The organism is Polynucleobacter finlandensis, from assembly GCF_018881755.1.
GTDB lineage: Bacteria > Pseudomonadota > Gammaproteobacteria > Burkholderiales > Burkholderiaceae > Polynucleobacter > Polynucleobacter finlandensis.
On record NZ_JACVPS010000004.1, the window covers coordinates 172,384 to 215,265 of the forward strand.

Here is a 42,882-nt window from a genome sequence, read left to right on the forward strand (position 1 = left end):
GCCAGCCCAATTAATAGAGCCGTCACGGTTGCCATCACTGCTCTAAAGGTGATGTAGTTGAATACCCTGAAAAAGCCGAAATCCTCTTGCAACCACTGTGCCAACATTAAGAGCATGCTTTTGCCTCCTCTACCAAGGCTTGAACTACACGCTCCATGCGCATAAAACGCGACCCTTTAACCAAAATATTTAAATGCTTGTCGCTAGACTGCCGCAAACGAAGATCGCTCACTAATCTTGTGTTCAATACATTCACATCAGGGAAATGTTCTGCTGCTGAGGAAAGTTTCAACTTTTGCTTCATCTCTTCAAATCCCTGAAGTGCAAACTTGCATTGCTCCCCAATAGAAAAGAACTTAGAGATGCCTTGCTCTGCTGCATATGCACCAACTTCATGATGAAAGGCAGAACCTTGATCGCCAACTTCACCCATATCTCCGAGTACCAGCCACGATGTTTTCCCAGATTGTTTTAAAGCATCAATGGCAGCTCTTACGGAATCTGGATTGGCGTTGTAGCTATCATCAATTAAGGTGTGATGAGCATCTAAGGTTTTGGCCTGCATGCGCCCATTCACCGGATCAAAAGACTCGAGACCCTCTTTTATCTTTTCTAAACTTACACCAGCAGCTACAGCCACTGCACTTGCCGCCAATGCATTGCGCACATTGTGGTTGCCTAAGGTTTTTAATTGAACCTCAATCACGCCTTGTGTCGTTTTGATTTCTACATGGCCATTACCTAGCAAGCTACCCCGAACTCCAGCCGCTTGATGATCTTGATTAGGATTCAATACAAAATCGATAATCTTGCGACCCCCTGCCGCTTCACGCCAAAGCTCAGAGAATTCAGAATCGGCCGGAAATACCGCCACACCATCCTGAGGTAGAGCACGCAAAGCATCTGCATGCTCTTCTGCAACTGCAGCCACTGTTGCCATAAATTCTTGATGTTCACGCTGCGCGTTATTAATCAGTGCAATATTCGCAGCAGCAATATCTGCCAACTGCGCTGTTTCTCCTGGGTGATTCATGCCCAGCTCAATCACTGCCAATCGATCACTAGAACGCATACGCAAAAGAGTGAGCGGCAGACCAATATCATTGTTCAGATTGCCTTTGGTAACCAAAGTGCGCTCGTCTCCTACTGCCGCTTTAAAGATCGAGGCAATCATTTCTTTAACTGTCGTTTTGCCATTGCTTCCCGTCACAAGGGCAACAGGAATAGAGTGCTGCTTGCGCCAAGCTTTGGCTAAAGCAGCTAGACCAACCCGAGTATCAGTCACACACACTGCAGCCAAGTTCTCAGGACATTTTTCCTGCTTGCTAATGAGTGCAGCACTTGCGCCCGCTTTAGCAACATCTAATAAGAAATCATGGGCATCAAAGCGCTCGCCAGATAAGGTGATAAATAATTCGCCAGCACTAATCTGACGGCTGTCACTGCCGACCTTAGAGATAGTCAATTGCTGGGCATCTGCACCAGAAATATTAATCAACTGGCTACCTGGCAGCATTGCATGGATCTGGGCAAGATTGGTCATTGCTAACATCAAGCCATTCCTCCTGCCGCTAGAAGAACATGTTCTTGATCAGAGAAATCAAACTTTTTACCTTTGATTTCTTGTGTAGACTCATGACCTTTTCCAGCCACCAATACAACATCAGCCGCATCAGCATGGCGCACTGCAGCCATAATTGCAGCGGCTCTATCTGGAACAGTTTGAATATTCTGCGCACCGGAATCCATACCAGAAAGGATCATCGAAATAATCGCTTCTGACTCTTCTGATCTTGGGTTATCGCTAGTCAGCACAATATGGTCTGCATGCTGCTGCGCAACTTTTCCCATTTGTGGGCGTTTACCAGCATCTCGATCTCCGCCACACCCAAAGACACACCAAATCTTGCCACCGCGCGCGCTGGCAATCGGACGCAAAGCGAGTAATGCTTTTGCTAGCGCATCAGGGGTGTGGGCGTAATCCACTACAACCACTGGCCCTTCAGATTTTTGGGTTTTATTTAAGGAAATCAATTCCATGCGACCCGCTACTGGTCGCAATAATCCCAAGCGCTTACTTGCCTGATCGCATGTCATACCCTGCGTTAGCAGAACTGCCCACACTGCCAAGCAATTGCTCAAATTAAATTCGCCTAATACAGCAGCGTTAACAACATGCTCTCCAATGCCCTGATGTACAAATAGAGAAGCGTAGCCGGCACCAGTCAGCACCGTATCTTTTGCATAAATACAATGCAGACGATCGCCAAACTTCTCAAAGCCAGCAAACTGATCTTTGCTTAGGGCGTAAGCCCATACTTTGATGCGATTCTGCGCTAATAATTGAGCAGCTAATTCACGACCAAACACATCATCCAGATTAACGACTGCATGCTCAACACCAGCCTGTTGGAATAGTTTTGCTTTTGCCTCAGCGTAATTGGCCATGCTGCCGTGATAATCAAGATGATCTTGACTGAGATTGGTGAATACGGCGCAATTGAACTCTAGACCTGCCACTCGATCTTGCTCTAATGCATGCGATGAGACCTCCATCGCAATGTATTTAGCGCCTGCATCTAAAAACGCCTTTAACTGCGATTGCAAACGCGGTGCATCTGGGGTGGTATAGCCAGTCTGTACGAGAGCTCCAGGAAAACCTGAGCCTAAGGTACCCAAAACAGCTGCGCGACTATTGGGCTGATCTAGCGCCTGAGCAAGCCATTGAGTAACAGTCGTTTTTCCGTTGGTGCCAGTCACACCGATCACTTGCAATTGCTTGCTGGGAAAGTCATACCACTGCGCGCATAAGCGCCCTGCTTGCTTTGCCAAGTTCTCAACAGCAAAGAATTTTGGATGATCCTGATACTCACCACTCATGCCTGCTGGATCAAATACCACTGCTTGAGCGCCGTTCTTTAAAGCAGCTGATATATAGTCGCGTCCGTCACGCAAAGCTTTGCCATGACCAACAGGGTAGGCAAAGAAAATATCACCAGCTTCAACTTGGCGACTATCAGCAGTCACTTTGGCTGATGGATCAAGCAAGCCATGCAAATGGTTTATTAAGTTAGCGGGTTTTATATTCATCACCACACTCATCTTTTTAAAACCACAGGTTGTACTGATACGCTAGCAGCATGAATCTCAGCAGGGCCAGCACCATCTAAAACTGCTTGCTTCACACTGCTATCTGGAAGCACATTGAGCGTACGCAAAGTCTCGCTCACAATCGTGGAGAACACAGGCGCCGCAACATCGCCGCCATAATGGCTTCCACCAGTTGGCTCATCAATCATGACCGCAACTACAATCCGTGGCGCACTAATGGGAGCAATGCCAGCAAAGTAAGCGCGATAAGAATTCCCGTAACCTTTGCCAACTAACTTATGTGCAGTACCTGTTTTACCGCCAACGCGATAGCCCTCTGCCTGCGCTTTTACTGCAGTACCGCCCGGCTCAGTCACAGTCTCAAGCATGGCACGCATTTCTGTAGCCGTTTTAGCTGAGAGCACTTTTGTGCCGGGTTTGAATTCTGGACTGCGCTCAATGGTCAATGGCACTAACTCGCCGTCACGCGCAAAAATTGTATAAGCACGCGCAACTTGAAATAAAGATGCGGAGATGCCATAACCAAAAGCAATACGAGCTTGATCTGTGGGCATCCACTTCTTGAATGGATGAACCGTGCCAGCCACCGCGCCAGGAAATCCAATTTTAGGAGCCTGTCCCAAACCCACGGAGGTATAAAAATTCCACATCTCTTCTGCAGAGAGATTATTCATGGCAATTTTGGCTGTACCAATATTGCTAGACTTTTGAATAATCTCTGCAACGGTTAAGTTTCCGTAGGGGTGGGTGTCAGTAATAGGCTTAGGGCCAACTAAATACTTGGCACCAATCACCATATTAGTATTTGGTGCTACTACGCCCTTCTCTAGTGCAATAGAGATCGTGAAAGGCTTCATGGTCGACCCCGGCTCAAACGTGTCTGTCATAACACGATTGCGCAACTGCTCGCCACTCAAATTTCTACGGTCATTCGGGTTGTAACTTGGGTAATTTGCCAAGGCCAAAATTTCGCCTGTTTGCGTATCCAAGACTACTGCACCGCCAGCTTTGGCATGATGCTGCTCAACCGCACCCTTCACAGCGTTGTAAGCTAGATACTGAATCTTGCTATCAATAGAGAGTTGAAGATCCTTACCGTTTTGTGGGAACTGTTCAATCGCGACATCTTCAACCACTCGGCCCAAGCGATCTACTACTACACGTCGCTGACCAGGGTGTCCTGCTAAATCTTTTTCCCGCGAAAGCTCCATACCCTCTTGGCCACGATCTTCGACGTTGGTAAACCCTACCACGTGTGCCATTGCCTCACCCTCTGGATAAAAGCGACGGTACTCATTATTTAAGCCAATGCCTGGGATTTCTAATTTCTTAATCTGCTGTGCAACATCTGGATCAACCTGACGTTTCAAGAAAACCTGCTTACGCTCTTCTTTTAGTTTTTTACGCAAATCATGCTCACTCATCTGCAAAAGACTCGCAAGCTTCTGAACTTTTTCTGCAGATAAATCATCTGGAACGGTATCGTTATATGCAATCACCGACTTTGCTTCAAGACTAGTAGCTATGACCATGCCGTTACGATCTAAAATTTTTCCACGACTCGCCGGCAACTCAAGTTCCCGCTGTGTGCCACGCACCGCTTTTGCTTCATAAAATGCATTTCCTGGGCCTTGGATCCAGAAAGCCCGAATCAAGAGCAATGTAAATACAAAAAACAAAAGGAATAACATCAAGCGCGACCGCCACATTGGCAGACGCAACACTAAATTTGGAGAAGTAGAAAATCCTACCGGCCTCACTTAGCCTCCTTGAGGTACAAAGTACGCTCAGGTGAGATTGGTATCATGCGCAATTGATTACGAGCTACATCGCGGATGCGTGCAGACTTTGAAAGATTGCGTTGCTCATACTCCAAGCGCAACCAATCTTGATTTAATTTGTATTCTTCAACTTGTGTGCGCTCTAAAGCCACAAATAATTTACGCGCGCGCTGCTGCGCTGCCACTAAAGATAATGCGCAAATCAGTAATAGGGATAATAAGGTTAGGGTTGCACGATTCATGCAAGTACTCCCAAACGTTTTTCTGCGATACGCATAATTGCTGAACGAGCACGTGGATTCTCATTTACCTCTTCACTGCTAGGTTTAACGCGGCCAATAATTTCCAAAGCACTTTGTGGCAAGTCTTTTTCACGCACAGGCAGTCCACGCGGAACTTCTACCTTTGCATGAGACTGCAAAAATTGCTTCACAATCCGATCTTCCAAAGAGTGAAAGCTAATGACTGCCAGTCGAGCACCAGGCTTTAGTAATGTCAATGCAGCTTTAAGGCCTAATTCCAAATCTTCAAGCTCGCGATTAATAAAAATCCGCAATGCTTGAAAAGTTCTTGTGGCTGGATCTTGCCCAGCCTCTCTCGTGCGCACCACAGTCGCAACTAGGCTAGCCAATTGCAAAGTGGTTTTTGGTGACAAACCTTCCTCGCGTTTTGCCACAATAGCTTTAGCGATCTGAAATGCAAAACGCTCTTCCCCGTAAGTCTTAATCACGCGTGTGATTTCCTCCTGAGGCGCTTGTTCTAACCATGCTGCAGCTGTCAAACCATGATCGGTATCCATCCGCATGTCGAGCGGACCTTCGCGACGAAAAGAAAACCCCCGATGAGCTTCGTCTACCTGCGGAGAACTGATACCCAAGTCCAGCAAAATGCCATCGACTGATTCTGGTTCCGCGTACTGATCCATCTGCGCAAAACTGTTGTGCACAATCGTCAAGCGTGGATCTTTGATTGCATTGCCCACTGCGATCGCGTCCAAATCCTTGTCGAATGAAATCATGCGCGCATTCGGACCCAACTCTTTGAGTAATGCTTGCGTATGACCGCCACGGCCAAAGGTCCCATCGATCAATAGAATGTTTTTTGATGAATCTGAATCTTGAATGAGCGGACTGTTGATCAGCGCCGTCACCGCCTCGGCCAGTAACACTGGGCGATGAGTTATGTTCATGGCACCCTGTCATCAAAAATTAAATTGCTTTAGTGCTTCAGGCATGCCTTGCGCAATGGCAGCCTGTTCTTTTGCGGAGTATGTTGCTGAATCCCACAACTCCAAGTGACTACCCATGCCAAGCAGCATCACTTCTTTTTCAATGCCCGCTGCGGCACGCAGCTCTGGGCTAACCAAGATTCTTCCTGCGCTGTCCAAATCTACCTCGGCAGCATTGCCAAGGAAAATTCGGCGCCACCAATGGGCATCCATTGGCAACTGCGCAACTTTTGATCGGAAACTTTCCCACTCCGGCCGAGGAAATAGCAAAAGACATCCATCGGGGTGTTTGGTGAGCGTGACTCTGCCTTCGCCTTGTACCAACAAGGCGTCACGATGCTTTGCCGGCACAGACATGCGGCCTTTTGCATCTAAATTGAGAGCTGACGCACCTTGAAACACCAATTACCCCACTTTTTCACACTTCCTCCCACTTTAGAGGATCAATATAAGAGGGTCAAGTGTTTTAAGGGCTTTTTTTAGGAATTTCTCTAGTGATTACAATCACTTAGCGTCGTGTGTTAAGAAAATGGTGATATAAAAATTACTACTTGAAACAAGAGCTTGGAAAATACACTTAAGAATAGGTCTTAGCTATTTGCCCCAATAATGGGTCAATATACTGTATTAAAGAACAGTATATTAATTTTGGCATTACCCCAACAGCGCATCAAAAATCAGATTTTATAGGCACTCGTTGTCATGATCTTAGACATCGCCTTCATCATCTGCTGAACGGGTCTGGGTAAAGACGCTCCGCCCGCTTGCACGGCAGCCTGTCCATGCTCAATTTCATCTAGACGCATTTGATCAACAATTGCACGCGAACGATGATCATTTTGGGGTAATTTTTCTGAGTGACTTTCGAGATGATTTTCTACTTGCTTTTCTGTTTCAGCAACAAATCCTAAACTCCACTTATCGCCCGCTAAGCCAGCAATCATACCAATTGCAAAGGATCCGGCATACCAAAATGGATTGAGATAGCTCGTATGAGAACCGAGCTCATGTAAGCGTGTTTCGCACCAAGCTAAGTGGTCCATTTCTTCTTGCCCAGAATGATGCAACATCTCCTGAATCTCTGGATTTCTAGCAAATAATTTTTGTGATTGGTAAAGTGCTTGAGCGCAAACTTCACCCACATGATTTACCCGCATTAAGCCGGCAGCATGCTCTCGCTCGGAAGACTCCAAAACCACTTCAGAGTGCACATCTGCACCCGGGGTTTGCCGGTGTGCATTGGCACCACCAACGACCGACCGAAGGGCGGTATCAAACTCAATAATGAAGCGATCTAACAGGGCCATTTCTGCGCAAAAGCTTAGATGAGAACTTCAGCTTTGCAATTCTGCTTTGTCTTTAATCCAAGCTCTGCCAATAGTGCACGGTCTTGTTCTGCCTCGGGATTACCGGTAGTAAGTAGTTGCTCACCATAGAAAATAGAGTTGGCACCAGCCAAAAAACACATGGCCTGAACCGCTCTTCCAAGCTCTTGGCGACCAGCAGATAAACGCACTCTAGCTTTAGGCATCGTAATGCGCGCAATCGCAATCGTTCTCACAAATTCGAGCGGATCCATTGGCTTCTGATCCGCCATAGGGGTACCAGCAACCGGCACCAAATGATTGATCGGAACTGACTCTGGATAAGGGCTCAAATTTGCCAATTGAGCCAAGAAAGCTGCCCGCTGTTCACGCGACTCCCCCATACCCACAATACCGCCACAGCAAACCGACATCCCTGCTGCGCGAACATTAGACAGTGTGTCTAGGCGATCCTGATAACCCCTCGTTGAAATAACCGAGCGATAAAAATCTTCACTGGTATCCAGGTTATGGTTATAGAAGTCCAACCCCGCTTCCTGAAGGGCCTCGGCCTGATCAGCCTCCAACATACCCAAAGTGGCACAGGTCTCTAAGCCCAGGGCTTTTACGCCCTTAATCATGGCAGTCACTTTTTCAATATCTCGGTCTTTAGGCTCGCGCCAAGCAGCGCCCATGCAAAAACGGTTGGAGCCGGCAGCTTTAGCTGCTTTAGCAGCCTCCAGCACTTCTTCCAAATCCAGCAACTTGCTCGCCTTGACGTCTGTGTCATAACGCGCAGCTTGAGGGCAATACCCACAATCTTCTGGACAACCGCCAGTCTTAATGGATAAGAGGGTTGCCAATTCCACATCGCCTTCGGGGAAGTTGGTACGATGCGTCTGCGCAGCCTCTAACATCAAATCATTGAATGGCAAGTCAAATAAAGCCTCAATCTGGGCAACAGTCCAGGCGCCAGAAGCATTTACCTCCCTATGTAAATCTGCCTTTGATTTGACATGGGTAAGGGGTTTTTCAGTACTTTGTACGTCCAGCATGGGTAAATTCCAGAAAATAGATCAAATCAAGTCATAAACATAACAGATGGAAGCTTAGATTAGGAAAAACTAGTGGTCAAATATCAATGATGAAAAAGAAGGTTATTCCTGATGTAAATCAAAAGCACTGGGTTGAAAGAAGCTTGGAGGCGGTTTGGCATCCCTGCACCCAGATGAAACATCATGAGTCTTTTCCGCTCATTGCCATTACCCATGGCAAGGGGCCTTGGCTCTACGACGATAACGACAACGCCTTCTTAGATTGCATTAGCTCCTGGTGGACCAACTTATTTGGACACTCCAATCCACGCATTAATCGGGCCATTTGCAATCAATTAGAAAAAATTGAGCACGTGATGCTAGCGGGCTTTACCCACCCACCCGTTGTCCAACTTTCTGAAAAGCTGTCCGCTTTAACAAAAGGTAATTTGGGGCATGCCTTCTACGCATCCGATGGCGCATCTGCAGTGGAGATAGCCTTGAAGATGAGTCACCACTTTTGGCAACTCAATAACAAGCCCAATAAGAAAAAGTTTGTTTGCTTAGAAAATGGTTATCACGGAGAAACGCTTGGTGCGCTAGCGGTAACAGACGTTGCTATTTTTCGAGACGCCTATGGCTCACTCCTGCAAGATGTATTTACCGTTGCGTCGCCAGATGCCCGCAAAGCGAAGTCTGGTGAAAGCGCTGAGGATGTTGCCAAGCAAGCTGCCAATGCTCTTGAAAAACTGTTTGAGCAAGAACATCAGAATATTGCTGCCATCATTGTTGAACCACTAGTTCAGTGTGCAGGACAGATGGCAATGTACTCACCAGAATATTTGCGGCAAGTCAGAATGCTCTGCGATCGCTTTGATATTCACCTCATCGCGGATGAGATTGCTGTTGGCTGCGGACGCAGCGGTAAATTTTTTGCCTGTGAGCACGCTGGTATCTGGCCAGACTTTCTGACGCTATCCAAAGGGATTAGCGGTGGCTATCTTCCATTGTCGCTCTGCCTCACTACAGAAAAAATGTATCGCGCCTTCTATAGTGATCAAACAAAAAATGGTTTCTTACATTCACATTCCTACACGGGAAATCCTCTAGCGTGTTCAGCAGCTCTAGCTTGCCTAGAGATATTTGAAACAGAAAATATTCTCGAGAAGAATCTGATCCAGGCGCAAGAACTTGCCAACTCATTTGCTTGGGCTAAAACAGATGCGCGCATTGAGCACTGGCGTCAGCAAGGGATGATTTTGGCCTTTGATATCAAACATGAATCGATGAAAAACCCAAATGCCTTCCCACGTGAAATGTTCTCCGCAAGCTTAGATGAAGGCGTACTCATTCGTCCTATTGGCAATACTGTCTATGTCATGCCCCCTTATATTCTGTCTTCGACTGAAACTCTGCAAATGGGCGAAGCAGTACAGCGTGCATTAAATAAGGCGCTCGCATGAAAAATACATTTCATGCTTTGAGTATGGCCAATGAACAGATTGCTGAGCTTGATGCGCAATTACTAAAACGCAGACTTCGCGTTACCGAGTCACCCTGTGATACAGAAGTCATAGTTGATCAGCGCAAGTTGCACACCTTTTGTAGCAATGATTACCTAGGCCTAGCCAATCACCCAGAGTTGATTCAGGCCCTAGCGGAAGGTGCAAATTTATATGGCGTGGGTAGCGGTGCATCACACCTGATCAGCGGACACAATATTGCGCATGATTTGCTAGAAAAAAAATTAGCCTCCTTTCAAAGCAAACATATCCCCAATGCGGGCGCCCTATTTTTTAGTACTGGCTATCTTGCAAATCTGACTGCCATTACAGGCTTAATAAAACTTGCAAAACCAGGCGAAGCAAGTATTTACTCTGCCAATCTCAATCACGCATCGATTATTGACGGCGTGCGCCTAGCAAGCATTCAATCTAAAGCCTCGGTCACACTATTTGATCATCAGCAATTAGAGGCACTCACAGAGGCACTCAAGAAAGATACGAAGCCTCTCAAGCTCATCATCACCGATGGTGTCTTTAGCATGGATGGTGATATCACTCCAGTGAAAGCGCTAGTAGAAATTGCAGAGCAATACGATGCATTACTCTTGGTAGATGATGCCCATGGTTTTGGTGTGCTTGGTGAATTAGGACATGGCATTCTGGAGCAATTTGATATTAGGTCAGAGCGCATCATATATATCGGAACCCTTGGTAAAGCAGCTGGGGTGAGTGGTGCATTCATTTGTGCACAAGCTCCTTTTATTGACTGGCTGATTCAAAAAGGCCGCCCCTATATTTACAGTACTGCTACGCCACCAGCCATTGCACATGCTTTGCTGAAAAGCCTCGCCATCATTGAAAGTGAAGAAGGCAAGGCTCGGCGTCGTCAACTGAGTCAACTAATTACTCATTGGCAAAATGAAATGCATTTTTCCGATTGGGAAAAAGTGGCTTCGTGTACACCGATCCAGCCAGTCATTCTTGGCAGCAATGCCAACGCCTTGGCAGCAGCCAAACTATTGAATGAAATGGGTTACTGGATTCCGGCAATTAGGCCACCAACAGTTCCAGCAGGCAGTGCCCGTCTACGCATTACTTTTTCAGCAAATCACAGTATTGAAGAATTGAAGAATCTTATTCAGGCTTTACAAAAGATTGAGCAGCAGGTGCAAGTGGGGAAATTGGCATGAGCACTCACAATCAAGCTTCCGGGTTCTTTGTTGTGGGAACCGATACCGAGGTTGGCAAAACTTTAGTCAGCGCTGCCTTCATTCTGAAGCTCAAAGAAGTTGGAATAAAGACGGTTGGCTTTAAACCAGTTGTAGCAGGAACCTATAGAAGTCCAGATGGGCGCGAATTAAATGAAGATCTAGAAACATTGAGGCTTGCTTCAGGCTTTGAATACGATGACATGCATTTATGTCCTTACGTCTTAAGCACCCCTGCAGCCCCCCATCTTGTAGCGCAAGCGCAAGGCATTGACTTAAATATTGCAGTCATCACTAAAGCTTTTCACAATATCTCTGAAAAATTTGACGCAGTGATTGTGGAAGGTGCAGGCGGATTTCTAGTGCCCCTCAATCAAAAGGAAGATTTAGGGGATGCAGCAAAAGCAATTGGCTTGCCTGTCATTCTGGTGGTGGGCATGCGTTTGGGATGCATTAATCACGCACTCTTAACGTATGAAGCTTTGAAAATGCGTAATCTTCAAGTGGCAGGCTGGATTGCTAATACGCTTTCAGAAGAAATGCCACTTTTGCAAGAAAACATCCAAAGTCTCAAAGATCGCATCAGCGCACCCCTTCTTGGAGTCATTCCACCTCTGCCAATAGCCCTACAAAAGCAAGTAAATGAGCCTTACTCATTACAAGCGCTTGAGTTTGCTGCGGAGCATATAAAACTCCCCTGATGCAGTTGGGCCAAATAAGTGCGACCCCATGTGGTTTCAGATAAGATAAACATATGCGATTACTCCCTGAAATCGTCGATTCCGCAGCAGCAATTCAAGAAATACGGCGCAATATCCATGCCCACCCAGAATTGCGCTTTGAAGAGAATCGTACGTCCGATCTTGTTGCCGAAGCACTTTCTAGCTGGGGCATTACTGTTTTCCGTGGCATGGGGAAGACAGGAGTTGTCGGTCGACTAGACGGAGATCTTGGCCCTGGAAAGATGGTGGGTTTGCGTGCTGACATGGACGCACTACCACTGCAAGAGCACAACAATTTTGCGCACACTTCCGTTAACCCTGGAAAAATGCACGCCTGTGGCCACGATGGTCATACCGCAATGCTCTTAGGTGCCGCTCAATATTTATCAAACCATCGAGACTTTAAAGGCACGGTCATTTTTATTTTCCAGCCAGCTGAAGAAGGTGGCGCTGGCGCAAAAGAAATGATTAATGATGGGCTCTTTAAACAATTTCCATGCGATGCTGTTTTTGGTTTACACAACTGGCCCGGCCTTGCTGAAGGTCATTTTGGAGTAACCGCTGGCCCCATGATGGCATCTAGCAATGCATTCGAAATTACGATTCGCGGTAAAGGTGGGCATGCAGCATTGCCGCACAATAGCGCGGATCCAGTGCTAGCAGGCACTCAAGTCGTGCAAGCTTTGCAAAGCATCATTACGCGCAATAAACGCCCCGTTGATGCTGCCGTGTTATCTGTAACGCAATTCCATGCGGGAGAAACCAGCAATGTAATTCCCGATAGCGCCTTTATCGGTGGAACCGTTCGCACCTTTACTTTAGAAGTGCTTGATCTGATAGAGCAACGTCTGCGTGAGATTTCTCATAACGTGGCGAGTGCATTTGATTGCCAAGCAGAAATTACTTTTTCTAGAAACTATCCACCGCTCATCAACCATGCAGATGAAGTCGAATTTGCTAGCGAGGTGATGGCTGAGCTCGTGGGTGAAAAAAACGTCAATACTGCGATCGATCCTACGATGGGTGCAGAAGACTTTGCTTTCTTCTTGCTTGAAAAGCCGGGTTGCTATGTGTTCTTGGGCAATGGTGACGGCGATCATCGCTCCGTCGGACATGGCATGGGACCATGCCACCTCCATAACCCATCATATGACTTCAATGACGCCCTCATCCCGGTAGGTGTGAACTATTGGGTCAAACTAGCTCAACGCTACTTAGAGAAAAATTAGTTCTGCCTCTAAATCTAGATTAAGAATTGGTAAATTTAGCGGGGCGCTTTTCTACAAATGCAGCCATACCCTCTTTCTGATCGCTTGTTCCAAAACAAGCATGGAATAAACGACGCTCAAAATGAATGCCTTCTGAGAGCGAAGTTTCATAAGAGGCGTTGATGCTTTCCTTCACCATCATCGCAGTCAGCAATGGCATATCCGCGATACCTTTTGCGATTGCAGAAACTTCATTGAGCAAATCTGCCTGAGGAAAAATACGCGCCACCAAACCAGCGCGCTCCGCCTCATTCGCGTCCATCATGCGGCCCGTTAAAGCAAGGTCCATGGCTTTTGCCTTAGATACCGCACGTGGTAAGCGCTGTGTGCCGCCAGCGCCGGGAATAATTCCCAGCTTAATTTCTGGTTGACCAAATTTCGCATTATCAGCAGCCATAATCATGTCGCACATCATGGCCAATTCACAACCGCCACCTAGCGCATATCCTGAGACCGCCGCAATCACTGGCTTGCGTACTTTTCTGATTTGCTCCCAATTACGAGAAATGTAGTCATGACGATAAACCTCATGAAATTCATACTTTGCCATCTTGGCAATATCCGCTCCTGCAGCAAAAGCCTTTTCACTGCCGGTGATAATGATGCAGCCAATACTGTCATCAGCGTCAAACCCAATCAACGCTGCGCCCAGCTCATCCATCAACTCATCATTTAGGGCGTTCAATACTTGAGGACGATTCAAAGTGATCGTGGCAACCTTGCCATCTACTTTGGTCAAAATGGTGTTGTAGCTCATAAAACCCTTTCAGCATTTATTTTTAACGCGGCAGTAATACCCACATCTTGCCATTTTGTTTCATACGACCAGCCATTTCTGCTGCGGCATCTCCGGAACCCCAATAGTAATCAGCTCTGACGGCTCCCACAATGGCGCTTCCCGTGTCTTGGGCCATGACTAACTTCTGCAGGGGTTGATTGCTGAGGGGTTTGGTTGTGGCCAAAAAGACTGGCGCACCTAAAGGCAGAGACCTCAGATCAATCGCAATACTTCGCTCACCAGTCAGGGGTACGCCAAGCGCACCGTTAGGACCTAACTCTGCACTCACGTTACCTGGCAACTCTTTAAAGAAAACAAAACGGGGGTTGGCATTCAGCATGTCATCTACACGGCTAGGATTGCGTTTTGCCCATTGAGAAATACCTTGCATCGTTGCTTCACTGCGCGTGATCTCTTTGCGATCTAATAACCATTGGGCAAAAGATTTGAACGGTTGATCATTTGTGCCAGCGAACCCTAAACGCAAAACACGTCCATCCTCAAGACGAATTTTTCCGGAGCCCTGGATTTGCATAAAGGCTGCTGCAACAGGATCTTGTACCCACGCTAATTCCTGACCCTTCAAGGCGCCTGAGCTCATGAGCTCGGCACGAGTCGGCGCTGGACTGGGCTTGGCGTTTCGCCATGCTTTTGGATAAGCGTACAGGGGAACGGCATAAGCACTGGTGCGCGTCAGAGAGCCATTCATCACAGGTTCGTAATAGCCAGTGACTAAACCTGTTTCAACTCCACTCGAGCTACTACGCACTTCATAAGCCTGAAAGTAATTCTCAAAATATCGACGGATAGCTTGTCCATCTCGCGGGGAAATATTACTTGCCTGGGTACATACCTCGCGCCAATTGACTTCACTACTGCGCTTTCGTAAAGCATCACAGCTTTTAAGCCATGCTGGCCAAGCCTGAGTGAGTTCGTCGTCTTGCCATCCTGGCAAAGCCTGCCATGAGACGGCAGTAAAGCTAGAAATGGGAGAGCTATATGGGGCCGCAGAAGTTCCACTGGATCGGGAGCTAGACCGGCCTGCAGGTGGGGTCGAACAGCCTGCCAGAAGAGCGGCAAACAACAGAGCGAATACACTAGCGCAAGCTAATCGCTTTGCCACTATTTGGAAGTTAAGAATCATGATCGCCAATTTACTCGATGAATACCCAATGCTGCTCTTTGTCTTCGAGGCAGTCATTGCCTTAGGTCTGCTGCTATTTATCGTACTTTGGACTGGTGGCGGCAAAAAATAAGCTGTTTTTGCCACAAGACCATCTAGTGAAGGGTTCTGGGCATTACTAGTGCAAATTCTGGAATGGGGGCCTGGAAAAACTGTGCTTCCTCGGTCACACAGAAATACTCCCCCCGCATAGTCCCTGCAGGTGTGGGTAAGGTAGCCCAACTGGTGTACTCAAAATGCTCGCCAGCGCGCAATAAAGGCTGCTGACCAACCACCCCAAGACCCCGTACTTCCTGGACATCGTTATCCCCATCGGTAATGAACCAATGGCGGGCTATGAGCTGAACGCTAGCCGTCCCGGTATTGCGGATGGTGACGGTATAAGCAAAGGCAAATTGACTGTTATCAGGCTCAGATTGCTCTGGCAAATACTGGGCTTTGACCGTAATAGTGATTTCGTGGGGATTCATGCTCGAATTCTGCTCTATCCGGAAGCCAACTGCAAGCTAGAATCTAGGGATGGATAGCCAGAAATCACCCCAATTTGTTATCGCCCCCTCTATTTTGTCGGCTGACTTTGCCTGCCTAGGTAAAGAAGTTCAGGACGTCCTAGCTGCTGGAGCTGATTGGATTCACTTTGACGTGATGGATAACCACTACGTTCCTAACCTGACGATTGGCCCTTTAGTCTGTGAGGCAATTCGTCCTCATGCCATCAAAAATGGCAAGCCAGCGATGATTGATGTTCACCTGATGGTGGAGCCTGTTGATCGCATCGTTCCTGATTTTGCAAAAGCGGGTGCCAATCTCATTAGCTTTCATCCTGAGGCGAGCCCTCATGTCAACCGCACTATCAATCTGATTCGAGATCAAGGTTGTCAAGCTGGTCTCGTATTCAACCCTGCCACGCCATTAGATTACTTAGATCACACGCTGGAATTGCTCGATCTAGTTTTACTCATGTCAGTGAACCCTGGCTTTGGTGGGCAATCATTTATCCCGAGCACTCTGCACAAGATTGCTCAAGTTCGTGCACGCCTAGATCGCTATCAAGCAGAGACCGGCCGGCACATTCGGCTTGAAGTTGACGGCGGAATCAAAGTCGAGAACATTGCAGAAGTTGCCAAAGCGGGTGCAGACACCTTTGTTGCTGGCTCAGCTATTTTTGGTAAAGAGAATTACGCCGCAGTCATTGAAGCGATGCGCACAGAATTAGGAAAGTCAGGAAAAGCCTAATGCAGCGCGAAGAATTTCATGCCCTAGCTAAGCAGGGTTTCAATCGCATTCCTCTGGTGAAAGAGGTATTGGCTGATTTAGAAACACCTCTCTCCTTGTATATGAAACTCACACAAGAGTTTGGCAAGAAGAATACCTATCTTCTCGAATCTGTTTTGGGTGGTGAACGCTTTGGCCGCTTCTCTTTTGTTGGCTTACCAGCCAAAACATTGTTGAGAACTGCTGGTACACCTGATGCACCTTTAACTGAAGTAGTGACAGATGGCAAAGTGGTTGAAAGTAATCACGATAACCCGCTTGATTTTGTAGATGCTTATTTCAAACGCTTCAAGGTTGCACTCCAACCCGGATTGCCACGCTTTTGTGGTGGACTTGCTGGTTACTTTGGCTATGACACCGTTCGCTATATTGAATCTCGTTTAGCTAAGCACAGCCTTCCTGATGAATTAGGTGTGCCCGACATTCAACTGATGCTGACTGAAGAGTTGGCAGTCATCGACAACGTCGCTGGAAGAATTTACTTAATTGTTTATGCCGACCCAAGCCAAGACGATGGTTTTGAAAAAGGCCAAGTTAGATTAAAAGAATTGCTTGCCTGCTTAAGCAAGCCCGTCAGCATTCCAAGCTCCAGAGCTAGCACCAAGACTGAGCTCATTCGCAAATTTAAAGCAGAAGATTTTGAAAGTGCTGTTCGCAAAACCAAGGAATACATCTTGGCCGGCGATTGCATGCAAGTGGTCATTGGTCAACGCATCAGCAAGCCTTTTACTGACTCACCATTGGCGCTGTACAGAGCCTTACGCTCGCTAAACCCATCACCTTATATGTACTTCTACGACTTTGGTGACCTCCAAGTGGTTGGTTCTTCACCAGAAATTTTAGTTCGTCAAGAAAAACGTGGTGGTGAAAAAATTGTGACGATTCGCCCATTGGCTGGCACGCGCCCTCGCGGTGCAAATCCAGAAGAAGATGAGCGTCTTGCCAAGGAACTACTGGCTGATCCAAAAGAAATTGCTGAGCATGTCATGTTGATTGACCTTGCTCGCAATGATGTGGGTCGTATTGCTAAGACCGGCACAGTCAAAGTGACAGACTCTATGTCGATTGAAAAGTATTCGCATGTTCAACATATCGTCAGTTCGGTTGAAGGCGAGCTACTCGACAATATGAGCAATATGGATGTTCTGCGAGCAACTTTCCCTGCCGGTACTTTATCTGGCGCCCCAAAAATTCGGGCAATGGAAATTATTGATGAGATGGAAATTGTGAAACGCGGCGTCTATGGTGGTGCCGTAGGCTACCTCTCATTCTCAGGAGACATGGACGTGGCGATTGCGATTCGCACTGGTGTTATTCGCGATGGCATATTGCACTCGCAAGCAGGTGCTGGAGTTGTTGCAGACTCTGATCCGACAGCAGAATGGAAAGAAACTGAAGCCAAAGCACGTGCCGTCTTGCTTGCCGCTGATTTAGTGCAAGGAGGACTCGATGCTCCTCATGATTGATAACTACGATTCGTTTACTTATAACTTGGTTCAGTACTTTGCTGAACTGGGCGAGGAGGTGAAGGTATTTCGGAATGATGAGATTGCCGTTGAAGAAATCGGCAAGCTCAAGCCTGCGCGCATTTGTATCTCACCGGGACCATGTAGTCCCGCTGAAGCTGGTATTTCGGTTGAGGCCATCAAACGCTATGCAGGTCAGATTCCGATCTTGGGAGTTTGCCTAGGGCACCAAGCAATTGGTGAAGCTTTTGGTGGGAAAGTTGTGCGTGCGCAAAAAGTGATGCATGGCAAAACGGATAGTATTCACCATACTGGCGTTGGCGTCTTCAAAGGTATCCCCAACCCATTTACAGTAACGCGCTATCACTCTTTGGCCATCGAAAAGAGCAGCATTCCTGCAGTGCTAGAAATTACCGCTACTTCTTCAGATGGTGAAATCATGGGTGTTCGTCATCGCGAATTCGCGGTTGAAGGAGTGCAATTCCATCCAGAGTCGATTCTGTCTGAGCATGGACATGCGCTTTTGAAGAATTTCTTGCAGTCTAAATAAATACAAAGCATCCAACAGAACACCATGACTATTACCCCTCAAGAAGCCTTGCAACGTTGCATAGAACATCGCGAACTATTTCATGATGAGATGGCTGCGATGATGCGCCTGATTATGAGTGGTGAAATGCCGCCGACTATGGTGGCCGGTCTATTGGTTGCGCTACGCACGAAAAAAGAAACCGTTGGTGAAATCGCAGCAGCCGCTCAAGTGATGCGCGAGTTTGCGACACCAGTTCACGTGGAAGATAGAGCGCATTTGGTGGATGTTGTCGGTACCGGAGGTGATGGAGCCCACACCTTCAATATCTCGACTGCGGCAATGTTTGTTGCCGCAGGAGCTGGCGCAAAAATTGCCAAGCATGGCAATCGCAGTGTCAGCAGCAAATCTGGCAGTGCAGATGTTCTAGAGGCGCTTGGCGTCAATCTTGCACTCTCTGCAGAACAAGTCGCCAACTGTATTAGCAATGTGGGTGCTGGCTTTATGTTTGCGCCTAACCACCACCCTGCGATGAAAAATGTTGTGCCAATTCGCAAAGAACTCGGCGTGCGGACTATTTTTAATATTCTAGGCCCCCTCACCAATCCTGCTGATGCACAACATATCCTGATGGGAGTGTTTCACCCCGATCTGGTTGGTATTCAGGCACGGGTACTGCAAGCTCTTAATATGAAACACGCTTTAGTGGTCTATGGTCGCGACGGGCTAGATGAGATCTCACTAGAAGGACCCACCCTAGTTGGCGAGCTGCAAGACGGCGTAGTGCGTGAGTATGAGATTCATCCAAAAGACTTTGGCCTAAGTACTGCACCAACGAATAGCTTTAAAGTTGCCAACGCTGAAGAGTCCAAAAAAATTGTTTTGGATGTACTCAACAAGCAAGCTGGCCCCGCTAGCGATATCGTCTGCCTGAATGCTGGAGCGGTTTTATACGTTGCCGACCTATGCAAAGATATTGCCTCCGGTATCACCATGGCGAAGGCCGCCATCGAAAGCGGCGCTGCCCGTCAAAAACTGGATGCCTTTGTGGCGGCCACGAACACCAATTAATCCATGAGCGATATTCTTGACAAAATTGTTGCTACCAAAAAGATTGAGGTGGCTAGCAATTCAAAGCAAATCTCCCTTGCTAACCATCGCGAACGTGCTGAAGCCAACAATCAAGATGTCGTATTCAAGCCGCGTGGGTTTATTCGAGCCATAGAGCGAAAAATTGCATCCGGCAAAGCTGGCGTCATTACTGAAATCAAGAAAGCGAGTCCTAGTAAAGGAATCTTGCGCGAAGATTTTCAACCAGCGGCCATTGCCCGCTCTTATGAAAGCCATGGTGCAGCCTGCTTATCCGTCTTAACTGACGCGGATTACTTTCAGGGTTGCAACGCCTACCTACAAGAGGCACGTGCAGCATGCAACATTCCCGTTTTGCGCAAAGATTTCACCATCGACCCCTATCAAATCTATGAAGCGCGTGCGATTGGTGCAGATGCCATTCTATTGATTGTTGCTGCACTTGAACTCAAGCAAATGCAAGATTTAGAAGCGTGCGCACATGACTTAGGTTTAGATGTTTTGGTTGAAGTGCACAACGCTCAAGAATTAGAACAAGCGCTGGAATTAAAAACCTCGCTGCTAGGAATCAATAATCGCAATCTCAAGACCTTTGAGGTGACACTGCAAACCACGCTTTCGCTATTACCGATGGTCCCAAACACCAAGACGCTAGTAACGGAATCTGGAATTATGAATCGCGCAGACGTTCAGCTCATGCGTGATCACCACATCAATGGCTTTTTGGTAGGGGAGGCCTTTATGCGGGCACAAGATCCAGGGCTAGCATTAAGTGAACTATTTTCTTAAAGCGCTATTGTTCTAGTCTTCTTTAATAGATCTAAGCCGTACTTGATGACGGCAATCAATAAGATTGTCCCAAGGACGTCCCCAATAAACATCACGAAGAAATGATTCAGACTGCCTGTGTTATCTAAACCTCTGATCGCAAACCACCACTGATGCATGCCTGAACTGAGAAAGGCATAAATCAAGATACACATCAATAATTTTGGCAGACTTAAATCACTCAGATCTGCAGATATTGGCAAGTTAGCCAATACAAAAATGCGCGCGATATATGGCGCAAAACCCGAGACCAATCCAATCCCTATACAAGTAACAAGATCTTGAGGAAAATCGCCCAACCAACAAATCAACATTGAAGCAACGGCAATCCCAAGAGCACCAGGCAATGCAAACACTAGCGTCAGAAATAAACGCAAGCCTGCAGGCAGGTAAATCCAATTAACCCCTAAGCCATAAACCAAAGTGCTAGTGAGCCAATCGTTTGCATAAAACAGGGCACCATAGGAAGCTGCGCTAATAAGGAATGATTTAGACCATTCGGATATATTGTTAGTCATCCCGTAAGTATGATTTAATTTTATAAAGTCCGTACAAGTTGCAAACAACTGATTATGGGATATAGAATCACCCCCACTTAAGGTGATTCCCCCTAAGGCTAATACTTAACATTATCAAATGCCCACTAATAAACCATCCCCCTATCTACGCTTCTTAAACTTGCTCGATGCGATCGATCGCATAAACCCAGGAAAGAAACTTGATTTCATAGAAGAAAGTCTCCTGAATAAAATCGTATTAGCCTCTGTTGCAAAACAATCCGTCTTGGTTGGTGATTTAATCTCTCTCTCGGACCTTGGCTCGCAAGCGACGCTCCATGGGCGAGTGAAGAACCTTTGTGCGATGGGTTACATCAAAATGGCTGCCAATGAAGATGGTCGCAAAAAGCAAGTGCTGCCAACTAAAATGGCTCTTAAGCGCTACGAAGACATCTCGAAATGTTTAGAAAAAGCAGCTAAAGCAGCCTAGTCCTTTTTTGGTCAATGCATTGCTATCACCAATAAAAAAGCCCTTAGTAACTAAGGGCTTTTTCTTTAGCGCGGAAGTTTTTTATTAAACATTAAAGAGGAAGTTCAAAACATCACCATCCTTGACTACATACTCTTTACCTTCTGCGCGCATCTTGCCAGCTTCTTTGGCACCTGCTTCGCCTTTAAACTGAATAAAGTCTTCATAGGAAATCGTTTGGGCACGAATAAAGCCACGCTCAAAGTCCGTATGAATCACGCCGGCAGCCTGTGGAGCAGTATCACCCTTGTGAATAGTCCAAGCACGGACCTCTTTTACACCAGCTGTAAAGTAAGTCTGCAGACCCAACAGGTCGTAACCTGCACGAATAACGCGGTCTAAACCTGGTTCTTCCATTCCAAGATCAGTCAAAAACTCGAGCTTGTCGGCATCATCCAAGTCAGCAATTTCTGCTTCAATTGCAGCGCATACTGCGACGACTGGAGCGCCTTCTTTGGCAGCGTGTTGCTTCACTGCTTCCAAATGGGGGTTATTGCTAAATCCATCTTCTTTGACATTAGCTACATACATCGCTGGCTTTGCGGTAATTAAACAAAGTGGCTTCAGAATGAGCTTTTCATCATCGGTTAATTTCATACTGCGCACCGGTGCAGCAGTATCCAAATGCGCCTGAACCTTAGTGAGCACTGCAACCAAAGCCGCAGCCTCCTTGTCATTGCCTGACTTAGCGGCCTTAGTTGAACGATTTAAAGTCTTTTCAACAGTAGCTAGGTCGGATAAGGCAAGCTCGGTATCAATCACGCCGATATCAGCAATGGGGTCGATCTTGCCTGCTACGTGAATCACGTTCGCATCTTCAAAACAGCGCACCACATGGGTAATTGCATCTGTTTCACGAATATTCGCTAAAAATTGATTTCCGAGACCCTCACCCTTGGAGGCGCCCGCTACTAGGCCGGCGATATCGACAAACTCGACAGCCGCAGGGAGGACACGCTCAGGACTCACAATCTCAGCCAAACCGGCCAGACGAGGATCAGGGACCTCAACCACACCAACGTTAGGCTCGATCGTGCAGAAAGGATAGTTTTCCGCCGCGATTCCAGCCTTGGTAAGCGCGTTAAAGAGGGTAGATTTGCCGACGTTAGGCAGGCCGACGATGCCACATTTCACAGACATAGCGATATTGTAAGGGCTTGGTTTCGATATCATCGAGATATGTCAAAAGCTAGCCACAATTTACCCCTTCACACCCCAGGCAGTAATGCCAAAATTCGCACGGTAGATGTCGTAGTAATTGGGGGCGGTATTGCTGGCAAAGCATGCGCCCTAGGGCTTGCGCAACTCGGGCTGCAAACCCTTGAGATTGCCCCTGACTTAGGCAATTTAGTGCCAGCTCCCACAGGGCCACAGTGGGGCCAAAGAATCTACGCCTTCTCGCCTAGCACTCAAAAATTACTGGCCCATTTGCAAATTTGGGATGCTCTGGACCACTCTCGCTTACAAGCTGTTCGGGATATGCGAATTTTTGGTGACCGCGGTGAGCAAGCCGATCAACTTCACCTTTCTGCTTTCGAAGCGGGTACGCCTCAACTAGCCTGGATTGGCGAATCGAACCTCATCGAACATACTTTGGATCAAGCGGCACGTTTCCAAAATAAATTGGAGCAAATTGCCGATACAGTAGAAAAAATTGAAACCGATGCGGATGGCGTAACCCTCCAGCTAAAAAATCATTCGTCCATAAAAGCCTTGCTGGTTGTTGCAGCAGATGGCGCCAACTCCCCGACTCGTGCCAGTATTGGAATTACTGCTAGCGAAGAAAGTTATTCGCAGAGCGCAGTGGTTGCTAATTGGAACTGTACTAAAGCACACTTGGAAACTGCGTATCAATGGTTTTTACCCGGCGGGGATATTGTGGCCATGTTGCCACTTCCAAACAAACAAGTTTCAATGGTGTGGTCTACCTGCCCAGAAAATGCTTCCGACCTACTCGGCCTTACACAGGCGGACTGGGATAAAAAATTAGGTCTGATTGCAGATGGTGCTGTGACGAAGCAACTTGGAACACTTACTCTGAATTCAACTCCAGCGGCTTTTCCATTAAGGAAAATTCGGGCGGCACGTTTTATTGGCCCTGAACATAATCCAAAGATTGCCCTCATTGGTGATGCGGCCCACGTCATGCATCCACTGGCTGGACAGGGCCTTAACTTAGGCCTCAGAGACGTGTCCACCCTCTTAAATATATTAAGCAAACGAGAGTCTTTCAGGTCTCCAAATGATTTAGTGCTGCTGCGTCGCTATGAGCGTCAACGTCAAGGTGACACAAGCGCTTTATTGTGGGTAACCGATCGCCTGAAGAAATTATTTTCTGACTCAAGCAATACCGAGCGCCACTTACGCAATTTTGGCTTAGGATTTGTTAATCGCAGCCATTTCATTAAGCGGCGGCTCATTGAGCGCGCCCTTGGAGATATTGATTTTGAATAAATATATAGCAGCCGTCATTGTTGCTTGCGCCTCTTTCTTTTCTATGCAACTCGTTTACGCGCAAGCAGAGCAACAAGTCAAAACCGACTTGCAAAAAAAGTTGGGTGCTACGGTCAAGATTAAAAGCGTGTATGCCTCACCGCTGAATGGGATCTATGAAGTACAAGTTGGTAATGATGTGTTTTATACCGATACCAAAAGTCAATATCTCATTCAAGGAGAGATTATTGAATTAGCCACAGGTAAGAACATTACTGAACAAAGACAGAATGATCTAAACCGAATTAAATGGAGCGACTTACCTCAAGCAAATGCAATGAAGCAAGTTCGCGGCAATGGCGCTAGACAACTTGCAGTCTTTTCTGATCCTAACTGCGGTTACTGCAAGCGCCTTGAAAAATCCATGCAACAACTTGATAACGTCACCATCTACACCTATCTCATCCCAATCCTTGGCCCTGACTCAGTTCAAAAATCTAAACAAATCTGGTGTTCCGCTGATCCAGCCAAGACCTATATCGACTGGATGGTAAATGGCACAGCTCTTGGCGGAAAGACTGACTGCACAACTCCCGTAGATAAAAACATGGCGCTTGCTAAAACTTACGGTATCACAGGGACTCCTACACTGTTCTTTACTGATGGCAGTCGCTTTCCGGGTGCAGTTCAAATCAGCGATCTTGAAAAGAAGCTCGCAACACTGAAGTAATTGACTAAGAGCGCTATTGATATGAGTCCTGCAAGCAATTCCGATTTACCAGCTATTCAATATACGATTTGGCCTGCGGATCTGCATGGTCATCGCTTCCAGGTGAAGCTGCATATTGGAAATCCGGATGTGCATGGACAGATGCTACAGATGCCGGCATGGATACCCGGTAGCTATTTAATTCGGGATTTCAGTAAACACATTGAATCTATTGAAGCCTATGTAGTTGGTGCTCGCAACAAACCCCTTGCTCTGGAGCGCATTGATAACGATCACTGGCGCCTACCAAAAATCAGTGGGCCTGTGGAAATTTTAACGACGGTCTATGCATTTGACTCTTCCGTTCGTGCAGCCTATCTCGATAGTGAACGAGCATTCTTTAACGCGAGTAGTTTATGTTTGGCGGTTGTGGGCCAAGAACATCTGCCGTGCGCTTTAGCTATTGCGGCACCAGAAGCAGCTTTGGCCGATCATTGGACTGTTCAAACAACCCTTCAGTCAGCTAAAACCGATGAACGCGGCTTTGGTTTTTATCTCGCCAAAAATTATGATGATCTATTGGATCATCCAGTCGCTATGGGTGAATTCCAGATCATTGCATGGCAATCAAACGGTGTGTCCCACGCTATGGCAATTCAAGGATGCTTACATTCAGTGGATACGCAGCGCCTCGCCAATGATCTTCATGCTATTTGCACATCAACCATTAATCTTTTTGAACCCACCAGCAAAAAAGCGCCTTTTAGGAACTATCTATTCCTAGTAAATGCCGTGCTATCTGGATATGGCGGCCTTGAACATCGCAACAGCACCGCCCTACTATGTCGCCGAGATCAGCTTCCACAAAAGAATATTGCGCTAGATGAAACGAGTTACCGTGAATTTTTAGGCTTGTGCAGTCATGAATATTTTCATGCATGGCTGGTTAAACGTATTCAACCTAAGGCATTTCAGCCCTATCAACTCGATCGCAGAAACCATACACGCTTACTCTGGCTCTTTGAAGGCTTCACAAGCTATTACGATGACCTACAGCTCTTTCGCAGCAAGCGCATTGACCTGAAGACTTATCTGAAGTTGGTTGCCAACAATTGGAACGGCATCTTACGCGGCCCAGGAAGAGAAAAGCAAAGTTTGGCTGATAGCTCCTTTGATGCCTGGACTAAGTACTACCAAGCCGATGAGAACACCCCCAATGCCGTGGTCAGCTATTACGGCAAAGGCGCCCTTCTAGCGCTAGGCCTCGATCTCAAGATTCGTGAGTACTCCAAAAATCGTCAATCCCTTGATGATTTGATGCGCCTCATTTGGCAAAAACATGGCGTCCCTCTTGATGGCATTGCCGAAGATGGCTTAGATGTATTAATGCATGAATTACTGGGATCTGGTTTTAATAACACTTGGAATGCATTCAAGTCGCGCTACATCTTTGGAGTGGAAGATATTCCCGTGCAAAAATGGTTCGACTCTCGTTTTATTAAAGTCCAACGCAAAGCCCAGTCTCAAACTGAAAATATCAAATTGCAATTTGGCATGCGACATGCCGATGCTAATGGTTGGCTAAAAGTAAGTCATGTCTTAAACGGCGGAGCAGCCCAAGCAGCGGGACTGGCCCCCGGGGATCTTCTTGCCAGCATCAATGGACAGCGCATCACCCCAGCACGCTGGGAAAAGATTTTAGGTGGTCTTACTGAGGATCAGGCAATCATCATTTGCTTTTATCGGGATGATCTAGAACACGAGTGCATGACTTTCTTGCGTAAAGAACAGGCGCCCGTGCAATATCAACTCGAACCTGCTCAATAAATTTTTTGCCTGCTTCTTTAATGCACAAGTTCTCTAAAGACGATATCCCCCAGGATTGGCATGAATTACTAGGGGATTACTTCGAGACTGCCCAGTGGGATCAACTGCAGAAAAATTTGCAGGCAGAGCTTGATCTTCACTCTGAACATATCCGTCCAGAGCCTAAATACTTTTTCAAAGCGCTACAGCTCACCCCCTTAGACTCAGTTCGCGTTGTGATTATTGGCCAAGACCCTTATCACTCTCCAGGCCTTGCACAAGGCTTAGCATTTTCTATTCCGGCAGATATCCCTACAAACTCACGCGAATTTCCGAGCTCGCTTCGCAATATCAGCAAAGCGTTGGCGCTAGAAGGTTTTGGGAATTTATCCAACGGCGACTTGCGCAACTGGGCCAAGCAAGGCATTCTACTTCTGAATACCGCTCTGAGCGTAAGGCTTGGTGATGCCGGAAGCCACACAGGCCTAGGGTGGCAATTCTTGATTGATAGATTGATTGCGGCTCTTGCACAGGCTAAGCCTAATTTAGTCTGGATGCTCTGGGGTGGACACGCCCAATCTAAATTACCTCTCATAGAATCCGGCACCAATCAGCTGATTTTGCAGTCCTCGCACCCCTCGGGTTTGGGGGTCTACAAAACCAGTAGGCCCTTTTTACAACCAGGAGGGGTCGCAAGCTGTGGACACTTCACCAAGACCAATGAGTGGCTCAGACAACACAGTAAAGCCGAGATTCAGTGGGTTAATGTACCCAATAGCATTGGACAACCTCATAAGGATGGTATCTACTAGAGCAATGCAAAATCCCCATCATTCTTCAAAAAAGATTGGCGCTCAAGCACTTCAGACGGTAGACATAGACGCCCAATTACCAGTCACCCCCGAAGAATGTCTGCGTCAATCCCTATTGGTAGCAAAAGCAGATCAATTAGACCAACAATTGACAGATATCCTAAACGAGGCCTTAAGCGATCTGCTCAAGTAATAAGGTACATTTATCAGTAAATTAGGTCCAGTCTAAATTGACCGTCTAGATACAACAGCATAAAGACAACCAGCTAAACACGAAACAATAATGGCGCAGAGCCACTCCAGCATTTGGCCAGATTGGAAAAATTTGGTGTACTGGCCTAGATATGAGGCGGCAAAGGCGGCAAGGAAGCCGATAAATCCTACTGTGAGAAGCTTTTGAAGGCCTTTCTGACGTGACTTAGCGCCCGGGTAAAACCCCCAAGCGCACGCCCCTGAAATACCGCCAATCACCAGAAAAGCCAAAAACCCCATTCCTACCCCCATTGATGCTGTCATCAAATCTATAATCACCATTATGAAGTTGTTGACACTCGGCATCAATCATCACACAGCGCCGGTCGCCATTCGGGAAAAAGTCGCCTTTGACCCTGAATTTCTTCAAGAAGCGTTGCACGATCTTCGCCAACATTTAGTTGGTGCGAATCATGCTGGGCTCCCAGAAGCCACGATTTTGTCCACTTGCAACCGCACTGAGGTTTACTGTGCCGCCAATGATCCCGATGCTGAAAATATCTTGCATGAAGTCACCTTTGATTGGCTGGCCAAAACTCAGAAATTAGCTCCTAGCAGTCTTCAGCCTCACATCTATTCATTGCCACAATCCGATGCCGTACGCCATGCCTTTAGAGTAGCCTGTGGCTTAGATTCGATGGTGATTGGGGAAACCCAAATTCTGGGTCAAATGAAAGATGCCGTACGCACCGCAAATGATGCGGGTGTTTTAGGTACTTATCTCAATCAGCTGTTTCAGAAAACATTTTCTGTCGCAAAAGAAGTACGCGGTTCTACCGAGATTGGAGCACATTCGATCTCCATGGCAGCTGCTTCGGTTCGTTTGGCTGAACGTGTCTTTGGATCTATCTCAGACCAACGTGTTTTATTCATTGGTGCAGGTGAAATGATTTCTCTGTGTGCCACTCACTTTGTCGCACATAAGCCAAAATCGGTTGCTATTGCAAATCGCAGTAGTGAACGCGGCCAAGAGTTAGCCGACTCTATTGCCAATGAAAACATTGAAGCCGAGTCATTCAGACTCTCTGAACTGCCTAGCCGCCTACATGAGTTCGACATCATTGTCTCTAGCACTGCATCATCGCTCCCCATCATCGGCTTAGGTATGGTTGAAAGTGCACTCAAGCAGCGTCGCCATAAACCCATGGTCATGATTGACTTAGCGGTGCCGCGTGACTTTGAACCAGAGATCTCTCGCTTAAATGATATTTACCTCTACACCGTAGATGACTTGGGTGTAATGATTCAGACTGGTACTTCTCTTCGCCAGGCAGCTGTCAGTCAAGCCGAGGCAATCATTGAAGATCGTGTTGGTAATTTCATGCACTGGATGCAAGGCCGTAGTGCTGTGCCTATTATTCAAGATATTCAGCAACAAGGCGAACGCCTAAGGCAGTTAGAGTTAGAGCGCGCCATGAAACGCCTGATGCGTGGCGATGATCCCCAAGAAGTCCTGAATGCGATGGCGCAAGGATTAACCAATAAATTTCTACATGGCTCATTACATGCTTTGCAACATTCCAATGGCGCTGAACGTGATGCGCTTATCAAACTATTACCGAAGTTATTTACCTCACACACTAAGCCAGAAGACCATTAGATGAAGCCCAGCATGCGGGCTAAGCTAGACCATCTAGACACACGCTTAGCCGAACTCAATTCCTTATTAACCACTGAAGAGTCCACGAAGGATATGGACAACTATCGCAAACTCACGCGTGAGCATTCCGATATCGCGACAGTGGTCGAGCAATTCGGCCTGTACAAGCAAGCCGAAGCGGATGCTGCTGCGGCCGAAGACATGCGCAAAGATCCTGATATGAAGGACTTTGCGGATGAAGAACAGAAGCAAGCCCTTGCAACGATGGAAGAGCTTGAAGGCACACTGCAAAAGCTTTTGCTACCTAAAGATGTAAACGATGAGCGCAATGTCTTCCTAGAAATTCGGGCAGGCACTGGCGGAGATGAGAGCGCATTGTTTGCGGGCGATCTACTGCGCATGTACACCCGCTTTGCAGAACGTCAGGGCTGGAAAGTGGAAGTGGTGAGCTCTGCCGAATCGGATTTGGGTGGCTATAAAGAGGTTGTCCTGCGCCTTGTTGGTCAATCAGTCTACTCACGCCTGAAATTTGAATCCGGTGGCCACCGTGTCCAACGCGTTCCCCAAACGGAAACCCAAGGGCGCATCCATACTTCTGCGTGCACAGTTGCAGTAATGCCTGAAGCAGATGAGCTAGAGGCGGTCAAAATTAATCCTGCCGAATTACGCATAGATACCTTCCGTGCATCTGGAGCAGGTGGTCAGCACATTAATAAAACGGATTCCGCAGTTCGTATCACCCATTTGCCCACTGGCACTGTTGTGGAGTGCCAAGATGACCGCAGTCAGCACCGCAATAAAGATCAAGCAATGAAGGTACTCGTATCACGCATCATGGATGCCCGTGAGCGCGAGAAACATCAGTTAGAAGCACAAACCAGAAAATCTCTGGTTGGCTCTGGTGATCGAAGTGATCGCATTCGGACGTATAACTTTCCTCAGGGTCGCATTACCGATCACCGGATTAATCTAACGCTATATAAGATTGATGCCATGATGGATGGTGATCTCGATGATCTATGCAATGCCCTAGCCTCTGAGCATCAGGCTGATCTGCTTGCTGCTTTAGGCGATAGCTAAGCTCATCCGCTATGAGCACAAATACCTCTTTGCGCTCTTTATTGAGTAGCACGACGCTGCCACAAAACGAAGCAAAAATCCTGCTCGCTTTTATTTTAGAAAAGCACTATCAGCTACCGCGTTCAGCCCTACTATCTCGCGACGAGATGGAATTGTCCCCTGCGGCCTTGGTGCAATGGAAAGGGATTGAGGCAAGTAGGCTAGCTGGGGAGCCGATTGCGTATCTGGTCGGGAAGCGAGGTTTTCATGACATCGAGCTTTATGTTGCGCCTGGGGTTTTAATTCCGCGCCCAGAAACCGAAATCTTGGTAGAAATTGCCCTGCGTGAAATACAGGCACTCAATAGACCGGCGAATATCCTCGATTTAGGAACTGGCTCTGGGGCGATTGCACTGGCCATAGCCCACTCAGCCCCACAGACCATCGTTACTGCCACAGATCAATCTCTTGAAGCCCTGGCTATCGCCAAAATGAATGCTGAGCAACTGGGTTTCTCAGATCGAGTGCAATTTGCCCAGGGCAGCTGGTATGAAGCCCTGAAGGAAGCGATCCCATTTGATGTCATCCTTAGTAATCCACCCTATATTGCAGCGGGCGACAGTCATCTATCTGAAGGTGACTTACGCTTTGAGCCTGCCTCAGCCCTAACCGATGGGGCCAGCGGCCTATCCTGTTTAGAGGCAATTATTTTGCAGGTCCATCCCTATCTAAAACCAGGTGGCTTAGTGGCTGTAGAGCATGGTTTTGATCAGTCAGATGCTGTAGTCAATTTAATGAAAGCAGCCCAACTGCAGGAGATCCAAGTTCATAAAGATTTGGCAGGGCATTGCCGAGCGGTATCAGGCCGCAAGTCTAAATCCTAATAACCCTTTTCTACGTAAAGTCTTAAAATCTAGGAATACTGCAATTAATCAACTCCGTTAATCAACTTCATTAATCAATTCCCTCAGCCAATACCGTCCCTCAAGAAAGATATTTATGGATTCTCAAGCAAAAATTAAAGAAATCGTTAGCAGCCATCCTGTAGTGTTGTTTATGAAAGGCACAGCGCAGTTCCCACAATGCGGCTTTTCCGGCAATGCTATCAACATCCTCAAAGCTGCTGGCGTAGAAGACCTTCACACCGTCAATGTGTTTGACGATGAAGGTATTCGCCAAGGTATCAAGCAATTTGCAAATTGGCCTACGATTCCTCAGCTTTATATCAATGGCGAATTCGTCGGCGGATCAGACATCATGACTGAAATGTTTCAAACTGGTGAATTGCAGAAATTAGTGAAGTCTTAAGCTCATTTTCACTTCACGCGCAAACGCACATCCGTGACATTTGATCTAAGCACTCTCTTACTTTCGGGCCTACCATTCGGAATATGCGTAGGCCTTTTGGTCTATGTCTTCAATTTGAGATCTGCTTTAGCGCGCAGTGAATTGCAAGCCCAGTCTGAATCAGCGCTAAGTATTGGCTTGCGTACCGAACGAGATCAGGCTCTGCAAAAAGCCATTCGCCTGGAAGCAGAACTCGATTCTGAACGCAAACAAGGTCTTGGTCGGATTGAATCTTTAAACGAAGCTAAAGAAGCCCTTACTAGTCAGTTTAAAAATTTGGCTAATGAGATTCTGGAAGATAAATCCAAGCGCTTTACAGAACAGAATGCTGCCAGCCTAGATGCTTTACTGAAGCCACTACAAACAAAGCTGACAGAATTCAAAGAACAAGTTAGCAACTCCTATGGCAATGAAGCGCGTGAACGCTTTGCTCTGAAAAGTGAAATTGAGCGCCTTGCTAATCTCAATTTGCGCATGTCTGATGAGACACGCTCACTTACCCAAGCCCTTAAAGGGGATTCAAAAGTCCAAGGCAATTGGGGTGAGCTTGTTCTTGAATCCATCTTGGAGTCCTCAGGCCTACGTAAAGGCGAAGAGTACCTCGTGCAAGATAGTCATACTAAGACCGATGGCTCTAGACTTCAGCCTGACGTTGTCGTGAAGCTTCCCGAGGGAAGAAGTCTGGTGGTAGATAGCAAAGTCTCTATCACCGCCTATGCAAGACATGCAGAGACCACAGATCCCATTGTTGCTGAACAAGAATTGGCTGCACATATCCAATCTCTGCGCCAACATATTCAAGGACTTTCAGGGAAAAACTATAGCTCCCTCTATGGGATTGGCTCTGTAGATTTTGTGTTGATGTTTGTGCCGATTGAGCCTGCATTCTTATTGGCATTAAAAACTGCTCCCAATCTGTATCAAGAAGCCCTCGCAAAGAATATTGTGCTGGTATGCCCGAGTACGCTGATGGCAACACTGAGAACTGTTGCGCACCTGTGGAGACAAGACCATCAAAATCGCAATGCTCTAGAAATCGCAAAGCAATGCGGCACGCTTTACGATAAGTTTGTTGGCTTTGTAGAAGACTTAGAAAAACTCGGCCAACGTTTAGATCAGGCACAAACTAGCTATCACGATGCCTTTAATAAACTCAAGTCTGGCAAAGGTAATTTGATTCGTACTGCTGAGAAAGTTCGTGAGCTTGGCGTTAAGCCCAGTAAAAATATTTCTACTCCTCTGCTGGATTCATCAGACTCAGAGACGGATTAATTTTTCACAATCAATACTCGATTAGTAGCAAAGCAAAACCCCGCCGTAGCGGGGTTTTTAATACGTGATACTTGAATCTAAAAATTAAGCAGCTTTACGACCGCGTGATGCTGGGGTTGCAGCTTTCTTAACTTGAGCGATTTGACCTTGAACTGCGTCAACTGCTTGGTCAGCAGTTTTTTCTGCAGTTGCAAAAGCTTCTTTGCTAGCAGCGCGGAACTGTTCGAAACCTTGCAATGCGCTACCGTATGCAGTCTTGAAAGAAGAAACAAATGCATCAGAACCAGCAGGTGCGTTAGCAGCTACAGTGTTGATCCAATCTTGGAAACCATCTTGCAACTGGTCAATGCTTGACTCAACAACATTTGCGAATTCTTTGTTGCCATCGCGCAATACTTTAGTTACTTTCTTTTGGTAAGCAACAGCTTGGTTACCAGCAGCTTGCAATGTATCAGGACTGAAAATTTCAGTTACTTGCTTTGGATCTTTAGCTGACAACACTTGTTGAATGCCGTCTTGAGCATTTACTAATGCATCTTTAGAGGCAGCGTAGTTCAACTCAGCTAATTTTTGAGCATTTTCTAAAGCAGCTTCGCTCAAAGAAAATGAAGCCTCAAGGCCTTTGCTGTTAATTTGGGACAATTTAGCGGTGATTTGATCTTGGTTCATGTATTTCTCCAGTAATTAAGTGGTACAACTAGTCAATTAAGTGCGCGATTTAGCGATCGGAAGACTGTAAAGACCTTAAATATTGCACTGCACCATAGAACTTTAACTGATCCAATATGACAAATCAAGAATTTTTTGCTGCTACGCAACATATTTTAAATAAAATTACATAATATTGAATAATATCAACAACTTGCATAGGATAAAAAAATCTTCCTCCTATCGAAAAGTAGCCATTGCAGCTTGTTTTGGCACATTTTTGGAGTGGTATGACTTTCTAACCTTTGCCACCTTAGCCGTGGTGTTTGGTCCACTGTTCTTTCCCTCGAATGATCCAACGTCAGGCTTATTGGCCAGCCTAGCTACCTTTGGCGTTGGTATGGTGGTTAGGCCGCTTGGAGCAGCTCTCTTTGGCTCTATGGGGGACCGTATTGGGCGTAAGCCTGTATTCATGATCACCATTACCCTCATGGGGATTGCTACCGTGGGCGTAGGCTTTCTACCCACCTTTGAGCAAGTAGGCATTTGGGCGCCGATTTTTCTAGTTAGCCTACGGTTGTTGCAAGGGCTTTCTGCAGGAGGCGAGATTGGTGGAAGCGCTATTTACCTAACTGAGCATGCAGGAGAAAAAAATCGAGGCTTTAAAACCAGCTTCCTACAATTAATGGGCCCTTTGGGTATTCTGGCCTCAACCTTGCAAATCGCACTCCTAGAGTACTGGCTCACTGCAGAAGAATTTCAGTCTTGGGGGTGGAGAGTGCCGTTCTGGGTTTCGTTAGGATTATTGCTGCTTGCATTTCAGGCTCGCAAAGCGTTAGAAGAAACACCCGTCTTCTTGGAGTTAAGTAAGGTCGGCCGACCATCCCAATCTCAACTAGCCAATAATTTTAAGGATCCAGAAATTCGTAAGAGGATGTTCTTGCTCTTCTTTTGCGTCTCATCAAGCGGGGCAATTTTATTCTTTTGTGTCCAGGTCTATACCGCTATATTCCTCAAAACCACACTCAAGCTCCCATTGGAATTGGTTGATCAACTAAGCATCTATGGAACTCTCGTATTATTTCCACTCACAATATTTGCAGGCTGGCTGTCAGATAGACTCGGGCGCAGGCCAGTGATTTTGAGCGGCCTACTACTTGGCACTGTTTTGATAAGGCCGGCATACCGGGCCTTAGAATATTTTGGAACTGCATTTATGCAGACTCATGATCAGTACAATATTTTTGGAATCCTATTCATGTTGACGGCACTGTCATTGGCGCTCTCACTAGTGGTTGGGCCGCAAACAGCATTGCTTGCTGAACTATTCCCGGCCAAGAATAGAAATAGCGCGGCAACACTTCCACATAATCTTGCAGCCGGATGGATTGGTGGACTACTTCCCCTGATCATCACTTGGTTAAATCAGGCCTCGGGGAATTCTCTTGCAGGACTTTGGTATCCAACTATTTTTCTTTGCTACGCCTCTGCTATTGCAATCTTCGCTCTTCCAGAGACGAATAAAATCAATTTACTTCAGTAGAAATAGAAAAGCAAAAAGCCTGAATTGATTTCCAATTCAGGCTTTAATTAATTTGGTGCCCCTTGTCCGACTCGAACAGACCACCTACTGATTACAAAGCAGTTTAATAGCTTTGCCAGTAAGGCCTCCCTTATACAGTCATTGGGCTTGGTTAATATTAAACCACATTGCATCACGTTTTTATCAACTTAGGTTGACACTTTGTTGACGGATTTTCAATGGGGAGCTTCCAGAGCATATGCGCCCTACAGGGTAAGTATGCCTTAATTTTAATACGTTGCTTTATTCAAATAAACGTTCAACTTCACTTCAGAGGCTTAACAATTCTCAGGTTGCCCGCATCATCGACCGCAATCTTGTCGGCAACTGCTGATGGAAACACCTTGATATCCTCAAAGCTATATTGCGGCAAATGACTGTTAATCAAATCAACCACAATACGAGCCTGACTAGCATCACGGATGCGCTTACCCGGCTCTCTATCGGATTGATCAGCCATCCACAGCTTAAATAAAGCAAAAGCACGTGGATCAACTGTATTCATACGAGCCATCCTGCCGTTAACGCCAACGATAACCTCACTAAATTTGGGTGCGCTGAGCAACCAATCTGCATTGCGTGCTTTTACTACCCAAAAATCATCAACCAGAGCACTAAAGCGACCAGGCTCAGTATCGCTGCCCTGACCCATACGACGCAAAATATCAACCTCATATCCATCTTTATTAACAGCGGTATACAGCTGGTCATCACGCAGCGTGAAGGTTGAATCAATACTCTGAAGAAAGCCCAACATACCGCCAGCAAGGGTATTTTCTTGAGTGAACAGGCTGAGCTTTTTACGGTTATCCCATAGCAAGTCAACATCCCGAGTTGCCAGATGAGCCTCATTAAGGCGTACCCCAGCGGCAGTCTCATAGGCATATAGTGCGTTAGTGCCAACAATGGTGAACTTGTCAGACATGCCAGCATCACTCAACCCAACCAGGATATCAATAATGATGTTGGGTGTTCTGCCCACCCTTAGCGCACGATTTAGTCGCTGATGCTTTACGGCGGCTTGCTTTAACCCTGACGAGAGTTCTGCTGCGCGCGCTTTGCCGGTGGTAAATTTGTTGTAGATGGCTTCTGTTTCAGCGCTTTTGGCACCAAGGCCGGTTTGGTCGCCCCTAGTAGTCGTGCGCACCAGATATTCCTTACCTTTAACGGTTTTCCAAACCATTCCGCCACGAAACTCTGCCGACCGTAATTTGGCCTGCTCTAAAGCGGTAAATGCGCTTTTAGCGTCAATATATTGCCGGATGGAATCTTCGGGAAGATCTATTATTTCCAAGTTATTTTGCATTTTAATAAATTACTTGGAAATTTAGGCGTTGTCAATCAAAACCCCTATACAGCCCTACTAATTACGTAAAACTTTGGACCTTATACAGAGCAGGCAGTCAAAAACTAATTTTTATGGCTTCAAATAAAGGTATAAATTGTTACTTAACATTAATATTAATTAAGTAACTTTTAAAAGGCTCATATGTCAAACGGAAAAACGCTGGTGCAAATTGCCTTAGAGATATTGAAATGCAATCAAACAGAATTAGCTGTAGAGATGGGTGTCTCCAAAGTCCAGATCAGCAAGTGGAAGAATGGGGAGTCAATGTCGGCAGTTATGGAAAAGAAACTGCGCTATATAACCCAGGCTGGAGACCTTGATCCCGATTTTGTAATCTCTTGCGGATCGGTGGACGATGCTAAAAAATGGGCCAAATTGATCACTTACCAAATGTATAACAATGAGGCCGAACTAGATTATGGGATTGAGGATGAAGCGGTTTGTGCCGAGCTAATGAGAATCTTAGCTCTCATTGGAGTCAACATTCCAAAACCTTTTCCGCAAGAGTTTATTTTGAAGTGGGAATATGAGGACATGTATGACCACTATGGCGAAGAGAATGATGAGATTGATGCGGTGATAGATGCATTTGAAGGGCAGCCCCTCATTGAGTTAATCAGATCAATTTTTGATAATTACGCCTGCATTGATCACTTCATTGGAATGTATATATCCAACCTGGGATTAAATCATCCAAACTTTCAAAATCTGGAAGCCAAGCAAGAGATTTTGCATCGTCAGCTTGAGCTTGCGACAGCGAAGGTCAATGTGAATAAAGAAATCGCGCCTTTATTTGGAAAGTTTAAATTCATCACGATGAGTGATTTCAGCAATTTAATTGGTGAAATTAAGGTGAAGGCTTATGAATTAGGCCTTCCGCTTGAAGCCGAATTGAATGACTTAATAACCGAGAATCCTGAGAACATTAAGGATGACACTAATGACCGGGATATGTGGATATTCAAAAGTCAGCGCAGCCATCCAGATATCTATATGAATGAATTGCTGGAAGGGATGAGGGCGATCCATGCAGTACTACCTTTGATTCTTAAAAAACTGGATATTGACCAAGAAGAGATAAATACCGCAGTTATTGCAGCGCCCTGACTGAATGGGATGACGAGATTGATGCCTGTTCCTTAATGGGATCTTTGGCTGCTCTGAGAGCTAATTCGGACAGTGATAGCTCGCTAGACTGCAATCTCAAATGTCTGAGTCCGGCCAAAAAAGGTCATTTACAAAGAGTTTTATCCATTGGATTTTGGTATATAAAAAAGATCAATATTCAAAACTTATAAATTCTATGCCTTTATTTGACATGGATCAATTAACTAGCGACACGCAAATGAATTAGAGGAATAGGATGAAACAGTAGTAAATAGCTAACATAAGGAGTGAATATGAATTCTTTAACAACTCGTAGAGCAATAAAGTATGGATTGATTGCTGCAGTTGCTGTAGCTGCTTATGGGCTTGAAGTTAAAGTTCAGAAGGCATCAGGTTTTGATTCCTCTATACCCGGTTTAAGCGTTAGTGTTGATGTGTCAAAAGCTACTGCAGCATGTGGTCAGTCCTATAACTGTAGCGGTGGTGGTGGGCAGTGTGGTCAGTCCTATAACTGTGCAGGTCAATAGTCGTAAAGTATTTTTGTAGTGTAATTAACGCCGAGCAAGATTTAATTTCTGTTCGGCGTTTTTATTTTCCAACTCAAAATATATATGAACCTAAAACTGCCGGCTGATTCAGTCATGATAGAAAGAAGTGGGAAATTCTTATTTCTGGTCCCTTCAAAGCCCGATTGGTTGGTTACGAATGCAAATGGTGCTTACGTGCTTTCGTTATGCGACGGAATCCGCTCAGTAGATCAAATTCTTGAGTCCGTAGGTCAGCAAGGATTAAGTGTAAATGAAGCGAATATTTTCATAAGCTTGCAAATCTCTAATGGTTTTTTTAATCCCTCCAATGAGGAGGAAAAATACCAAGCCGTATACAAACCGATACTGCGCTCTGTGCATCTGAATGTTCACCCTGATTGCAATTTGAAATGTAATTACTGCTATGCGGAGGAGCGATCTCCCTCAGGAAGGTCATTATCCTATTTGGAATACGAGTCATTAATTGATGACTTATATGGAATATCAAAAGGGATTCATATAGCCTTAACTGGTGGAGAGCCTTTATTAAATAAATCAACACCTAAAATCTCAGAGTATTGCCGTAGCAAAGGGTTTCATACGCAGTTATTAACGAATGCAACACCTATAAATTCTAAAAATGCTCAATATATTGCCGGAGCTTTTGATCAAATTAGAATTTCCATAGATGGCAGTTTTGCTGAGTTAAATGATTTTCATCGCGGTCAAGATACTTACGACAAGATTACCTCTGCAATTGACTTGCTTGATAAGCATGGCGCTGAAGTCCTCTTGGCAATGACTGTAACTAAGAAAAATATATCGAATATTGGAGAGATGGCGAAAATATATGGTGGTCGTTTAACATTTCAACCGCTATTTAATGCTGGCAATGCTAAGTTGAATGCTGAGCTAGCAATTTCTGGCGACAAGTATTACAAAGCCTTAGCTGACGCTGAGAATGTATCGGCTATGGCAAACATTGGTGATTCACTAATGAAGCTTAAAAACAATGGAACAACTAGGTGTGCCATAGGTGGCGTTGAGATTAGTATTTCTCATAATGGAGATGTTTTCCCATGTCACTTGGTGCACCTGGAAGATTTTAAAGCTGGGAATATTCGTGAACAGTCTATTGTTGATATCTATAACAGTAGCCCAGCATTGCTTTCTGCACGAAATTTAAGCATATACGCTAGGGCAGAATGTGCGGAATGCCCCATTAGGCTTTTATGTGGAGGTTCATGTAGAGCTAGGGCACTGTATTTGGAGGGCGATCTAAATGCGTGTGATGATTTCTGCGACTATGAATTTTCATCATATATAGATGGTATTTTTCAAGCATCTACTAAAATGTATGCCAATCCAGAAACGGTTTCATCCTTTTAGGAATATCTCCTAAGGGTCGGAAAGCGCCTAATTTCTCAAATTGATTCAGATGGCTCAAATCGGCCAGTAAGAGACGTTTACATATTGAATATTGTTTCAGCTCAAATCTTTCAGGACCTGGGATTCAATTAACTGCCATTCTTGATCAGTCAAGAGGCGTGAACGAGTATGAAATGCTTTTCCAGTTGAGCCTTCAAGAGAAAATGTTCCACCATGCCCCTCGATTACATCCAGAATTAGTTGTGTATGTTTCCAATACTCATATTGGAGCTTGCCAATAAAAAATGGCACACCACCAACTTCACCCAATTTGATGTCATATGGACCAATGGTCAAGTCCGTTGGTAAATAGCAATTAGCTGCACTGTTATCGCAGCATCCCCCAGATTGATGAAACATGATTTCACTATGCTCAGCCTGTAGCTGAGCAATCAGGGCTAGCGCCTCATCTGTAGCTATAACGCGTTCAACCATATTTAATCCTTTCCTAACTCCAAGAATAAAAAAGGGCGGATTACTCCGCCCTTTGATTAAATCACTAACTATCCACTTAGAAGAATCCCAGCTTAGTTTCACTGTAACTGACTAATAAGTTTTTGGTTTGCTGATAGTGGTCGAGCATTACTTTATGGGTTTCTCTTCCAATGCCAGACTCTTTATAGCCACCAAAGGCTGCATGGGCAGGGTATGCATGGTAGCAATTAGTCCAGACACGGCCAGCTTTAATGGCGCGGCCCATGCGGTATGCCACGTTGCCATTACGGCTCCATACTCCAGCACCCAAACCATAGAGTGTGTCATTGGCAATTTCTAAAGCTTCAGCTTCATCTTTAAATGTCGTTACCGCTAAGACTGGTCCAAAAATTTCTTCTTGGAAGATGCGCATCTTATTGTGACCTTTAAATAAGGTGGGCTGAACATAGTAGCCGCCTTCAAGGTCTCCGCCCAAGTTCGCTTGTGCGCCACCGATTAACACTTCTGCACCTTCTTGTTTCCCTAAATCTAAATATGACAAGATCTTAGTAAGTTGCTCTTTGGAGGCTTGCGCACCCATCATGCTGTCTGTATCAAGAGGATTGGCATGTTGAATAGCCGCTACACGCTTGAGAACTTTTTCCATAAATTTCTCATAAATGCTTTCTTGGATAAGGGCTCTAGATGGGCAAGTACAAACTTCACCCTGATTAAAGGCAAATAGCACCAAACCTTCAATGGCCTTGTCTAAGAAGCCATCATCCTTATCCATTACATCCGCAAAGAAGATATTCGGAGATTTTCCGCCTAATTCGAGGGTGGCTGGAATTAAGTTGTTCGCAGCAGCTTGAGCGATGACTCGACCAGTAGAGGTGGATCCAGTAAAGGCAATCTTCGCAATACGTTTGCTTGTGGCCAATGGCATCCCGGCTTCACGTCCATAGCCATTGACGATATTGAGTACTCCAGGTGGCAACAGATCGGCAATTAACTCCATTAATACCAAGATGGAAACAGGGGTAGATTCTGCTGGTTTTAGTACTACGCAATTACCAGCCGCGATTGCGGGCGCTAATTTCCAAGCTGCCATCAAAATAGGGAAGTTCCAGGGAATAATTTGACCCACCACTCCCAAAGGCTCGTGATAGTGATAAGCCACAGAGGTCTCATCGATTTGAGAGAGTGCCCCTTCTTGAGCGCGAATACAGCCTGCAAAATAACGGAAATGATCAACTGTGAGGGGAATATCCGCATTGAGAGTTTCGCGAATAGCCTTTCCGTTATCTACAGTTTCAGCATAAGCAAGGAGCTCTAGGTTGGCTTCAATGCGATCAGCAATCTTTAATAAGACATTGGCTCGATCAGCAGCAGCTGTCTTACCCCAAGCATCAGCCGCTTTGTGAGCGGCGTCTAGCGCCAACTCGATATCTTCCGCGCTTGAACGCGCAGCTTTTGTATATACCTTGCCACTTATTGGGGTGATGACGTCAAAGTACTGGCCTTTCACCGGCGGAGTCCACTTGCCGCCAATAAAGTTGTCGTACTGAGATTTGTATTGAATTTTTGCGCCTGCAGCGCCGGGGGCTTCGTAGATCAAGATTTTCTCCTATGAATGTGCTTATGAAATGCTATTTATTCCAATTAAGAAATAGCAATAGAGCGCAATTTCATCGAAGCAGAAAAATTACGCAATCAGATGCAGTGCAGCAATTTTTCAAATATTCAAAAAGAGCTATAAACAAGGGTATTTCCTGAGTGGCGAAATAAACAAGTGTTCATTTATGTGACACCCTAGCGAGTACTGACCTAACTCATTAGTGGACTCAAAATGAAAGTTTCCAATCTCCGGGATATCAGAAGAAGCTGGCTTCTTCGCGGAGACGTGCCTGCCGGAAATCTCGAGTCACAATTAGGCTTAACGGTTTACCGTTCTTGGCAAAGGTGCTTGCACTCGGGGCTGGAGGCATTTCAAAAGCAGTTACCTGACAATATTTTAAGTGGCTCTATATTGCAATCTCGCATTGATCAACGACGTGATCTCATTGCTTTAGCGAAACCCACCATGAATTATTTGCATGGATTAATGTCTGGCAGTGGCGGGGTTATTATTTTGTCTGACCACCAAGGAGTTATTGTCCATTCTGTGGGAGATGCTCAATTTGTTTCTAAAGCTGATCGAGTATTACTTAAGACGGGCGCTTCATGGCAAGAAAAGCATCGCGGGACCAATGCAATTGGCACTGCTTTAGTTGAACGAACTGCAGTTTCAATTAATGGACCTGAACATTTTTTAGAAAACAATGGGTTTTTAAGCTGTACAGCTGCACCAATCTTTGCGCCAGATGGAAGCATTAGTGGTGTTTTAGATATCTCAACGGACAAAAACGCTTATCACCCCCACACCATTGGACTCGTCAAAGCAACTGTTCACTCCCTAGAAAAACAATTGTTTTGCTCTATTGAGTCCCAATACACTCTTGTCCTAAAAGTGCATAGTAGTCCTGAGGGACTTGGGTCAATGGGAGAGGGTCTCATGGGACTCGATGAAAATGGCACTGTACTTGGAGTAGATCGTGCCGCGCTTTCGCTAATGGAAATCAATGTTTTGGATATTGGAGCTGTAAAGATTCAACAACTTTTAGATATTTCATTGGATCGAATATTGGATTACGCCAAAAAAGACCAAAGTAAGATATATGAATTAAGAACCCATTTTTCTAAATCTTTATTTTTTAAATTTGCTTTGAACTCATCATATGCCCGCTCTCACCAAACGAAGAACTTCGATATTGCCGTCGACTTATCTGAGGAACAAGCTAATGTGAGCCACATTGAAGAATTTGAATCGGGAGCGTTAAAACAGCTTTCTAGAATTGCTATTCAGAAAACCCTAGAGAAGACAAATGGCAACATCTCTCTTGCAGCCAAGCTTTTAAGTATTAGTAGGAATACCTTATATCGCTATCTTAAAAGCGAGCCCAAAAGATAGGCGATACCTAGAAAATGTCTTTTAATGGGAGCATAAGTAAATACGTCTCCAAGTAAGAGCAGGGCAATGCGGCTCTTAGCTCAGTTGGTAGAGCAGAAGACTCTTAATCTTTTGGTTGCGTGTTCGAGTCACGCAGGGCCCACCAAGAAACACTAAAACCATCTTCGGATGGTTTTTCTTTGGGCGTTTGCTT

General features: G+C 45.9%; 45 protein-coding genes and 1 tRNA gene (1 of these 46 only partly in view). 26 read left to right on the forward strand and 20 right to left on the reverse strand.

Going from position 1 to position 42,882, the window contains the following annotated elements:
- From mraY to bioB, 9 genes are all read right to left on the reverse strand, one after another.
- Nucleotides 1-116: the start of a phospho-N-acetylmuramoyl-pentapeptide-transferase gene (mraY, locus tag ICN49_RS04250; RefSeq protein WP_216166110.1), read on the reverse strand. Its footprint begins 1,054 nt before the window's first position; only the first 116 of its 1,170 coding nucleotides appear in the window; the start codon lies at nt 114-116; its stop codon lies off the left edge, out of view.
- Nucleotides 107-1,543 carry a UDP-N-acetylmuramoyl-tripeptide--D-alanyl-D-alanine ligase gene (locus tag ICN49_RS04255; RefSeq protein ID WP_439650846.1) on the reverse strand — a complete coding sequence of 479 codons (1,437 nt, stop codon included), beginning with the start codon at nt 1,541-1,543 and terminating at the stop codon, nt 107-109. Before ICN49_RS04255 ends, mraY begins: the two co-directional genes overlap by 10 nt.
- 8 nt (nt 1,544-1,551) lie before the next feature.
- Nucleotides 1,552-3,090: a UDP-N-acetylmuramoyl-L-alanyl-D-glutamate--2,6-diaminopimelate ligase gene (locus ICN49_RS04260; protein WP_255535393.1), complete on the reverse strand. Its 1,539-nt coding sequence runs from the start codon at nt 3,088-3,090 to the stop codon at nt 1,552-1,554.
- 8 nt (nt 3,091-3,098) lie between these two features.
- Nucleotides 3,099-4,820, reverse strand: coding sequence for a peptidoglycan D,D-transpeptidase FtsI family protein (locus tag ICN49_RS04265; RefSeq protein WP_216861127.1), 1,722 nt, complete (start codon nt 4,818-4,820; stop codon nt 3,099-3,101).
- Between the two features lie 47 nt (nt 4,821-4,867).
- Entirely contained in the window at nt 4,868-5,134 is a 267-nt protein-coding gene (gene ftsL, locus ICN49_RS04270) for a cell division protein FtsL (protein WP_216166117.1), read from the reverse strand.
- Nucleotides 5,131-6,081: a 16S rRNA (cytosine(1402)-N(4))-methyltransferase RsmH gene (rsmH, locus tag ICN49_RS04275; RefSeq protein ID WP_216166119.1), complete on the reverse strand. Its 951-nt coding sequence runs from the start codon at nt 6,079-6,081 to the stop codon at nt 5,131-5,133. The genes ftsL and rsmH overlap by 4 nt, the downstream gene beginning before the upstream one ends.
- A gap of 12 nt (nt 6,082-6,093) precedes the next feature.
- Nucleotides 6,094-6,522 carry a division/cell wall cluster transcriptional repressor MraZ gene (gene mraZ / locus ICN49_RS04280; protein WP_216166121.1) on the reverse strand — a complete coding sequence of 143 codons (429 nt, stop codon included), beginning with the start codon at nt 6,520-6,522 and terminating at the stop codon, nt 6,094-6,096.
- A 275-nt stretch (nt 6,523-6,797) separates the two neighbouring features.
- Entirely contained in the window at nt 6,798-7,427 is a 630-nt protein-coding gene (gene coq7, locus ICN49_RS04285; RefSeq protein ID WP_216166123.1) for a 2-polyprenyl-3-methyl-6-methoxy-1,4-benzoquinone monooxygenase, read from the reverse strand.
- 14 nt (nt 7,428-7,441) lie between these two features.
- Nucleotides 7,442-8,479 (reverse strand): biotin synthase BioB, encoded by a 1,038-nt coding sequence (gene bioB, locus ICN49_RS04290; RefSeq protein ID WP_216166125.1) that lies wholly within the window; start codon nt 8,477-8,479, stop codon nt 7,442-7,444.
- A gap of 89 nt (nt 8,480-8,568) precedes the next feature.
- Between bioB and bioA the strand changes: the two genes are divergently transcribed.
- From bioA to ICN49_RS04310, 4 genes are read left to right on the forward strand one after another with little or no spacing between them, the layout of a single operon-like run.
- Nucleotides 8,569-9,921 carry an adenosylmethionine--8-amino-7-oxononanoate transaminase gene (gene bioA / locus ICN49_RS04295; protein WP_216166206.1) on the forward strand — a complete coding sequence of 451 codons (1,353 nt, stop codon included), beginning with the start codon at nt 8,569-8,571 and terminating at the stop codon, nt 9,919-9,921.
- Nucleotides 9,918-11,153, forward strand: coding sequence for an aminotransferase class I/II-fold pyridoxal phosphate-dependent enzyme (locus tag ICN49_RS04300; protein WP_216166127.1), 1,236 nt, complete (start codon nt 9,918-9,920; stop codon nt 11,151-11,153). The genes bioA and ICN49_RS04300 overlap by 4 nt, the downstream gene beginning before the upstream one ends.
- A complete protein-coding gene (gene bioD, locus ICN49_RS04305) occupies nt 11,150-11,872 on the forward strand; it encodes a dethiobiotin synthase (protein WP_216166129.1) in 723 nt (240 codons plus the stop codon). Before ICN49_RS04300 ends, bioD begins: the two co-directional genes overlap by 4 nt.
- A 53-nt stretch (nt 11,873-11,925) precedes the next feature.
- Nucleotides 11,926-13,122 carry a M20 aminoacylase family protein gene (locus ICN49_RS04310; protein ID WP_216166131.1) on the forward strand — a complete coding sequence of 399 codons (1,197 nt, stop codon included), beginning with the start codon at nt 11,926-11,928 and terminating at the stop codon, nt 13,120-13,122.
- 19 nt (nt 13,123-13,141) lie between these two features.
- On the opposite strand, the gene ICN49_RS04315 is transcribed toward ICN49_RS04310, so the two are convergent.
- A complete protein-coding gene (locus ICN49_RS04315) occupies nt 13,142-13,918 on the reverse strand; it encodes an enoyl-CoA hydratase (protein ID WP_216166133.1) in 777 nt (258 codons plus the stop codon).
- Nucleotides 13,919-13,940: 22 nt separating this feature from the next.
- Nucleotides 13,941-14,894: a murein transglycosylase A gene (mltA, locus tag ICN49_RS04320; RefSeq protein ID WP_255535395.1), complete on the reverse strand. Its 954-nt coding sequence runs from the start codon at nt 14,892-14,894 to the stop codon at nt 13,941-13,943.
- Here mltA and ICN49_RS11650 point away from each other — a divergent pair.
- On the forward strand, nt 14,866-15,195 hold the full coding sequence (locus ICN49_RS11650) for a hypothetical protein (protein ID WP_255535403.1): 330 nt from the start codon (nt 14,866-14,868) through the stop codon (nt 15,193-15,195). The genes mltA and ICN49_RS11650 overlap by 29 nt on opposite strands.
- Nucleotides 15,196-15,217: 22 nt before the next feature.
- Here the strand turns inward: ICN49_RS11650 and apaG are convergent, their stop codons facing one another.
- A complete protein-coding gene (gene apaG, locus ICN49_RS04325) occupies nt 15,218-15,592 on the reverse strand; it encodes a Co2+/Mg2+ efflux facilitator ApaG/CorD (protein ID WP_216166137.1) in 375 nt (124 codons plus the stop codon).
- Between the two features lie 49 nt (nt 15,593-15,641).
- Between apaG and rpe the strand changes: the two genes are divergently transcribed.
- The 5 genes from rpe to trpC are packed head-to-tail and all read left to right on the forward strand — an operon-like array spanning nt 15,642 to nt 20,270.
- Nucleotides 15,642-16,358, forward strand: coding sequence for a ribulose-phosphate 3-epimerase (gene rpe / locus ICN49_RS04330; RefSeq protein WP_216166139.1), 717 nt, complete (start codon nt 15,642-15,644; stop codon nt 16,356-16,358).
- Nucleotides 16,358-17,863 carry an anthranilate synthase component I gene (gene trpE, locus ICN49_RS04335; protein ID WP_216166141.1) on the forward strand — a complete coding sequence of 502 codons (1,506 nt, stop codon included), beginning with the start codon at nt 16,358-16,360 and terminating at the stop codon, nt 17,861-17,863. The genes rpe and trpE overlap by 1 nt, the downstream gene beginning before the upstream one ends.
- Nucleotides 17,847-18,413, forward strand: a complete 567-nt coding sequence (locus ICN49_RS04340) for an anthranilate synthase component II (RefSeq protein WP_216166143.1) — start codon at nt 17,847-17,849, stop codon at nt 18,411-18,413. Before trpE ends, ICN49_RS04340 begins: the two co-directional genes overlap by 17 nt.
- A 24-nt stretch (nt 18,414-18,437) precedes the next feature.
- Nucleotides 18,438-19,463, forward strand: coding sequence for an anthranilate phosphoribosyltransferase (trpD, locus tag ICN49_RS04345; RefSeq protein WP_216166145.1), 1,026 nt, complete (start codon nt 18,438-18,440; stop codon nt 19,461-19,463).
- 3 nt (nt 19,464-19,466) lie between these two features.
- The gene (gene trpC / locus ICN49_RS04350) at nt 19,467-20,270 is read left to right on the forward strand and encodes an indole-3-glycerol phosphate synthase TrpC (RefSeq protein WP_216166147.1); all 804 of its coding nucleotides are present in this window, start codon (nt 19,467-19,469) and stop codon (nt 20,268-20,270) included.
- Here trpC and ICN49_RS04355 read toward each other — a convergent pair.
- A complete protein-coding gene (locus ICN49_RS04355; protein WP_216166149.1) occupies nt 20,267-20,827 on the reverse strand; it encodes a hypothetical protein in 561 nt (186 codons plus the stop codon). The two genes, trpC and ICN49_RS04355, sit on opposite strands and share 4 nt — an antisense overlap.
- A 118-nt stretch (nt 20,828-20,945) precedes the next feature.
- Here ICN49_RS04355 and ICN49_RS04360 point away from each other — a divergent pair, with 118 nt between their 5' ends.
- A complete protein-coding gene (locus ICN49_RS04360; protein WP_216166151.1) occupies nt 20,946-21,296 on the forward strand; it encodes a hypothetical protein in 351 nt (116 codons plus the stop codon).
- A gap of 84 nt (nt 21,297-21,380) precedes the next feature.
- Here ICN49_RS04360 and ychF read toward each other — a convergent pair whose 3' ends face one another.
- The gene (gene ychF / locus ICN49_RS04365; RefSeq protein WP_216166153.1) at nt 21,381-22,475 is read right to left on the reverse strand and encodes a redox-regulated ATPase YchF; all 1,095 of its coding nucleotides are present in this window, start codon (nt 22,473-22,475) and stop codon (nt 21,381-21,383) included.
- 39 nt (nt 22,476-22,514) lie between these two features.
- Here ychF and ICN49_RS04370 point away from each other — a divergent pair, with 39 nt between their 5' ends.
- Genes ICN49_RS04370 through ICN49_RS04390 form a run of 5 tightly spaced genes read left to right on the forward strand, consistent with a single transcriptional unit; the run spans nt 22,515 to nt 27,288 of the window.
- Nucleotides 22,515-23,789, forward strand: a complete 1,275-nt coding sequence (locus ICN49_RS04370) for an FAD-dependent monooxygenase (RefSeq protein WP_216166154.1) — start codon at nt 22,515-22,517, stop codon at nt 23,787-23,789.
- Nucleotides 23,782-24,498, forward strand: coding sequence for a DsbC family protein (locus ICN49_RS04375; protein ID WP_255535396.1), 717 nt, complete (start codon nt 23,782-23,784; stop codon nt 24,496-24,498). Before ICN49_RS04370 ends, ICN49_RS04375 begins: the two co-directional genes overlap by 8 nt.
- 21 nt (nt 24,499-24,519) lie before the next feature.
- Nucleotides 24,520-26,304, forward strand: a complete 1,785-nt coding sequence (locus tag ICN49_RS04380; RefSeq protein ID WP_216166156.1) for a M61 family metallopeptidase — start codon at nt 24,520-24,522, stop codon at nt 26,302-26,304.
- Nucleotides 26,305-26,324: 20 nt separating this feature from the next.
- The gene (locus tag ICN49_RS04385) at nt 26,325-27,095 is read left to right on the forward strand and encodes a uracil-DNA glycosylase (RefSeq protein WP_216166158.1); all 771 of its coding nucleotides are present in this window, start codon (nt 26,325-26,327) and stop codon (nt 27,093-27,095) included.
- Nucleotides 27,096-27,099: 4 nt separating this feature from the next.
- Nucleotides 27,100-27,288: a hypothetical protein gene (locus ICN49_RS04390; protein ID WP_216166160.1), complete on the forward strand. Its 189-nt coding sequence runs from the start codon at nt 27,100-27,102 to the stop codon at nt 27,286-27,288.
- Nucleotides 27,289-27,320: 32 nt separating this feature from the next.
- On the opposite strand, the gene ICN49_RS04395 is transcribed toward ICN49_RS04390, so the two are convergent.
- Nucleotides 27,321-27,611, reverse strand: a complete 291-nt coding sequence (locus tag ICN49_RS04395) for a hypothetical protein (RefSeq protein ID WP_255535397.1) — start codon at nt 27,609-27,611, stop codon at nt 27,321-27,323.
- Between the two features lie 19 nt (nt 27,612-27,630).
- On the opposite strand from ICN49_RS04395, the gene hemA reads away from it, so the two are divergent.
- The 5 genes from hemA to ICN49_RS04420 all read left to right on the forward strand — a co-directional run bounded on the left by hemA (nt 27,631) and on the right by ICN49_RS04420 (nt 32,625).
- The gene (gene hemA / locus ICN49_RS04400; protein WP_216166162.1) at nt 27,631-28,947 is read left to right on the forward strand and encodes a glutamyl-tRNA reductase; all 1,317 of its coding nucleotides are present in this window, start codon (nt 27,631-27,633) and stop codon (nt 28,945-28,947) included.
- Complete coding sequence (prfA, locus tag ICN49_RS04405; protein WP_216166164.1) at nt 28,948-30,027, forward strand: peptide chain release factor 1; 1,080 nt, start codon at nt 28,948-28,950, stop codon at nt 30,025-30,027.
- An 11-nt stretch (nt 30,028-30,038) separates the two neighbouring features.
- The gene (gene prmC, locus ICN49_RS04410; protein ID WP_216166166.1) at nt 30,039-30,890 is read left to right on the forward strand and encodes a peptide chain release factor N(5)-glutamine methyltransferase; all 852 of its coding nucleotides are present in this window, start codon (nt 30,039-30,041) and stop codon (nt 30,888-30,890) included.
- A 115-nt stretch (nt 30,891-31,005) separates the two neighbouring features.
- A complete protein-coding gene (gene grxD / locus ICN49_RS04415) occupies nt 31,006-31,314 on the forward strand; it encodes a Grx4 family monothiol glutaredoxin (protein ID WP_216166168.1) in 309 nt (102 codons plus the stop codon).
- Between the two features lie 114 nt (nt 31,315-31,428).
- Nucleotides 31,429-32,625: a DNA recombination protein RmuC gene (locus tag ICN49_RS04420; protein WP_255535398.1), complete on the forward strand. Its 1,197-nt coding sequence runs from the start codon at nt 31,429-31,431 to the stop codon at nt 32,623-32,625.
- Nucleotides 32,626-32,709: 84 nt separating this feature from the next.
- Here the strand turns inward: ICN49_RS04420 and ICN49_RS04425 are convergent, their stop codons facing one another.
- Nucleotides 32,710-33,294 carry a phasin family protein gene (locus tag ICN49_RS04425; protein WP_216166172.1) on the reverse strand — a complete coding sequence of 195 codons (585 nt, stop codon included), beginning with the start codon at nt 33,292-33,294 and terminating at the stop codon, nt 32,710-32,712.
- Nucleotides 33,295-33,469: 175 nt separating this feature from the next.
- Between ICN49_RS04425 and ICN49_RS04430 the strand changes: the two genes are divergently transcribed.
- Nucleotides 33,470-34,816: an MFS transporter gene (locus ICN49_RS04430; protein WP_216166174.1), complete on the forward strand. Its 1,347-nt coding sequence runs from the start codon at nt 33,470-33,472 to the stop codon at nt 34,814-34,816.
- Nucleotides 34,817-34,869: 53 nt separating this feature from the next.
- On the opposite strand, the gene ICN49_RS04435 is transcribed toward ICN49_RS04430, so the two are convergent.
- Together ICN49_RS04435 and ICN49_RS04440 are read right to left on the reverse strand one after the other, a co-directional pair.
- Nucleotides 34,870-34,941: transfer RNA gene (locus ICN49_RS04435), tRNA-Ser, on the reverse strand.
- A gap of 179 nt (nt 34,942-35,120) precedes the next feature.
- Nucleotides 35,121-36,161 carry a GSU2403 family nucleotidyltransferase fold protein gene (locus ICN49_RS04440; RefSeq protein ID WP_216166176.1) on the reverse strand — a complete coding sequence of 347 codons (1,041 nt, stop codon included), beginning with the start codon at nt 36,159-36,161 and terminating at the stop codon, nt 35,121-35,123.
- Nucleotides 36,162-36,344: 183 nt separating this feature from the next.
- On the opposite strand from ICN49_RS04440, the gene ICN49_RS04445 reads away from it, so the two are divergent.
- The 3 genes from ICN49_RS04445 to ICN49_RS04455 all read left to right on the forward strand — a co-directional run bounded on the left by ICN49_RS04445 (nt 36,345) and on the right by ICN49_RS04455 (nt 39,226).
- Nucleotides 36,345-37,310, forward strand: a complete 966-nt coding sequence (locus ICN49_RS04445; protein WP_216166178.1) for a helix-turn-helix domain-containing protein — start codon at nt 36,345-36,347, stop codon at nt 37,308-37,310.
- A gap of 293 nt (nt 37,311-37,603) precedes the next feature.
- Nucleotides 37,604-37,837, forward strand: coding sequence for a hypothetical protein (locus tag ICN49_RS04450; protein ID WP_216166180.1), 234 nt, complete (start codon nt 37,604-37,606; stop codon nt 37,835-37,837).
- 84 nt (nt 37,838-37,921) lie between these two features.
- Nucleotides 37,922-39,226 (forward strand): radical SAM/SPASM domain-containing protein, encoded by a 1,305-nt coding sequence (locus ICN49_RS04455; protein ID WP_216166182.1) that lies wholly within the window; start codon nt 37,922-37,924, stop codon nt 39,224-39,226.
- 96 nt (nt 39,227-39,322) lie between these two features.
- Here the strand turns inward: ICN49_RS04455 and ICN49_RS04460 are convergent, their stop codons facing one another.
- Nucleotides 39,323-39,700: a DUF779 domain-containing protein gene (locus ICN49_RS04460; protein ID WP_216166184.1), complete on the reverse strand. Its 378-nt coding sequence runs from the start codon at nt 39,698-39,700 to the stop codon at nt 39,323-39,325.
- Nucleotides 39,701-39,776: 76 nt separating this feature from the next.
- On the reverse strand, nt 39,777-41,297 hold the full coding sequence (gene exaC / locus ICN49_RS04465) for an acetaldehyde dehydrogenase ExaC (RefSeq protein ID WP_071539723.1): 1,521 nt from the start codon (nt 41,295-41,297) through the stop codon (nt 39,777-39,779).
- Nucleotides 41,298-41,528: 231 nt separating this feature from the next.
- On the opposite strand from exaC, the gene ICN49_RS04470 reads away from it, so the two are divergent.
- A complete protein-coding gene (locus ICN49_RS04470; RefSeq protein WP_216166186.1) occupies nt 41,529-42,689 on the forward strand; it encodes a sigma-54-dependent Fis family transcriptional regulator in 1,161 nt (386 codons plus the stop codon).
- The last annotated feature ends 193 nt before the right edge of the window (nt 42,690-42,882 follow it).

What these genes read in the sequence shown, in the direction of transcription:
- ICN49_RS04370 (WP_216166154.1), top strand. Translation starts at nt 22,515, where the DNA reads ATGTCAAAAGCTAGCCACAATTTACCCCTTCACACCCCAGGCAGTAAT.
- ICN49_RS04445 (WP_216166178.1), top strand. Translation starts at nt 36,345, where the DNA reads ATGTCAAACGGAAAAACGCTGGTGCAAATTGCCTTAGAGATATTGAAA.
- bioD (WP_216166129.1), top strand. Translation starts at nt 11,150, where the DNA reads ATGAGCACTCACAATCAAGCTTCCGGGTTCTTTGTTGTGGGAACCGAT.
- ICN49_RS04390 (WP_216166160.1), top strand. Translation starts at nt 27,100, where the DNA reads ATGCAAAATCCCCATCATTCTTCAAAAAAGATTGGCGCTCAAGCACTT.
- ICN49_RS04255 (WP_439650846.1), bottom strand. Translation starts at nt 1,543, where the DNA reads ATGACCAATCTTGCCCAGATCCATGCAATGCTGCCAGGTAGCCAGTTG.
- ICN49_RS04425 (WP_216166172.1), bottom strand. Translation starts at nt 33,294, where the DNA reads ATGAACCAAGATCAAATCACCGCTAAATTGTCCCAAATTAACAGCAAA.
- ICN49_RS04440 (WP_216166176.1), bottom strand. Translation starts at nt 36,161, where the DNA reads ATGCAAAATAACTTGGAAATAATAGATCTTCCCGAAGATTCCATCCGG.
- coq7 (WP_216166123.1), bottom strand. Translation starts at nt 7,427, where the DNA reads ATGGCCCTGTTAGATCGCTTCATTATTGAGTTTGATACCGCCCTTCGG.
- rsmH (WP_216166119.1), bottom strand. Translation starts at nt 6,081, where the DNA reads ATGAACATAACTCATCGCCCAGTGTTACTGGCCGAGGCGGTGACGGCG.
- ICN49_RS04455 (WP_216166182.1), top strand. Translation starts at nt 37,922, where the DNA reads ATGAACCTAAAACTGCCGGCTGATTCAGTCATGATAGAAAGAAGTGGG.
- ICN49_RS04355 (WP_216166149.1), bottom strand. Translation starts at nt 20,827, where the DNA reads ATGACTAACAATATATCCGAATGGTCTAAATCATTCCTTATTAGCGCA.
- apaG (WP_216166137.1), bottom strand. Translation starts at nt 15,592, where the DNA reads ATGAATCCCCACGAAATCACTATTACGGTCAAAGCCCAGTATTTGCCA.
- ICN49_RS04395 (WP_255535397.1), bottom strand. Translation starts at nt 27,611, where the DNA reads ATGACAGCATCAATGGGGGTAGGAATGGGGTTTTTGGCTTTTCTGGTG.
- ICN49_RS04315 (WP_216166133.1), bottom strand. Translation starts at nt 13,918, where the DNA reads ATGAGCTACAACACCATTTTGACCAAAGTAGATGGCAAGGTTGCCACG.
- ICN49_RS04340 (WP_216166143.1), top strand. Translation starts at nt 17,847, where the DNA reads ATGCTCCTCATGATTGATAACTACGATTCGTTTACTTATAACTTGGTT.
- ftsL (WP_216166117.1), bottom strand. Translation starts at nt 5,134, where the DNA reads ATGAATCGTGCAACCCTAACCTTATTATCCCTATTACTGATTTGCGCA.
- prfA (WP_216166164.1), top strand. Translation starts at nt 28,948, where the DNA reads ATGAAGCCCAGCATGCGGGCTAAGCTAGACCATCTAGACACACGCTTA.
- trpD (WP_216166145.1), top strand. Translation starts at nt 18,438, where the DNA reads ATGACTATTACCCCTCAAGAAGCCTTGCAACGTTGCATAGAACATCGC.
- bioB (WP_216166125.1), bottom strand. Translation starts at nt 8,479, where the DNA reads ATGCTGGACGTACAAAGTACTGAAAAACCCCTTACCCATGTCAAATCA.
- trpE (WP_216166141.1), top strand. Translation starts at nt 16,358, where the DNA reads ATGCAGCGCGAAGAATTTCATGCCCTAGCTAAGCAGGGTTTCAATCGC.
- ICN49_RS04470 (WP_216166186.1), top strand. Translation starts at nt 41,529, where the DNA reads ATGAAAGTTTCCAATCTCCGGGATATCAGAAGAAGCTGGCTTCTTCGC.
- rpe (WP_216166139.1), top strand. Translation starts at nt 15,642, where the DNA reads ATGGATAGCCAGAAATCACCCCAATTTGTTATCGCCCCCTCTATTTTG.
- ICN49_RS04260 (WP_255535393.1), bottom strand. Translation starts at nt 3,090, where the DNA reads ATGAATATAAAACCCGCTAACTTAATAAACCATTTGCATGGCTTGCTT.
- hemA (WP_216166162.1), top strand. Translation starts at nt 27,631, where the DNA reads ATGAAGTTGTTGACACTCGGCATCAATCATCACACAGCGCCGGTCGCC.
- ychF (WP_216166153.1), bottom strand. Translation starts at nt 22,475, where the DNA reads ATGTCTGTGAAATGTGGCATCGTCGGCCTGCCTAACGTCGGCAAATCT.
- ICN49_RS04380 (WP_216166156.1), top strand. Translation starts at nt 24,520, where the DNA reads ATGAGTCCTGCAAGCAATTCCGATTTACCAGCTATTCAATATACGATT.
- prmC (WP_216166166.1), top strand. Translation starts at nt 30,039, where the DNA reads ATGAGCACAAATACCTCTTTGCGCTCTTTATTGAGTAGCACGACGCTG.
- ICN49_RS04310 (WP_216166131.1), top strand. Translation starts at nt 11,926, where the DNA reads ATGCGATTACTCCCTGAAATCGTCGATTCCGCAGCAGCAATTCAAGAA.
- trpC (WP_216166147.1), top strand. Translation starts at nt 19,467, where the DNA reads ATGAGCGATATTCTTGACAAAATTGTTGCTACCAAAAAGATTGAGGTG.
- ICN49_RS04450 (WP_216166180.1), top strand. Translation starts at nt 37,604, where the DNA reads ATGAATTCTTTAACAACTCGTAGAGCAATAAAGTATGGATTGATTGCT.
- grxD (WP_216166168.1), top strand. Translation starts at nt 31,006, where the DNA reads ATGGATTCTCAAGCAAAAATTAAAGAAATCGTTAGCAGCCATCCTGTA.
- bioA (WP_216166206.1), top strand. Translation starts at nt 8,569, where the DNA reads ATGAAAAAGAAGGTTATTCCTGATGTAAATCAAAAGCACTGGGTTGAA.
- ICN49_RS04300 (WP_216166127.1), top strand. Translation starts at nt 9,918, where the DNA reads ATGAAAAATACATTTCATGCTTTGAGTATGGCCAATGAACAGATTGCT.
- ICN49_RS04385 (WP_216166158.1), top strand. Translation starts at nt 26,325, where the DNA reads ATGCACAAGTTCTCTAAAGACGATATCCCCCAGGATTGGCATGAATTA.
- ICN49_RS04460 (WP_216166184.1), bottom strand. Translation starts at nt 39,700, where the DNA reads ATGGTTGAACGCGTTATAGCTACAGATGAGGCGCTAGCCCTGATTGCT.
- ICN49_RS04265 (WP_216861127.1), bottom strand. Translation starts at nt 4,820, where the DNA reads ATGTGGCGGTCGCGCTTGATGTTATTCCTTTTGTTTTTTGTATTTACA.
- ICN49_RS04360 (WP_216166151.1), top strand. Translation starts at nt 20,946, where the DNA reads ATGCCCACTAATAAACCATCCCCCTATCTACGCTTCTTAAACTTGCTC.